This is a genomic window from Streptomyces sp. NPDC021749, assembly GCF_040640655.1.
Lineage (GTDB): Bacteria > Actinomycetota > Actinomycetes > Streptomycetales > Streptomycetaceae > Streptomyces.
Genome location: NZ_JBFACE010000004.1, coordinates 226,903 through 282,740 on the forward strand (window position 1 = coordinate 226,903; position 55,838 = coordinate 282,740).

53 protein-coding genes and 6 pseudogenes (1 of these 59 running past the window's edge) are annotated in these 55,838 nt (G+C 71.9%); 29 read left to right on the forward strand and 30 right to left on the reverse strand.

Annotated features, from left to right (window positions below; all coding sequences use genetic code 11):
• Positions 1-245, reverse strand: partial view of a SpoIIE family protein phosphatase gene (locus AB0G35_RS06065; protein ID WP_360944392.1) — the 5' portion only. The gene continues 2,110 nt to the left of window position 1, outside the view; the window shows 245 of its 2,355 coding nt (coding positions 1-245); the start codon lies at positions 243-245; its stop codon lies off the left edge, out of view.
• A 297-nt stretch (positions 246-542) separates the two neighbouring features.
• Here AB0G35_RS06065 and AB0G35_RS06070 point away from each other — a divergent pair, with 297 nt between their 5' ends.
• Positions 543-2,513 (forward strand): amino acid transporter, encoded by a 1,971-nt coding sequence (locus AB0G35_RS06070; RefSeq protein ID WP_360944395.1) that lies wholly within the window; start codon positions 543-545, stop codon positions 2,511-2,513.
• Between the two features lie 2 nt (positions 2,514-2,515).
• On the opposite strand, the gene AB0G35_RS06075 is transcribed toward AB0G35_RS06070, so the two are convergent.
• Positions 2,516-4,180, reverse strand: coding sequence for a BBE domain-containing protein (locus tag AB0G35_RS06075; protein WP_360944398.1), 1,665 nt, complete (start codon positions 4,178-4,180; stop codon positions 2,516-2,518).
• Between the two features lie 260 nt (positions 4,181-4,440).
• Between AB0G35_RS06075 and AB0G35_RS06080 the strand changes: the two genes are divergently transcribed.
• Positions 4,441-5,556 carry a CapA family protein gene (locus AB0G35_RS06080; protein WP_360944401.1) on the forward strand — a complete coding sequence of 372 codons (1,116 nt, stop codon included), beginning with the start codon at positions 4,441-4,443 and terminating at the stop codon, positions 5,554-5,556.
• A 29-nt stretch (positions 5,557-5,585) separates the two neighbouring features.
• Here AB0G35_RS06080 and AB0G35_RS06085 read toward each other — a convergent pair whose 3' ends face one another.
• The 8 genes from AB0G35_RS06085 to AB0G35_RS06120 all read right to left on the reverse strand — a co-directional run bounded on the left by AB0G35_RS06085 (position 5,586) and on the right by AB0G35_RS06120 (position 11,050).
• Positions 5,586-6,863: an acyl-CoA dehydrogenase family protein gene (locus tag AB0G35_RS06085; protein ID WP_360944404.1), complete on the reverse strand. Its 1,278-nt coding sequence runs from the start codon at positions 6,861-6,863 to the stop codon at positions 5,586-5,588.
• Between the two features lie 199 nt (positions 6,864-7,062).
• Entirely contained in the window at positions 7,063-7,521 is a 459-nt protein-coding gene (locus AB0G35_RS06090) for an Rrf2 family transcriptional regulator (protein WP_360944407.1), read from the reverse strand.
• A gap of 56 nt (positions 7,522-7,577) precedes the next feature.
• A complete protein-coding gene (locus AB0G35_RS06095; protein ID WP_360944410.1) occupies positions 7,578-7,925 on the reverse strand; it encodes an Ig domain-containing protein in 348 nt (115 codons plus the stop codon).
• Positions 7,926-8,178: 253 nt separating this feature from the next.
• Positions 8,179-8,505, reverse strand: a complete 327-nt coding sequence (locus AB0G35_RS06100) for a plasmid stabilization protein (RefSeq protein ID WP_360944413.1) — start codon at positions 8,503-8,505, stop codon at positions 8,179-8,181.
• Between the two features lie 332 nt (positions 8,506-8,837).
• Complete coding sequence (locus AB0G35_RS06105; RefSeq protein WP_360944416.1) at positions 8,838-9,254, reverse strand: CBS domain-containing protein; 417 nt, start codon at positions 9,252-9,254, stop codon at positions 8,838-8,840.
• Between the two features lie 78 nt (positions 9,255-9,332).
• A complete protein-coding gene (locus tag AB0G35_RS06110; RefSeq protein ID WP_360944419.1) occupies positions 9,333-9,890 on the reverse strand; it encodes a hemerythrin domain-containing protein in 558 nt (185 codons plus the stop codon).
• Positions 9,891-10,319: 429 nt separating this feature from the next.
• Positions 10,320-10,550: a DUF6480 family protein gene (locus tag AB0G35_RS06115; protein ID WP_360944422.1), complete on the reverse strand. Its 231-nt coding sequence runs from the start codon at positions 10,548-10,550 to the stop codon at positions 10,320-10,322.
• A gap of 344 nt (positions 10,551-10,894) precedes the next feature.
• Positions 10,895-11,050: a DUF6131 family protein gene (locus AB0G35_RS06120; protein WP_234442379.1), complete on the reverse strand. Its 156-nt coding sequence runs from the start codon at positions 11,048-11,050 to the stop codon at positions 10,895-10,897.
• Positions 11,051-11,495: 445 nt separating this feature from the next.
• Between AB0G35_RS06120 and AB0G35_RS06125 the strand changes: the two genes are divergently transcribed.
• Complete coding sequence (locus AB0G35_RS06125; protein WP_360944425.1) at positions 11,496-11,720, forward strand: hypothetical protein; 225 nt, start codon at positions 11,496-11,498, stop codon at positions 11,718-11,720.
• Between the two features lie 205 nt (positions 11,721-11,925).
• Here AB0G35_RS06125 and AB0G35_RS06130 read toward each other — a convergent pair whose 3' ends face one another.
• Positions 11,926-12,393, reverse strand: coding sequence for a hypothetical protein (locus tag AB0G35_RS06130; protein WP_360944428.1), 468 nt, complete (start codon positions 12,391-12,393; stop codon positions 11,926-11,928).
• A gap of 161 nt (positions 12,394-12,554) precedes the next feature.
• Here AB0G35_RS06130 and AB0G35_RS06135 point away from each other — a divergent pair, with 161 nt between their 5' ends.
• Together AB0G35_RS06135 and AB0G35_RS06140 are read left to right on the forward strand one after the other, a co-directional pair.
• Positions 12,555-13,448, forward strand: a complete 894-nt coding sequence (locus AB0G35_RS06135) for a SigB/SigF/SigG family RNA polymerase sigma factor (RefSeq protein ID WP_360944431.1) — start codon at positions 12,555-12,557, stop codon at positions 13,446-13,448.
• A gap of 855 nt (positions 13,449-14,303) precedes the next feature.
• The gene (locus AB0G35_RS06140) at positions 14,304-14,696 is read left to right on the forward strand and encodes a hypothetical protein (protein WP_360944434.1); all 393 of its coding nucleotides are present in this window, start codon (positions 14,304-14,306) and stop codon (positions 14,694-14,696) included.
• On the opposite strand, the gene AB0G35_RS06145 is transcribed toward AB0G35_RS06140, so the two are convergent.
• The 4 genes and pseudogenes from AB0G35_RS06145 to AB0G35_RS06160 all read right to left on the reverse strand — a co-directional run bounded on the left by AB0G35_RS06145 (position 14,629) and on the right by AB0G35_RS06160 (position 17,948).
• The gene (locus AB0G35_RS06145) at positions 14,629-15,414 is read right to left on the reverse strand and encodes a 2OG-Fe dioxygenase family protein (protein WP_360944437.1); all 786 of its coding nucleotides are present in this window, start codon (positions 15,412-15,414) and stop codon (positions 14,629-14,631) included. The genes AB0G35_RS06140 and AB0G35_RS06145 overlap by 68 nt on opposite strands.
• A 178-nt stretch (positions 15,415-15,592) precedes the next feature.
• Positions 15,593-16,747 carry an iron-containing redox enzyme family protein gene (locus AB0G35_RS06150; protein ID WP_360944625.1) on the reverse strand — a complete coding sequence of 385 codons (1,155 nt, stop codon included), beginning with the start codon at positions 16,745-16,747 and terminating at the stop codon, positions 15,593-15,595.
• 291 nt (positions 16,748-17,038) lie between these two features.
• Positions 17,039-17,155: pseudogene (locus tag AB0G35_RS06155) on the reverse strand (CDGSH iron-sulfur domain-containing protein); the annotation flags it as partial.
• Positions 17,156-17,201: 46 nt separating this feature from the next.
• On the reverse strand, positions 17,202-17,948 hold the full coding sequence (locus AB0G35_RS06160) for a HemK2/MTQ2 family protein methyltransferase (RefSeq protein WP_360944440.1): 747 nt from the start codon (positions 17,946-17,948) through the stop codon (positions 17,202-17,204).
• A 472-nt stretch (positions 17,949-18,420) separates the two neighbouring features.
• Here AB0G35_RS06160 and AB0G35_RS06165 point away from each other — a divergent pair, with 472 nt between their 5' ends.
• From AB0G35_RS06165 to AB0G35_RS06175, 3 genes and pseudogenes are all read left to right on the forward strand, one after another.
• The gene (locus tag AB0G35_RS06165; RefSeq protein ID WP_360944443.1) at positions 18,421-18,792 is read left to right on the forward strand and encodes a hypothetical protein; all 372 of its coding nucleotides are present in this window, start codon (positions 18,421-18,423) and stop codon (positions 18,790-18,792) included.
• A 533-nt stretch (positions 18,793-19,325) separates the two neighbouring features.
• Positions 19,326-20,116 (forward strand): annotated as a pseudogene (locus tag AB0G35_RS06170) (SDR family oxidoreductase).
• Positions 20,117-20,321: 205 nt separating this feature from the next.
• Positions 20,322-21,173, forward strand: a pseudogene (locus tag AB0G35_RS06175) (SDR family oxidoreductase); the annotation flags it as partial.
• A 27-nt stretch (positions 21,174-21,200) separates the two neighbouring features.
• Here the strand turns inward: AB0G35_RS06175 and AB0G35_RS06180 are convergent.
• The 11 genes and pseudogenes from AB0G35_RS06180 to AB0G35_RS06230 form a co-directional block, all read right to left on the reverse strand.
• On the reverse strand, positions 21,201-21,371 hold the full coding sequence (locus AB0G35_RS06180; RefSeq protein WP_360944446.1) for a hydrophobic protein: 171 nt from the start codon (positions 21,369-21,371) through the stop codon (positions 21,201-21,203).
• A 144-nt stretch (positions 21,372-21,515) separates the two neighbouring features.
• Positions 21,516-21,836, reverse strand: coding sequence for a gas vesicle protein K (locus tag AB0G35_RS06185; RefSeq protein WP_360944449.1), 321 nt, complete (start codon positions 21,834-21,836; stop codon positions 21,516-21,518).
• Positions 21,837-21,885: 49 nt separating this feature from the next.
• Positions 21,886-22,095: pseudogene (locus AB0G35_RS06190) on the reverse strand (gas vesicle protein); the annotation flags it as partial.
• Positions 22,092-22,880 (reverse strand): GvpL/GvpF family gas vesicle protein, encoded by a 789-nt coding sequence (locus AB0G35_RS06195; RefSeq protein WP_360944452.1) that lies wholly within the window; start codon positions 22,878-22,880, stop codon positions 22,092-22,094. The pseudogene AB0G35_RS06190 and the gene AB0G35_RS06195, both read right to left, overlap by 4 nt.
• Complete coding sequence (locus AB0G35_RS06200; protein ID WP_360944455.1) at positions 22,877-23,281, reverse strand: gas vesicle protein; 405 nt, start codon at positions 23,279-23,281, stop codon at positions 22,877-22,879. The genes AB0G35_RS06195 and AB0G35_RS06200 overlap by 4 nt, the downstream gene beginning before the upstream one ends.
• Positions 23,282-23,286: 5 nt before the next feature.
• Positions 23,287-23,541, reverse strand: a complete 255-nt coding sequence (locus AB0G35_RS06205) for a gas vesicle protein GvpG (protein WP_360944457.1) — start codon at positions 23,539-23,541, stop codon at positions 23,287-23,289.
• Positions 23,542-23,596: 55 nt separating this feature from the next.
• Positions 23,597-24,310: a GvpL/GvpF family gas vesicle protein gene (locus tag AB0G35_RS06210; protein WP_360944460.1), complete on the reverse strand. Its 714-nt coding sequence runs from the start codon at positions 24,308-24,310 to the stop codon at positions 23,597-23,599.
• A gap of 2 nt (positions 24,311-24,312) precedes the next feature.
• The gene (locus tag AB0G35_RS06215) at positions 24,313-24,795 is read right to left on the reverse strand and encodes a gas vesicle structural protein GvpA (RefSeq protein ID WP_360944463.1); all 483 of its coding nucleotides are present in this window, start codon (positions 24,793-24,795) and stop codon (positions 24,313-24,315) included.
• Between the two features lie 35 nt (positions 24,796-24,830).
• Positions 24,831-25,187 (reverse strand): gas vesicle protein, encoded by a 357-nt coding sequence (locus AB0G35_RS06220; protein ID WP_360944466.1) that lies wholly within the window; start codon positions 25,185-25,187, stop codon positions 24,831-24,833.
• Positions 25,188-25,326: 139 nt separating this feature from the next.
• On the reverse strand, positions 25,327-26,106 hold the full coding sequence (locus AB0G35_RS06225; protein ID WP_360944469.1) for a VOC family protein: 780 nt from the start codon (positions 26,104-26,106) through the stop codon (positions 25,327-25,329).
• A 135-nt stretch (positions 26,107-26,241) separates the two neighbouring features.
• Positions 26,242-27,426, reverse strand: coding sequence for a zinc-dependent alcohol dehydrogenase (locus tag AB0G35_RS06230; RefSeq protein WP_360944472.1), 1,185 nt, complete (start codon positions 27,424-27,426; stop codon positions 26,242-26,244).
• A 436-nt stretch (positions 27,427-27,862) separates the two neighbouring features.
• On the opposite strand from AB0G35_RS06230, the gene AB0G35_RS06235 reads away from it, so the two are divergent.
• The 15 genes and pseudogenes from AB0G35_RS06235 (at position 27,863) to AB0G35_RS06305 (ending at position 44,537) form a co-directional block, all read left to right on the forward strand.
• Positions 27,863-29,908: a SpoIIE family protein phosphatase gene (locus AB0G35_RS06235; protein WP_360944628.1), complete on the forward strand. Its 2,046-nt coding sequence runs from the start codon at positions 27,863-27,865 to the stop codon at positions 29,906-29,908.
• 160 nt (positions 29,909-30,068) lie between these two features.
• Entirely contained in the window at positions 30,069-30,635 is a 567-nt protein-coding gene (locus AB0G35_RS06240; RefSeq protein WP_360944475.1) for a hemerythrin domain-containing protein, read from the forward strand.
• An 83-nt stretch (positions 30,636-30,718) separates the two neighbouring features.
• On the forward strand, positions 30,719-33,850 hold the full coding sequence (locus AB0G35_RS06245) for an FAD-linked oxidase C-terminal domain-containing protein (RefSeq protein ID WP_360944478.1): 3,132 nt from the start codon (positions 30,719-30,721) through the stop codon (positions 33,848-33,850).
• On the forward strand, positions 33,831-35,648 hold the full coding sequence (locus tag AB0G35_RS06250; protein ID WP_360944481.1) for a thiamine pyrophosphate-requiring protein: 1,818 nt from the start codon (positions 33,831-33,833) through the stop codon (positions 35,646-35,648). The genes AB0G35_RS06245 and AB0G35_RS06250 overlap by 20 nt, the downstream gene beginning before the upstream one ends.
• A gap of 127 nt (positions 35,649-35,775) precedes the next feature.
• On the forward strand, positions 35,776-36,063 hold the full coding sequence (locus AB0G35_RS06255) for a hypothetical protein (protein ID WP_360944484.1): 288 nt from the start codon (positions 35,776-35,778) through the stop codon (positions 36,061-36,063).
• A 91-nt stretch (positions 36,064-36,154) separates the two neighbouring features.
• Positions 36,155-37,171, forward strand: a complete 1,017-nt coding sequence (locus tag AB0G35_RS06260) for an SDR family oxidoreductase (RefSeq protein WP_360944487.1) — start codon at positions 36,155-36,157, stop codon at positions 37,169-37,171.
• A gap of 167 nt (positions 37,172-37,338) precedes the next feature.
• On the forward strand, positions 37,339-38,301 hold the full coding sequence (locus tag AB0G35_RS06265) for an NAD-dependent epimerase/dehydratase family protein (RefSeq protein WP_360944490.1): 963 nt from the start codon (positions 37,339-37,341) through the stop codon (positions 38,299-38,301).
• A gap of 64 nt (positions 38,302-38,365) precedes the next feature.
• Positions 38,366-40,045, forward strand: a complete 1,680-nt coding sequence (locus AB0G35_RS06270) for a carbamoyltransferase C-terminal domain-containing protein (RefSeq protein WP_360944493.1) — start codon at positions 38,366-38,368, stop codon at positions 40,043-40,045.
• Positions 40,042-41,106: a glycosyltransferase gene (locus tag AB0G35_RS06275; protein WP_360944496.1), complete on the forward strand. Its 1,065-nt coding sequence runs from the start codon at positions 40,042-40,044 to the stop codon at positions 41,104-41,106. Before AB0G35_RS06270 ends, AB0G35_RS06275 begins: the two co-directional genes overlap by 4 nt.
• Positions 41,103-41,324: a hypothetical protein gene (locus AB0G35_RS06280; RefSeq protein WP_360944499.1), complete on the forward strand. Its 222-nt coding sequence runs from the start codon at positions 41,103-41,105 to the stop codon at positions 41,322-41,324. The genes AB0G35_RS06275 and AB0G35_RS06280 overlap by 4 nt, the downstream gene beginning before the upstream one ends.
• Before the next feature lie 65 nt (positions 41,325-41,389).
• Positions 41,390-41,899 (forward strand): annotated as a pseudogene (locus AB0G35_RS06285) (glycosyltransferase family 9 protein); the annotation flags it as partial.
• Positions 41,896-42,861 carry a glycosyltransferase gene (locus tag AB0G35_RS06290; RefSeq protein ID WP_360944502.1) on the forward strand — a complete coding sequence of 322 codons (966 nt, stop codon included), beginning with the start codon at positions 41,896-41,898 and terminating at the stop codon, positions 42,859-42,861. The pseudogene AB0G35_RS06285 and the gene AB0G35_RS06290, both read left to right, overlap by 4 nt.
• A complete protein-coding gene (locus AB0G35_RS06295) occupies positions 42,858-44,096 on the forward strand; it encodes a glycosyltransferase (protein WP_360944505.1) in 1,239 nt (412 codons plus the stop codon). The genes AB0G35_RS06290 and AB0G35_RS06295 overlap by 4 nt, the downstream gene beginning before the upstream one ends.
• Before the next feature lie 31 nt (positions 44,097-44,127).
• Positions 44,128-44,301, forward strand: a pseudogene (locus AB0G35_RS06300) (phosphoheptose isomerase); the annotation flags it as partial.
• 23 nt (positions 44,302-44,324) lie between these two features.
• Complete coding sequence (locus tag AB0G35_RS06305) at positions 44,325-44,537, forward strand: hypothetical protein (protein ID WP_360944634.1); 213 nt, start codon at positions 44,325-44,327, stop codon at positions 44,535-44,537.
• Here the strand turns inward: AB0G35_RS06305 and AB0G35_RS06310 are convergent.
• Positions 44,534-45,538 (reverse strand): winged helix-turn-helix domain-containing protein, encoded by a 1,005-nt coding sequence (locus AB0G35_RS06310; RefSeq protein WP_360944508.1) that lies wholly within the window; start codon positions 45,536-45,538, stop codon positions 44,534-44,536. The two genes, AB0G35_RS06305 and AB0G35_RS06310, sit on opposite strands and share 4 nt — an antisense overlap.
• 132 nt (positions 45,539-45,670) lie before the next feature.
• Here AB0G35_RS06310 and AB0G35_RS06315 point away from each other — a divergent pair, with 132 nt between their 5' ends.
• The 4 genes from AB0G35_RS06315 to AB0G35_RS06330 all read left to right on the forward strand — a co-directional run bounded on the left by AB0G35_RS06315 (position 45,671) and on the right by AB0G35_RS06330 (position 49,817).
• Positions 45,671-46,954 (forward strand): alpha/beta hydrolase, encoded by a 1,284-nt coding sequence (locus AB0G35_RS06315; RefSeq protein ID WP_360944512.1) that lies wholly within the window; start codon positions 45,671-45,673, stop codon positions 46,952-46,954.
• A gap of 87 nt (positions 46,955-47,041) precedes the next feature.
• Positions 47,042-48,256 carry an aromatic acid exporter family protein gene (locus AB0G35_RS06320; protein ID WP_360944515.1) on the forward strand — a complete coding sequence of 405 codons (1,215 nt, stop codon included), beginning with the start codon at positions 47,042-47,044 and terminating at the stop codon, positions 48,254-48,256.
• Positions 48,257-48,329: 73 nt separating this feature from the next.
• Entirely contained in the window at positions 48,330-48,551 is a 222-nt protein-coding gene (locus AB0G35_RS06325; protein WP_360944518.1) for a hypothetical protein, read from the forward strand.
• A gap of 376 nt (positions 48,552-48,927) precedes the next feature.
• A protein-coding gene (locus tag AB0G35_RS06330; protein WP_360944521.1) for an IS5 family transposase occupies positions 48,928-49,817 on the forward strand; the annotation gives its coding sequence in 2 pieces (ribosomal slippage) (positions 48,928-49,282 and positions 49,282-49,817; 891 coding nt in all).
• Positions 49,818-49,935: 118 nt separating this feature from the next.
• Here the strand turns inward: AB0G35_RS06330 and AB0G35_RS06335 are convergent.
• Positions 49,936-50,175, reverse strand: coding sequence for a DUF5133 domain-containing protein (locus AB0G35_RS06335; protein ID WP_360944524.1), 240 nt, complete (start codon positions 50,173-50,175; stop codon positions 49,936-49,938).
• 150 nt (positions 50,176-50,325) lie between these two features.
• A complete protein-coding gene (locus AB0G35_RS06340) occupies positions 50,326-51,297 on the reverse strand; it encodes an SDR family NAD(P)-dependent oxidoreductase (protein WP_360944527.1) in 972 nt (323 codons plus the stop codon).
• Between the two features lie 481 nt (positions 51,298-51,778).
• On the opposite strand from AB0G35_RS06340, the gene AB0G35_RS06345 reads away from it, so the two are divergent.
• The gene (locus tag AB0G35_RS06345; RefSeq protein ID WP_360944530.1) at positions 51,779-52,327 is read left to right on the forward strand and encodes a type 1 glutamine amidotransferase domain-containing protein; all 549 of its coding nucleotides are present in this window, start codon (positions 51,779-51,781) and stop codon (positions 52,325-52,327) included.
• On the forward strand, positions 52,327-54,408 hold the full coding sequence (locus AB0G35_RS06350) for a catalase (RefSeq protein ID WP_360944533.1): 2,082 nt from the start codon (positions 52,327-52,329) through the stop codon (positions 54,406-54,408). Before AB0G35_RS06345 ends, AB0G35_RS06350 begins: the two co-directional genes overlap by 1 nt.
• A 178-nt stretch (positions 54,409-54,586) precedes the next feature.
• On the opposite strand, the gene AB0G35_RS06355 is transcribed toward AB0G35_RS06350, so the two are convergent.
• Positions 54,587-55,663, reverse strand: coding sequence for a S1 family peptidase (locus AB0G35_RS06355; RefSeq protein WP_360944536.1), 1,077 nt, complete (start codon positions 55,661-55,663; stop codon positions 54,587-54,589).
• Positions 55,664-55,838: the final 175 nt, after the last annotated feature.

Below are 55,838 nucleotides of genomic sequence, written 5' to 3' on the forward strand. Positions count from 1 at the left end.
CCACCCCGGGCCCGGTAGGCGGTGCCGGTCCGGTACACCTCATCGAGCCGGTTCAGTACACCCTGCGGGCCCAGCTCGGGCAACAGCTCACCGATCGGGACGCCGATCTGTCCCCGGCCGCCGCCGACCGCCTCCAGGAACGCCGGATTCGCCGCCTCCAGCCGGTGCCGCGGACCGCTCAGCGCAGCGAAGATCACCGGAGCCTGGTCGAAGAGGTCCTCGTACTCCGTGCTCCGCCTGCGCATGGATCGGATACGTTCGGTGACCGATCCGAGGCGATCCGTGGACATGGCAGGGTGCCCTCTCATGCATTCTCCGATTGCGCCGTCGCGCCTTCCCTTAACTCTGACATATCGGGCATATACCCATCTGGTCCGGGCGGTGATCCGACTCCGCCACCCCGCGTCGCCCGGTGGACCCACCTGCCGGAATCCCGCCGCGGCACGCCGGGCGCCGCCACGCCGCCGGCCACCGGGTTCCGTACGCTGACCTGGCCGTCTCGCCGTTGGCTGGACGCTTTCGCGGCACGACAGGAGCGCACGATGCCCCCCTCCACCCCCGCGGGCTCTTTCCCCCCGTCCGGACCGCGGCAGCGCCTGCGGGCATGGTTGCTGGAGGGCCTGACCGATATGGCCAAGCGCCATCCCGGTCCGCACGCCGGCCCGCAGAGCGCCCACCATGGCCAGCGGTGGTGGCGGGTGATGTGCCTGACGGGTGTCGACTACTTCTCCACCCTCGGCTACCAGCCGGGAATCGCCGCCCTGGCGGCCGGGCTGCTCTCGCCCGTGGCCACGCTCGTCCTGGTCCTGGTGACGCTGGCCGGGGCCCTGCCGGTGTACCGCCGGGTGGCGAAGGAAAGCCCGCACGGCCAGGGGTCTATCGCGATGCTGGAGCGGCTGCTGTCCTTCTGGAAGGGGAAGCTGTTCGTCCTCACCCTGCTCGGCTTCGCGGCCACCGACTTCCTGATCACGATCACCCTCTCCGCGGCCGACGCCGCTACCCACCTGGTGGAGAACCCGCACCTCACCAGCGTCCTGCACGGCGAGGAAGTGCTCATCACGCTCCTCCTGGTCGCCCTGCTCGGTGCGGTCTTCCTCAAGGGCTTCCTGGAGGCGATCGGCGTGGCGATCGTCCTGGTCGGGATCTACCTCGGCCTCAATGCGGTGGTCGTGGTGGTAGGCCTGGGGCACGTCCTTTCCGCACCGCACGTCGTGACCGACTGGACCCAGGCCCTGACCACCGAGCACGGCAACGGCCTCGCGATGATCGGCGTGGCCCTCCTGGTCTTTCCGAAACTGGCCCTGGGTCTGTCCGGCTTCGAGACCGGCGTGGCGGTGATGCCCCACATCGAAGGCGAGACCGGCGACACGGAGGAGCGCCCCACCGGGCGGATCCGCGGCGCGAAGAAGCTGCTCACCACGGCCGCCGTGATCATGAGCGTCTTCCTGATCATCACCAGCTTCGTCACCACCCTGCTGATCCCCGAGGCTGCCTTCAAACCCGGCGGCCCGGCAAACGGGCGCGCGCTGGCGTACCTCGCCCACGAGTACCTGGGCTCCGCCTTCGGCTCCGTCTACGACATCTCCACCATCGCCATCCTCTGGTTCGCCGGCGCCTCGGCCATGGCCGGACTGCTGAACCTCATGCCCCAGTACCTGCCGCGCTACGGCATGGCGCCCCACTGGGCACGGGCCGTGCGCCCGATGGTGCTGGTCTTCACCGCGGTCGCGTTCCTGGTGACCTGGATCTTCGACGCTAACGTGGACGCCCAGGGCGGCGCCTACGCCACGGGTGTGCTGGTGCTCATCAGCTCCGCAGCGATCGCGGTGACCATTGCCGCCCGGCGGAGCGGGGAGCGCGGCTGGGCCATCGGCTTCGCCGTGATCGCGGCGGTGTTCCTCTACACGACCGTGGCGAACGTGATCGAGCGGCCCGACGGGGTGAAGATCGGTGCCTGTTTCATCGCCGGCATCATCCTGCTGTCGCTCCTCTCCCGGCTTGCCCGGGCCTTCGAGCTGCGCGTGACCAGCGTCGTGCTCGACGACATGTCCGAGCGGTTCATCCGCGACGTGGCCCACCGCGAGATCCGGTTCATCGCGAACGAACCCGACCAGCGTGACGTGGCCGAATACCGCGACAAGCTCCAGCAGATCCGCACCGACAACGACCTGCCGGCCGACGACGACTTCATCTTCGTCGAGGTCACCGTCAGCGACCCGTCCGAGTTCGAGAGCGAGCTGCGGGTCCACGGCGAGGTCCTCCACAACCGCTATCGCGTGCTCGCCCTCGAAAGCTCCACCATTTCCAACGCACTGGCCGCGCTGCTGCTGCACGTGCGCGACCAGACGGGCAAGCGCCCGCACATCTACTTCGAGTGGACCGAAGGCAATCCCTTCGCGCAGTTCCTCCGTTTCTTCCTCTTCGGCCAGGGTGAAGTCGCCCCCGTCACCCGCGAGGTCCTCCGCGAAGCCGAACCCGACCGTTCCCGTCGCCCCCGTGTCCATGTCGGCTGACCTCAGCGGGTGAACGGCTGGACGGACTGGGCATGGCGGAAGACGTTGCGCGGGTCCCAGTACTCCTTGACCTCCTGCAGACGTGTGTAGTTGGCGCCGTAGTACAGACGGTGTGAGGGCTCGCCGGAGGTGTTCCACTCGGGATCGTCGAGATCGGTGTCCGGGTAGTTGATGTAACACCCGTCGGTCACCGGTGCCGGCCGATCGTCCGCCGGGGGGCCGTGGGGCGCCAGCACCGGAACCCCGCCCGTGTCGGCATGGACATCGCGGTAGAACTCGCGGATCCAACGGAGATGCGGCGCCGCGATCGACGGGTCGGCGTCGGCATCGTGGTGGTTGGCGACACCGTCCTTGTTGACGTCCCGCTTCCAGCTCCAATACGTCTGGTACTGCAGCTTCAGCACCGAACTGCGCTGGTACACCGCCGTGTCGGCGCTGTCGGGGAGATTGATCGCGCCGCCGTAGGAGTCGACCTGAAGCAGCGCTTGCGGATTGTCGTAGTCCGCACGGGTCAGATGGCTGAAGATGGCGTCGAGCTGCCCCTCGGTGAATCCCCGCGTCATATATGCCGACTTGTATTTGCCGCACTGGTTGTCACCGGAGCCGTTGAGCGTCTGGGTCGCCGTCAGCCAGGGCAGCCGGGTCGGCACATGCAGTCCGCCCATGGGTGCGTGTTCGCCCATCCGCCGGTCCATGGGCGTCGGGTCGACGCCCAGGTCCTGGGTGATCCAGTCCAGGAAGGCGTTGAGCCGCTGCACGCTGTCCGGCCTGGTGGCGTCCAGCTGGGTGATCAACCCGACCTTGCCGTTGGCGCGGTGGTTCAGCTTCAGCAGGGTGAACATGTCGGTGAAGTCGCCGCGGAGCGATTTCGGGAGCCGCGGGGTGTTCTCGTACTCGAAGAACAGCCCGTAGTTGCGCACCAGGGACTTGAAGCGCTCCGGCTGGTCCTTGAGCTCCTCCCATGGCCAGGCGATGGCATGCAGCAGGACCTGCCCCGGGGGCTTGGGCAGCCCCTTGAACCAGTACCGCGTGACCACACCGAAGTTGCCGCCGCCCCCGCCGGTGTGCGCCCACCACAGATCCCGCAGTTCCGGCTCGGGGGAGTCGCGGCGCGCGACCACCACCTCGGCGTGCTGCCCGTCGCGGACGACGACGACCTCGACCGCGTAGAGATAGTCCACCGTCAGCCCGTGCTGCCGGGACAGCAGGCCGTACCCACCTCCCGAGACATGGCCGCCGGCGCCGACGGAGTAGCACGACCCGCCGGGCAGTGCCACGCCGAACGGTGCGTAGAGATGCGTGGCGACATGCCAGTTGGTGGCACCGGACTCGACGCAGTACGCGCCCATCTCCTGGTCCAGATAGGCCCGGTCCATCTGCCCGAGGTCGAGAATGACGCCCACGTCCGCACCGCAGACGAAGTTCTCGTAGCAATGGCCTCCCGAGCGGATCGTGAGGCGGCGACCGAGGCTCTCGTCGGAGCGGTGATCCGCCAGGTACTTGTTGAGCGCCGCGACGACCTCGCCGGTCGAGCCGATCACGGACACATAGTCAGGTGTCGCGATGAAGCGTTGGTTGAAGCCCCTTCTCAGCGCCTCGTAGCGCGCGTCCCCCGGCACTACTTCGGTACCGATCTCGGTGCCGGCACTGATCTGATACGCGGCCATGGTGGCCTCCCTACGACGATGGATCGATGGCGGGGTCTGACGGCTGCAGGCACCCACGCGCCACCGCGTAGGCAACTCTGCGTATCCGTCACCCCTCGTTTGATTACTATCCGTGATCGCCGTGTGGCTGTGAATGCCCGGAAGGTGTACGTCCGCTGGCGTCATGTTGACGCCCGGCCGCGGAGGTCCGGCCGGCCCGTGCCCGGCCTGGGGCGACCGGCGCTCCACCCCCGGTCCTGGGCTGGTCCTAGCCTGGAAGGGTGGACGGTGACCTGGTCACGGTGTTCCTGTGCGGGGATGTGATGCTCGGCCGCGGAGTCGACCAGATCCTCCCTTACCCGGGCGACCCCGCGCTGCGCGAGGGGTACCTCCACGACGCCCGTGCCTACGTCGAACTCGCCGAGGCGGCGAACGGGCCGATTCCCCGTCCGGTCGACTTCGCCTGGCCGTGGGGTGAGGCGCTACCCGTCCTCGACGAGGCCGCCCCCGCAGCTCGGGTGATCAATCTGGAAACCAGCGTCACGTGCAGCGGCACCTTCGCGCCCGGCAAGGAAGTCCACTACCGGATGAACCCCGCCAATCTCCCGTGCTTGGCCCTCGCACGTCCCGACGTCTGCGTGCTGGCCAACAACCACGTCCTGGACTTCGGCCGCGACGGACTGGTGGAGACGCTCGACGTCCTGGCCGGCGCGGGGCTGCGGACGGCGGGTGCCGGAGCGGACGCCGACGCGGCACGGCGTCCGGCGATCGTCCCCCTCGACGGCGACCAACGCCTCCTTGTCTTCTCGTTCGGCCTGCCGACCAGCGGTATCCCCTTCTCCTGGGCCGCGGCCGTGGACCGGAGTGGGGTGGCGTTCCTCTCCGAAGCGTCGGAAACCGCGGCCACGGGCCTGGCCGCACGCGTCCGGCAGATCAAGCGGCCGGGCGACATCGCCATCGCCTCGGTCCATTGGGGCCCCAACTGGGGCTACGGCGTCTCCCGCAGCGAGGCCGCCTTCGCACGACTGCTCCTCGACGGCGGCGTCGACGTCGTCCACGGACACTCCTCGCACCACCCGCGCAGCCTGGAGACCTACCACGGAAAGCTGGTGATCCACGGGTGCGGCGACTTCATCGACGACTACGAGGGGATCACCGGCTACGAGCAGTACCGGGACGACCTGCGCCTGCTCTTCCTGGTCTCGTTGGAGCAGCCGACCGGCAGGCTCCACGACGTACGCATCGTTCCCCTCCAGGCCCACAAGATGCGCCTGCGGCACCCGTCCGTCCGCGACTGCGGCTGGCTGCAACGGCTCCTCGACCACATCAGCACGGGCTTCCGTCCCTGCTCCACCGCAGAAGGGGACGGCCACACGCTCACCCTCCGACCGCTGTGAGGCCGACGGTGCGGGGGCGTGGGAGTGCCTCAGATGTGCAGCGTCAGTGGTGGATGGGTCCCGTTCAGGTAGTGGTCGCCGATATCGCGCAGCCTGTGGGTGGGTGAGCCCTGGGCGGTCAGTACACGGGCATTGCGCCAGAAGCGGTCGAACCCCGGGCCGTCCGCGGGGGCGTCGGCGCCGTCGGTGAGCTCCAGGATGCGGGTGGTGATCTCCAGTGTGGACTTGCTCGTGATCGCCTCGGCCGCGGCCACGAGCACCGCGATGTCCGCGCGCTGATCGACATCGAGCTCCTGCCCCATGAGGAGCCCCCTCGCCAGCGCTTCGGTGGCGGGCTCGACGACCGCCGCCGCGGTGTGCGCGGCGGCCACCAGCTCCCCGTAGGCGAGGAGGAGATAGGGATCGCTTCCGGGGCGCCGCTCGAAGACGCCGCCGTCCGGGTCGGCGGGCGGCCAGGTGCGCGGTGCGGTACGGCTGAAGTCCCGGGCCTCGGCCAGCGTTCCTTCGGCGATGCCCAGGCAGACGTGGACCAGGGCGAGCCGGAGCGCCAGCGGGGCGAGCGTGGAGAACGGGGAGACATCGTGTTCGTCGTGCGGCATGGTCCCGAGGACCTGGTCCACCTGCACCGGTACGCCGTCGAAATCGACGCTGCCGGCTCCGGTGAGCCGCTGGCCGAGGCGGTCGTGCGCCGGGACCGCCGTGACACGGGGCTCGGTTGGGTCCACCCGAACGATCAGTGCCTCCCCGGTCGCGGTGCAGGCCGCGCTCACTACCAGTTGGTCGGCCACCGTGACGCCCGCCGGGAAAGCTCGGCGACCGTGGAGGACATATCCGGTCTCGGTGGGTGTGAGGGTGAGGTCGGGCCCGGTCTCCGTCTCCTGTTCCGGGTCCGTGCCTGACAGATCGATGCTCCCTCCCCAGAGCCACTGCCCGGTTCCCGCTTGGCGCTCGATCCGGTCGGCCTGCTCGGGCGAACCGAAGAAGCGGGCGCTCCACGAGAGCGCGCAGTGCCTCCCCAGGAGCTCCCCGATGGAGCTGTCGGCCGCCGCGATCTCCCGGATGACCGCACACGCCGTACGCCAGTCGGTACCCCACTGGGACGGCCCCGGCGGCAGCAGCAGTGCCGGCAGGCCGGCTTCGCGCAGCCGGGAGAGCTCGTCGAACGGAGGCTTGCCGGCCCGGTCGCGGGCGATCGCGTCGACGGCGAGATCTTCCGCGACCTCACGGGTGACGCGTGGCCAGATGGCGTCGTCCGCCGTGCCGTTGACCTGTGGGGCGGCGGGGCATGCTGCGGACTTCTTCGGCATGGCGCCGGTCACCGTCCTGTCGGGTGGTCTGGCGGTCGGTTTCCCTAGTTTTCCCACTGAATTAGTAGGGAATGATGATGCGCCCGTACTCCCGTTGCGGCAAGGCGCGTTCAAGGCGTGGACAGCCGAATCTTGTCATCCGGACGTGAATTGCGGCTCCGCGGCCGGTTCCGGGTGTGCGGCGACGAGGGCTACCGCCTCAGGGGTTCGTCCAGGAGGCGGGGTCTTCGGCCAGTGCGGATACCCGGCTGGGTAGATCCGCCGAGGCGACATCGGCGAGGGAGACCCCGTCGAGGATCTGCCGGACGTTGGCGCGGAGGGCGACCCAGAGTGGCAGCAGGGACTCCGCAGGGCCGGTATAGGACAACTCCGGCGGGCGGACACCGCGTACGGATACCAAGGGCCCGTCGACGACGCGGATGACATCCGCGATGCTGATGGACTCAGGGGCCTTGGCCAGGCGGTAGCCGCCGTTACCACCGCGCTGGCTGAGGACGAGTCCGCCGCGGCGCATATCGTTCAGAATGCCTTCGAGGAACTTGTGCGGAATGGCCTGGGCATCCGCGATGGCCTCCGCCTTGAGCGGTCCTGCGTCCCGGGCGTGAGCGAGTTGCAGCGCGGCGCGCACCGCGTAGTCCGCTCTGGCTGAAATCCGCATGCTCGCATTATTCCGCAGTGCCTCCGAGGGTCGGGCCGGGTGGCCCGAGAGGCCGGTCAGCGGTCGACCGTCACTTCGAAGTGCTTGGGGGCGGCCCCCTCTGCGGTCACGGTGAAGGACGCGGTCCCCGCCGCATCGCCCGCCACCAACGGTGGGGTCTGTGCGTACCCCTGGGAGTCGGTGTCGAGCGTGACGGTGGTGTCTCCGCCCTCGAAGAGGACCTGCTGCGTCGTGGACAGCCAGGCGAACGTCACCGACGCATCGGTCACGGGGAGACCGCTCCTGCGGTCGACGAGTCGCGCCTTCAGTGGGTGGGCGAAGGTCTGGTGTGGGCCGGCGTGCTGCCCCGTGCCTCCGGCCGGCTCGATGGCCACCGTCAGGTCCGTGCCCGCTTCCCGATCCATTGCGCCTCCTCGTTTCCATGGCCCTGAACGGTCTGTTGGGGCAGAGGCCGCGGCCCCGCCGTCACTCGAACGGGTGTTTTCTACCCCGCCCACGGCGAATTGCTTGCGCACGCGGGTTTTTTCGGTGCAGGCTTTACAGCGGATGCAATGAATCGATCGAAGGGGACTTACATGTCCAACACCCTTGAAGGCAGCCAGAGTTACGGGATCGTGGGACCACAGGGACAGCGTCTGCGGGTGGTCGTGATGCTGGTCAGCGGCCGAGTGCCTTGCGGAGCTCGTCCTTGTTCATCGAGGAGCGGCCGTCGATGTTGCGCTTCTTGGCCTCCTCGTAGAGCTGGTCCTTGGTGGGGCCCTGGGTGCCGCGGTGGGAGCGCTCGCCACCCCGCTGCGGCGCGGACTTCTTGTCCCGCGTGGATACCTTGCTGGCGGTCTTGGACTCGCCGGACCGGGCGCGTTCCTTGTTCACGGTCCGGGCGGCGATCTCCTTGGCCCGCTTCGTCGACTCGCCTCGTTGCTCGGCGCCTTCCTTGATGTGCTCGTACTGGCGCTCACGCTTCTTGCTCGAACCTGCAGGCATGATGGCTCCTTGACCGGTTGGTGTGTCGTTCGTCGGCCGGCCGCTCTTAAGGGGTGGCCAACGGTGACCCCTTCAGTTCACCCCGTTCGGCGGCAGCGTGCGAGGCAGAGCGGCCGATCGGGCGGGTGCGTCTCCTGGGGCGGAGGCGGCAGGTTGGGGAGCCGGCGTGTTGCCCCGCCGGCCGCACCATCTTGCCCGCCAGAGCAGCCCGCCGTCGGCCCCCGGCGGGCGCACCGGCCGCCCGTCGGACGACGGCAGGTGCGGCGAAGAGGGAGGCGCAGAGGGAGGTGAAGAGGGAGGGGTCGAGGTGGGCGCGTCGAGGTGTGGTCGGGTCAGTCGGTGGAGAGCGCTTCGAGGAGTTCGCCGACCTGCGGGTCGGGGAGCGCGCGGGCGACATCCGCCAGAGCCGCCATGCCGACGAGGCGATGACCGTCGATGACCGGCAGGCGGCGGACCTTGTGACGGGCCATGGTTGCGAAGATCTCGTCGGCTCCGTCGTCGGCACCGATGGTGACCGCTTCGCCCTGGGCGAGTTCCCCGGCCCTGGTCTGCTGCGGGTCCAAGTTCTTGCCCAGCACCTTCACGACGACGTCGCGGTCGGTCAGGACGCCCTTGAGCTTGTCGTCCGTGCCGCAGATCGGCAGCGCTCCGACGCCGAGGGAGGTCAGCTTGCGAGCCGCTTCGAGGATGCTGTCGTTGGCGCCGATGCATTCCGCACCCGGCGACATGATGTCGCGTGCCACAGGCATGACTGTTCGTCCTTCCTTGAGGAGGGATCTGGGATATGAGGAGCGATCTGGGACAGGGGGAGGTGATTGCCGTGCGGGCTACCGGCCTCGGCCGGTGACGTAGTCGCGCACCCGGTCCACCAGGCCCAGGCCGGGAGCCAGCAGCTTGTTGGCCGGCGGTGTGCTCGGGGCCATGGGGTGGGCGCGGGTCGGGGCGGTCTTCTTCGCCTCGCGGACCTTCCGGCCGAGACTTTCCAGGACATAGGGGTGGACGCCGTCCCGCAGCTGGGGGAAGAGGTGGTTCTCCTCGTCCTCTACGTGCGCGGTGACCTCGGTGCGCAGCTCGCGTACGAGGCGGTCGAAGTCGGTGTCGTCGGCCTCGCGTCTTTCGATCTCCTTCAGGAGCTGCTCGACGCGGAGGTGATCGGCGATCTCCTTGTCCGCCAGCATCCCGCCGTTCTCCAGATGGTCGCGTACGGCCGGGTAGAGGTGTTCCTCTTCGGCAACGGAGTGGCGCACCAGCTCGATGGTCAGGGCGTCCAGGAGCCGTTTGCGGGCGCTGCTGCCGGGCGCCGCGTTGTCGAACTGCTCGAAGAGGTCATCGACCTCCCGATGGTCCGCGGTCAGCTCCGCGATGACGTCCTCGCCGTGCTCCATGATCTGTCCTGTCCCTCCGGGTGACCCGGGCGCAGCCGGCCCGTTGCCAGGCGCACCAGAGCAACGGATTCCCGAGTCGTCCGGCGGATAACGTCAAGTCCGGGGAATTGCGTCGGATGCCGGGGTGACGGCCGCGGTAGGGGAGGGCGGGTCGGCTGGGGCCTCTCCACTGGGTGCGTTGGCTGATGGCCTCCCACCGGATACGTGCCACCGGTGCGGTGGGCCGATGGGTTCCGCCGGGCGCGTGCCGTCGGGTGGGGCCGGCTGATGTCTGCCCATCGGGATCGGCTGATGTCTGCCCATCGGGTACCTGCCGCCGGGCGTGGTCGGCCGGCGCGTGGACCGGGTGCGGCTGGCTGGCGCCTGGTGGTCGGAGCGTGCGGCCAGAGGTGCCTGGGTGGGTGCGCGGCGGCTCTGGTTAGCGTCTGCTTAGCGAGCCATGATCACGGCGTAGGCGATGAAGAACCCCGCGCAGAGGACGACGACGATGCCGAGGATGATGGCCGGGCCCTTGGCCCATCCGCGGGTGGGGAGGTCGCGGGGGCCGGTCTCCGAGCCCGTGCTGTCCTCGCCCGGCGGGGTTTCGCCCGGCGGCACGCCGCCTCCGGGGCCAAGGCCCGGTGTTTCGCGAGGATCCGGATCAGGGTGGTGAGTGCTCATACCGGGAGTTTGCCCGAAAAAGACCGATTTCACCGAGTGGGGTGGGTGGGCGAAGAGGGGAGGGGGTGGTGTGGGCGGTCGGTGCGGTTGGTGTGGCGGGCGTGGTGGGGGTGGGCACGGTGGGGGTGGTCAGGGGCGGTGGGCACGGTCGGGGTGCGTGGGTGGGGGAGGGGGCGGGAGAAGGGGAGGTAAATGTCGCGTCTTCGGGTTTCGTCGTAGACGCTGGGGAAGGCCTGCAACCGCGATCTTTGCGTCCCGAAAGTCCTCCGCCATCGTGGGGGTGGCGGAGGACTTTCGGGTCCTTGGCCCGCAGGCGGTGTTCCATTCCGCTTGCGGGCGTGGCGCTACCAGTAGTGCCGTCGGCCGGCTACTGCGTGGCCCATCGCCCCGAGAACCCAGAGGATCGCCCCGATCACTGCCAGGATGATTCCGATGGTCCACAGGATGCCGATACCGGTCACGAACCCGATGACCAGCAAGATAATTCCGAGAACGATCACGATGTGCTCCGATCTCGCATATGTTTCCCCCTTAACTGTGGTCCTGGTGTGACGCAGGGGCAACTTATGTAGTCGGCGGGTGTGGAGCCACTGGGAGGGGTGCTGGCGTGATCGCGGTGGGTGAGCGGGCAGGGAATTCTGGGGATCGTTGACCTTTAGGGACTGGCCGACGGAAAGGGTGATGCCATCCAAGGGGTTATTGCGATCCAAGGGGCGATGCGATCCAGCGGGTGATGCGATCGGCTGCCGATCGCCCGCTTTAATTTCCGTACGTCGGCCGCGGGTCGGCGTATGTGCGCCGCATTCGGTCTTTAGTGTGCCGAGGTGGTGAAAAGAGCGGTGGTGTTCGTGGCCGCGGGCGGGGCTGGGGAGTGCGCCGGGGGAGGGGGCCGGGGGCGGGGTCGGGGTCTGGGTTGGGCCGGGGCGGGTCCGAGGTGACCGGTGTGTGCCGGTTCGCGCGCCGGTGGGCGGATGGCTGATGAAGAGGCCGCTGCTTTTCTTCATCGCTGGTGCCGTGTGGCGTCGTAGGCATGCCGTGGTGGTCGCGGTGGGCTATGCGGTTGCCGCTCTGGGCGTGGTGCACGGACTGGGGGTGTTCCTGGTCGGTCTGGGGATCGTGAGCGGCGGGGCCTTCGGCTTCACCTTTCAGTACCAGGAATGCGAGGACTGACGTGTGGGTGAGGCGAGGACTGTGGTGTTGGCAAATGCGGGGGGGTGTGGTCGTGAGGTGGGGAGTGGCGTGGAGGGCAGGGGTGTAGGGGCGGCAGGGCCGGCAGGGCCGTACGGCATTTGGGTCGCGGAGAGTGGACGGAGGGGGCGTCAAGTAGACGTGAAAGGGGAGAACTGCGCGGACGCTCGCCTGATTGCCTGCCGGGCTACGGGGTCTCGGGGGTGTCGAGGTGAGGTGACCGGCGGCGATGGTGGCGGGAGCGGTGGTTGGTCCAGTTCTCGGCGGCTTCGATTTGCAGCAGGTTGAGCCCTGTTTCCGCCACCAGACGCTGTTGGGAAAGGCCCTCTGGATGCCGGCGCAGCGCGCGGGCGATTTTTCCGGCCCACAGCTCGGCATTCACGAAAGGACGTGCGTGGTACTTCTGCTGCAGTTCGCCGAGGTGCGCCGTGGAGCAGGCCGTCAGTGACCGATTGCCGTCCAATGCCGGATCGTGGACATGGATCGCCGAGGAATCCGGTACGAGGGCGTGGACCCCGGTCCCGTCCACCACGCTCGCGCCGCACAGTCCGCACCGCCGAGGAAGCGGTTCCGCTTCCTCGGGCTCAATTGCCTCACCCACAGCGTTGTTGTACCTCGCGGTCACCGCGGATGCCGGTTCGGCGCGCCGCACCATCCGTACCTTTCGTTTCGCCCGCAACGTTCCGTCGGGGCGTCAACAGTCCGACGACACAGAGGCTATGGCGGCTTTCGGGACATGCCTCGGGAGTCGTCGGGTAGAGGCGGGTCGAGGGGGGACTGCAGAGGGGGACCGAGTCAACAGCTAGGAGCCTGAGCATGACCAGCACCGGCACCATGACAGCAGGGACTGCGGTAGCGAACCCGGTCAGCACGTCCAAGGGGAGTGCCGCCCCGGCTCCGGCGGTTTCCCTGCCGCCGATCGATGAGCCGCAGCGCCTTGCCCCGAGTGAAGCCAGGGAATTGTCGAGGGTTTTCTTCGAGCGACTCGCCGTCCTTGAGGAGGGCACCCCCGAGTACCAGTACGTGCGCAATACGCTCATCGAGATGAATCTGTCCCTCGTGCGCTACGTCGCCCGGCGCTTCCGCAGTCGGGGGGAGAGCACTGAGGACGTTCTGCAGGTGGGCACCATAGGCCTGATCAAGGCCATAGACCGCTATGACGTCTACCGTGACGTGGAGTTCACCACGCTGGCGGTGCCGTACATCCGTGGGGAGATCAGGCGCTTCTTCCGTGACGCCACCTGGTCCGTCCATGTGCCGCGCCGGCTGCAGGAGCTCCGCATCGACCTCGCGAGGGCCTTCGAAGAGCTGGAGGCCACCAACAATCACGACCCTTCGACGGCAGAGCTTGCCGCACATCTGAAGCTGCCGGAGGACGAGGTGAGGGAGGGGCTCATCGCCTGTAACGGCTATGACACCGACTCCATCGACCGGCCGATCCAGGCCGCGGGAAAGCAACAGACCGGGCTCGTTGCGGACCTCATGGGCAGCAACGACCCCGCGCTCGACCTCGCGGAGAACATCCAGGCCCTCAAGCCGCACCTCGCGCAGCTCGACGATCGTGAACGCACACTGCTGCAGCTCCGGTTCGGTGCGGAGATGACGCAGGCCGAGATCGGCAAGGAGCTCAACCTCTCCCAGATGCACATTTCCCGGCTGTTGAATCGTGCCTGCACCAAGTTGCGGAAGGGGCTGCTGGCCGAGGTGTGAGTGAGCACGGCCGTGGCGTGCCGACAACTGAGCCGACAGCAGAGCCGACAGCAGAGTCGGCAACAGAGCTGGCGACGGAGGCGACAACGGAGGCGTGGCGACGCAAGAGCAAGAGTGCGCCGGTGCAAGTGCAAGAGGACAGACAACGCGAGGACAGGCAAGGCGACGGAAGGGAGCGGCCGGGCAGGAGTAGGGGGGAGTGAGGGAAGTGAGGGGTCGGGGCGTCAACGCGCCCCGGCCCCTTCGCAGTTGCTCGCTTTTGCTCGCGTCTTTTGCGGCGGGCGTCGTTTGTGTCGGTCTCAGGCGTGCGACGACGTGCGACGACGTGCGACGACGTGCGACGACGTGTGGCGTGTATGGCGTTACGGGTGGTCAGGGTGCTGCTCGTTGGGCACGCCGCCGCGGCCGCCGCCCGTTCTTCGACTTGGCGTCCCTCTTTGCTCCAGGTCGGTTCGGCTCGGGTCAGTCGTTCCGCTGGTGTCGCTCCCCTTTGGGGCTGTGACTTCGCTTGGTCCGCGGTCCCTGGCTGTGCCACTTCGTGTCGCTCTCCAGGGTTTCCTTCGCTTCCTCTGTGGCGCGCTTGTCGGGCGTTGGTGAAGGCTCTCCCTCGCCCGTTCCCGATGCCATCGGGGTAAAACTCTACAAAACAGGTAATTGGGGGCCTTTGGGGCGGATGTCGCGTGGTGATCTCGGCCAGGTTGGTCTGGCCTTTTTGGTGAGGCCGTTTCGTTTTGGTCCGGTGCCGTTGAGCTGGGATCGCTCGTACGGCCGGGGGGAGCTGGGGAGGGGCGGGCAGCGGAGCTCCGGTCCGGCGCCGGTGAGGGGGAGAGCGAGAGGGAGAGCGAGGACGTATCCATGACGGTGAAGGTCATTGAGGGGGCCGGGACAACGGTTTGCCCGCCGCACTGCTATGCCCTCTACGAGGGCGGGCACTTCAACGAGGTGGAGGACGATGCCCGGCGGGTGCTGGTCGCCGACGAGCCGGTGCCGGACCTCGCGGAGCACGGCTTCGACGGCGTGGTCCAGTCGCTGGTGAACTTCAGCCGGTTCGCCGTGGAGCTGTACGAGGGGCCCGGCCACCGGGGCGAGCATCTGACCTTCGGCCCGACGCTCTCGCCGAAGGATCTCGGCGGATTCCGTACCGAGGCTGGGAAGAGCTGGGGCCGGCGGGCCCGCTCCGTCAACACCTCTCCCGTCCGCCCGGAGGGCCGGCAGCCCGGGACCGTGCCGAGCGGATCTGCGGAATGAGCGTGGTCACCAGCACGTCGCGGTGAGCGGCGCGCACCGGGTTCAGCGGGTGGATCGGGGACACGCCGTGCAGGGTGCTGCGGTCGTCCGACACCAGGAGCGCGGCGGGCTCGTCGAGGGTGACGGACAGCAGCTCGCGGCCGTCAAGGGCGTACAGGGTGCTCCGGCCTCCGGTGGCGTTGTGGCGGTTGACCAGCAGGGAAGACACCAGCGTGACGCCGTCCTGATGCCTGCCCTCCGGTGTGGGGTCCCCTGCGCCGTCCGCCGCGGCGACGACCCGGAACGGATGGACCTTGGCGTTCCAGGTGGTGACCGTGGCGTCCAGGGCACCCGCGAGGCGGCCCAGGAGTCCCAGGACGGCGCGCAGGACGGGATCGGTGGTGAAGGCCTCGGTGAGCGGCTCGAAGTGCCGGTCTACGCCGTCGTAGAGCGGGTTGGTGCGGTCGGGCTGGACGAAGGGGAGGTGCGGGAGGTGGGACAGTTCGCCGGTGGTGGGGGTGAGGGAGAACTGGCCGTACCGGCGTAGGCGACAGGTGCCCAGTTCGGCGGCGTAATGGTCCGGGGAGAGTTCCTCCCAGTGGGCGGCGAAGCGCGCCCAGGCCTCCGCGTCGGCGGCCAGCAGGGATCTGGTGACGGTCGCGGGGAGGAGATGGACCCCGGCGGTTGCCAGGGAGGCGCGGGCAGTGGCCACCGGGGTGGCGACGGCGGTCTCGTTCATGTGCGACACCTCCTGATGGCTGATGGCTGATGGCTGATGGTTGGCGATTGGCGATTGGCGATTGGCGATGGGCGGGTGCCGGCCGGGTGGCGGGTGGTGGGTGCTGTTTTACGGTTCCGGCTGCTGCTGACGGCTGGGCCGCTTCTCGCGGCCCAGGGGAACGACTTCTCGCGGCTGGCTAGGGGGAGGTCCCCTGACTTGCTGCGGCTGCGGGGAGGGAAGTGCGCAGGGCGGTGCGGCCGTGGCGCCAGGCGTCGAGGAGGTGGGCGGCGAGCCGGTCCTCCAGGTGGACGGTGGCGCCGATGCCGAAGGCCACATCGGGTTCAAGGTCGGGTTCATCGGTCAGCAGGCCCTCGATGACCTCGCGGCGCACCACCTGCTCGTGTACCGCGTCGGCCTCGACGTGTTCGTCGTAGAACCGCTCCGCCGCCGGGCCGGCACCGGTGTGGCGCATGGCGTCCGCGAGGCGCCGCGCGGCGGGGGAGGAGGTCACCTCCACGGTGGCGAAGTGACCGACCAGCGCCCCGCGCAGCGACCGGTGCAGACCGAACAGGGACATCAGGTTGACCGTGGCCAGTGCTTCGGCGGGCGCCAGGTCGAGGTAATGCCCGTAGGAGGTCTCCAGACCGAGGTCCGCCATGAGGTCGGCGAACAGCTGGGCGTGGATGTCCTCGGCACGTCCGGCACCGAACTCGTCGAATTCGACGGCGACCATTCCGGCCTTCGCCCGGCCACGCAACCGGGGGATGACCCAGGCGTGCGGGTCGGCCTCCTTGAGGTGGTACAGCGAGCGCAGTGCGGCGTACTCCCGTAGTTGCCAGAGCCGGCCCTCGCGCCGCAGGTAGTGACTCACGCTGGTGCCGTCGTCAACGACCGGTTCGACCAGTAGGCCGTCCAGCGCTTCCGCCGTGCCGACGGACGGGACGTCCGCCCGCAGCGTGCGGAGGAACGCCTCCTCCAGCGTGCGCCGCACCGCCAGCAGCACGGGGTCCCACTCGCGGTCGTCGGGCACGCCGTCGAAGCCCTGGTAGTGGAGCTCGTAGAGCACATAGAGGGCGAGCTGGAGATCGGCTCCGTAGGGGTCGGCGTGCTGGATCTCCGCCTCCGTGGTGGTGCGCAGGGGGGCCAGGGAGACGGTTCCGGTTCCGGGGGGCTGGAGGGCGGAGAGGGGTGAGTGGGGTGAGTGGGGTGAGTGGGGGGTGGGGGCGGAAAGCGGGGAGAGGGCGGTGAGGACTGCGGTTGAGAGGTTGCCCTGGGGGTGGGGCTGGGGTGGCCGGCCGTGCCGGCGGGGCGGCGGGGCGGATGACGTGGTGAGGGATGCTGCTGGCTTCATGGCGCGGTCCCCTTCCGGCGTCACGGGGCGATTTCCTTCCCGTTCGTTCCCGCTTCCTGGCTCGTCGCCCTCCGGTTCGGATGTGGGGCCGCGTCCGGGTGAGGGGGCCGGCTCGGATGTGGGGCTGCGTCCGGGTGGCGGGACCGGCTCGGATGTGGCGCCCGGCTCGGGGGTGGGTGCCGATGTGGATGTGGCGCCCGGCTCGGATGTGGGGCCGAGTCCGGGTGAGGTGCCAGGCTCGGGGGTGGGGACCGGTTCGGGGGCGGGGCGGGCGCGGCGGCGGTGGCTGGTGTCGCACCAGGGGTAGGAGTGGCTGCGCCGGCAGGTGCAGAGTGCGACGACGAAACGGTCGGAGACGGCAACGGAACCGTCGTCGCAGACCACCTCCACGGGGCCTTCCACCAGCATCGGACCGTCCCGGTCGACGGTGATACGGCGACGTGGGCGCGGGCGCTCAGGGACGTTCGGCACGGATGATCACCAGTTCCTCTGTGAAATGCGAGCTGTCCCCGGTGAAACGCGCGCTGTCCCCTGTGTCCTGCGCGTTGTCCCCGGTACCGGCGAGCAGGCCGTTGTGGCGCAACCACGGAAGACGGGAGCGCAGGACCGGTCCGAACGGGATGTGCGCACGGTCGCTGACCTCGGCCCGTAGTCCGGACCGGGACAGTCGCGACAGGGTGTCCCCGGTGCCGCACAGCCCGGAATGGACCATCAGCAGCACTCCGCCGGGGCGCAGGGCCGCCGGTGCCAGGTCGCAGATCCGGTCGATGAGCAGCCGCCCGTCGGGTCCCGCGTCCCAGGCTCGCGCCGCTCCCCGGGGCGGACGGAGGCCGGGTGCGGGTACGTACGGCGGATTGCTCACGAGCAGGTCGAAGGTGCGGCCGCGGGCGGCGGTGGCCAGATCGCCCCGGCGGACCGTGAGGGGCAGTCCGGCGACCCGGGCGTTGAGCCAGGTGGTCAGCACCGCCCGCCAGGCGATGTCCACGGCCGTGACGCGGGCCCCGCGGCGGGCGGCACCCAGCGCGAGGGCGCCGCTGCCCGTTCCGAGGTCCAGCAGGTCGGTACCCGGGCCGATGCCCTCCCGGTACAGGGCGCGCAGGAGGAGCCGGGTGTCGTCCTGGGGCGTATAGACGCCGGGGAGGGTCATCAGGGGACGCGGTCGGGCGGGCGCGGCGGTATCGATCTCGGTATCGGGGGTCATCCTCCGCACCTCCCTTCCCGGCCGGTGTGGGCTGGTACCGCTGTCCACGGCTCCGGGGTCTCTCCTGGGTCCGTGCACGGCCCTACGGCTCCTGCAACTTCCTCAGCACCTGCGGCCGGCTCCCTCGGCACCTGCGGCATCTGCGGCCCCCTCGGACCTGCGGCATCTGCGGCACCCTCGGCATCTACGGCTCCCGTGCCGGCCCCAGATTCCGCGGATCTCGCGGATCTCGCGGATCTCGCGGGTCCCGTGGGCCCCGTGAATCCCGTGAATGCTGTGACTCCCACGGCCGTCCCGAATCCGCGACTTCCGTGGCTTCGGTTCCAGCGTTGCGGCAATCCGGTGAGGCGACCACTGGGGGAGCGGGCCGGCCGGGGTGTGGGCTGAGGTGCGGAGGCTCCGGATGGCCCTCAGCCTGGAGAGAGGGGCGGGCGAGCGCCGCTCACGGAGACGCCTGAGACGAGGAGTGGACGTGGCCAAGCACCGGAAGTCCTCGCACCCGAAGATGGGCGAGGGCCACAGCATGCACAAAGGCACCGAGCAGCACGGCTGGTCACCGGACATCGACCAGTCCGAGCAACACGCCGACGAGAGTGCGCATCGCTCGTTCCACCCTGAGCGATATGCGCCGAAGCGGGACCGCAGCAAGGAGACCAAGGACACCGGGCAGGAGAAGGTGCCCCCGGCGAGCGAGGTCAAGAGTGAGTCCGAGCCGGGCGAGCGCCGGGCCGCCCGGACGAGCGAGAAGGGCATGCACCGCAAGGAGCGCAAGGGGCCCGCGGGGCGGCCCAGCGGCGGCCGGGACGCCGACGCCCACACCGGCGTCGATCCACAGAATCCCTGAAGGCCGGGAGGCCGGGAGGCCGGGAGGCCGGGAGGCCGGGAGGCCGGGAAGTCGGGAAGCCGGGAAGTCGGTGCACCTGGGAAAGCCGTAATGCCGCAATGCCCGTGATGCCGCAATGCCCGTGATGCCGTAATGCCCGTGATGGGTGATGCCTGTGATGGGGGCACCTTGATGCACCTTAAGCCCGTGAGCCCGTGAGCCCGTGAGCGCCTGCACCGTAAGCACTGGCTCTCGCACGGTGGAAATCGGGCCTGTCGGGCACCCGGCTCCTGTGCTTCTGTACGCGGCTGCGGCTTCTGTGCGCGGCCGAGTCGTCCGTGTGCGCACCAGGAGGTCTCGTCATGGCAGAGGGAAAGGCAGCTTCGGAGAAACCCGGGAGCCACGGGAACACCGAGAACCTCGGGAGCCACGGGAACACCGAGAACCGGGAGGAGCTTCCCGAGGGTCCCGCGAACGCCGAGAACCCGGTCACCAAATACCCGCAGCCGGAATTTCCGGAGCAGGATCAGGAGCATCCCGGGTGGACCGGGCCGATGGACCCGCCCCCCGATCACGGCGAGGAATCGTATCGGGGGAGCGGACTTCTGGAGGGGCGCAAAGCGCTGCTGACGGGCGGTGATTCCGGGATCGGGCGCGCCGTCGCGCTGGCCTTCGCCCGGGAGGGCGCGGACGTGCTGTTCACCTTCCTCCCCGAGGAGGAAAGGAGGCCGAGGAGACCGCCCGGCTCGTGACGGACGCGGGCCGTACGGCCGTGCCGCTGTCCTGCGACGTTCGTGAGGAGGAACAGTGCCGGCTGCTCGTCGCGCGGGCGGTGAAGGAGTTCGGCCGGATCGACGTCCTGGTGAACAACGCGGCCTACCAGATGTCGCAGCCGGATGGAATCCAGGCCATCACCACGGAGCAGTTCGACCGGGTGATGCGGACCAACCTGTATGGCATGTTCTGGCTGTGCAAGATGGCGCTACCGCACATTCCCAAGGGCGGGGTCATCATCAATTCCACGTCGGTTCAGGCCTACAAGCCCAGTCCGCATCTGCTCGACTACGCGACGACGAAGGGGGCCATCGTCACGTTCACCCAGGGGCTGGCGCAGATGCTCGCGTCCGAGGGAATCCGGGTCAATGCGGTCGCCCCCGGGCCGGTCTGGACCCCGCTGATTCCGGCGACGCTTCCGGACACCACCACATTCGGTAAACAGGCCCCGCTGGGGCGCCCGGCACAGCCGGCGGAAATGGCGCCCGCTTATGTCTTCCTCGCCTCCCCGCAGGCGAGTTACATCACCGTCGAGATCGTCAATGCCACCGGCGGGACACCTCTGCCATGACGCACCTCTGCCATGACGCACCTCTGCCTTGACGCATCTCTGCCATGCCGCACCTCTGCCCTGACGTGCGTGGCGGGTGATGGAGGAGCGTGACGAACGAGCGGGCTGAACGAGCGTGACGAACGAGCTTGACGAAGGAGCGGGATGAAGGGCGTGACGAAGGAGTGGGATGAAGGAGTGCGAGGAGAGAGTGGGGTGACGTGAGATGACCGGTCGGCGGCAGTCGCTCGCGGGGCGCATCGTTGTCGTGACGGGGGCCGCCCGCGGGCTGGGGGAGTGCATGACCCGGACGCTCGTCCGCCGCGGAGCGACGGTGGCGCTGGTCGGGCTGGAGGAGGACGGACTGGCGCGGCTCGCCGAGGCGTTCCCGGGGCGGGCCCGTTACTGGTTCGCGGATGTCACCGATGAGGCCGCTCTGGCCGCCGTCGCCGACGGGGTGCAGCGCAGCCTCGGGCCGCCCTCCGTAGTGGTCGCCAATGCCGGGGTGGCGGCCTGCGGCCCCTTCCTGGAGTCCGACCCCGCCGTCTGGCGCCGGGTCATCGAGGTCAATCTCATCGGCAGCTCCCTCACCCTGCGGGCCTTCCTGCCCGGACTGCTCGTCACCCGCGGCTACTTCCTCCAGATGGGCTCCCTGGCGAGCCTCACCGCGGCGCCCATGATGTCGGCGTACTGCGCCTCCAAGGCGGGCGTCGAGGCGTTCGCCCACGCCGTCCGGACAGAACTGGCGCACCGCGGCGTCGACGTCGGCATCACCTATCTGAGCTGGGCGGAGACCGACATGATCGACGCCGCGGTGCTACGGGAGCTGCGGCTGCGGTTGCCGTGGCCGGCCGGACGGATCTATGCGCCCCAAGCGGTCGCCGACCGGATCGTCCGCGGCATGGAGCGGCGGTCTCCGGCCGTCTACGCCCAGCCCTGGCTGCGCACCGCACAGCTCGCCCAGGCCGGGCTCCCGGCCGCCGTCACCCGCCTGTTCCGCGGCCAGGTGCCGGAGATGGCGGCCCGCGGCGACGTCACGGCCACCGGTCTCATCGGGGCCGGAGGGCGGGCGGACGACCTGGCGCGGACGGCCGCGGCCCGACGGCTACCAGCGGTACCAGCGGGCGCGGCCGCCGCCGGCCCCGGTCGACCGCATCAGGAAGCCGAGCAGCCAGAAGACCAGCACGACGACGGCGGCGATCCACAGCGCCTTGAGCGCGAAACCGGCGCCGAACAGCAGCAGCGCGAGCAGCAGGACGAGTAGCAGGGGTGCCATGGGATTCCTCCTGTCATGGATGGGACGAATGTCTGTCGCTGAAGGTGGGGTGAGATATCTCCGCCGAGCAGCGAAATGTTGTGTTGGTGAGGGTGAGAGTGCGGGGGAGTTGAGAGAGCGGTAGAGAGTCGTTGAAGCCCCGGCTCAGGGCGGGTTCTGCGGAAGCAGGGAACCGAGGGGCCCGAGGTCGAGGTTGAGGTCGTCCATCGTGAAGCCGTAGCGCTCACACAGTTCCGACATCCGGTCGTGGAGGATCATCAGCGTCATACCGACCCGTTCCTCCTGGTCCTCCGTCAGGTCGCCCTGGTCCGCCCGGTGGAGTGCGGTGCGTTCCATGAGTTGCCGCAGCAGCTCGACGATCGTCAGCACGAGTTTGATCAGATCGCGTTCGACCGTCTCCGGGTCGCTCTCCAGCCGTTGGGCGAGGGTCGCGGGCGCCGTCGGCCCGGTGGGGTCCTGCCTCATAAGGGGGTGCCTCCTGAAGGGATGCCGCCTGCCAAGGGAATGCCTCCTGTTGCGTGATCGAGTGGATGACGGCACGGAGGCTGATCCGGACGAGGTCCACGTCGGCGATGGACAGCACCAGGTCTCCGGTGAGGACCGCGCCGCCGTTGAGGAGCCGGTCGAGGAGATCGATCAGGGCGATCTGCGGGCCGGCGACTCCGGCGGGCCCGTGCGGTCCGCACGGGCCTCCGGCGGGCGCGGCGACCTCACCGGCCGTCATGCCGCCCCGCTTTCCGCCGGCCCGCTCGCGAAGGAGTACGGCGCCCACGGACCGGTGATCTCGACCCGTACGCCGGCGTCGCTCCCGGTCAGGCCGGCCAGCGCCTGGTGGAACTCCCGCACGCGGGTGCGGGGTACGAGATACGCCTCGTTGGCGATGTTCTCGCCCGGGCCGGAGGCCAGTTCACCCTGCTGGGGGCGGTGGGCGACCACGCCCCGCGTCAGCGGGGCCACCGTGTCCCGGACCGCGCCGGCCACGGCGCCCGCCGCGCGGTACGCGTCGTCCCGCCGTTGCCGTTGGTCCCGGCGCTGGCGCAGGTAGGCGCGGCCCGAGACGGCCGACGGCGCGGCGGGGGCGGCTGCTCCCCGCGCGCGCACCGGGTCCGCGTACACCTTCACCCCGAGCTCGGCATGGCCGTCGAGCCAGGACAGCAACTCATCGAATTCCGGGGTTCGTTCGGACAACATCGCATGTACCCGGGCGTCGTCGAGGTACACCGTGGCCAGCCGCATCGGCAACACCGTCGTCCGGGCGTGGGCCGCCTCGACGACCTCGTGGTGGGTGCGGGCCAGCGCCTCCAGCTCCGTCAGGTCCGCCATCCGCTCGGTGAGCCCGTCCGTATCGAACTCGTCGGCGGGGACGGAGGAGACCAGAGCCGTCAGCCCGGACCCCGAGACGGTCCGCAGGGGCGAGCCGCGCAGCCCGGTCAGCGCGGCGGCCACCGCGTCGAGGTCGTCGCCGTCCCGTCCGACCGCGTAGACATAGCTGTGCTGCGGCCCGTTCACCGGTTCTCCTCCCCTCGCGGTTGCTGCTGCCACCCGGCTTCCCGGCCTGCTTCCCCTCCGGCCGCCGGCTGCTCCTCCCCGGCGGAGAGGGGGCGGGCTGCGGGCCCACGGGCCCCGGAGGAGAGCGAGGGATCGTGCTCCCACCAGTCGATGCCCATCTCCTTCGCCTTGTCGACGGAGGCGACCAGCAGCCGGAGCTTGATGGTCAGCAGCTCGATGTCGAGCAGATTGATCTGGATGTCGCCGGCGATGACCACGCCCTTGTCGAGGACGCGTTCCAGGATGTCGGCGAGATTGGCGGACGAGCCGCCCCCGGCCCCCGGCCGGCCGTACGGGGACGGCGCGGGGGAGGACCTCATGGGCGCGGCGGGTCCCCCCGGCCCGGTCAGCGGGTCGGACATGCGGTTCAGCCTCCTCGTGATTGCCGCCGGCGGGCCTGGAGCCACTCCAGCCGGTCCAGCAGTTCGTCCTCGCGGGCGTCGAACTCCTCGGGCCCGATCCGGCCGTCCACCAACTGCCGCTCCAGCTCGGCAAGTTGCTCCCGTACCGGCTCCGGGTCGTAGAACTCGTCCTCCGCCGCGAGCAGTACCTGGTCGAGGACCCAGACGGTGCCCCTGAGCGGGGCGACCGGCAGGGTCAGCAGGTGGGTGAGCAGCCCCATGAAGACCTCCCGCCCGGTCGGTCTCCCGGTGCCGAGGGCGCGGCCCGGGGTGCGGTCAGACGAAGCTGTACGGCGGCAGCGGGCCGTAGAGCCGGAAGGTGTACCGGTCGCCGCGCCGTTGCGTCTCGGTGTGGACCGCCTGGGAGAAGACCGGGGCCTGCTCCCGCGCCACGAGGAACGAGGTGGTGAGGAAGTGCTGCTTGGTGGGTTCCCCGTCCTCGATGCGTTCCGCGGCCGGTGCGAGCCGGGCCAGGATGTCCGCGCGGTCCCGGTCCTGGCGGGCCCTGACCTCCTGCGAGATCAGCTCGCCGAGCGCCAGTTTGTCGTCGTACGCCCCGGAGTGGTGCCGGGTGCGGTCGTTGAGCCGGCGCACCTCGGGGGAGTCCCGCACGATCTCCCGCAGCAGGTCCTCCTCGTCGCGGGTCACCTTGAGGTGGTACTCCCGGCACCCGGCGAGCTCCCAGAGCCGCTGGGTGTAGGTGTCGTGCTGCTCCTCCAGTACGGCGGCGACCTGCTCGTCGTCCGGACCGACCAGCCCGAAGCGCATCGGCAGACAGCTGCCGTCGGCCAGCAGGCGTTCCTGGACGTCCTGGTGGGCCGCCACGTCCCGGCGCTTGGCGCGCAGTTCCGCCGGGGCGTCGCTGACCACCGCGCACAGGTCCTTGGTCCGCACGGTACGCAGCGGTGCCGCGGGGTTGCCGACCCCGGAGACGCCGGACAGCCGCAGTGGATGGCCGGCGCCGGTGATGGCGTAGACGTACGTCGTCATGCTCACTCCTCCCGGCGTGCGGTGCGGCGGCCGGCGGTCGACGACGTCTTGCGCGCCGGGCGCTTTTCGGTTTCCTCGGATTCGTCGTGGCCCTTGCGGAGGGATTCACCGACCGCCTCGACGGCGCCCGCCAGCGCGCCCTTCGACTTTCCCTTGGCGCCGCTCTCGGTCGCCTCGCCGACGAGATCGGTGAGCTGTTCCGGTGCCTTGCGGCCGGATTCGAGATCCAGCCGGTTGCACGCCTCCGCGAAACGCAGATACGTGTCCACGCTCGCGACCACGACGCGTACGTCGATCTTGAGTATTTCGATGCCGACGAGGGAGACCCGCACGAAGGCATCGATGACCAGCCCGCGGTCGAGAATGAGCTCCAGGACGTCGTAGAGAGTGCCCGAGCCGCTGCCGCCGGCCGGTGTTGCCTGGGTCTGTTGCTGAATGGCAGTCACGGTCTTGTGTGTCCCTTCCAGTTGACTGGAGCGGGCCATGGCCGTGGGTGAAATCGCGGGTGCGGGGCTGCGGCCTAACGGTCGATCTGGCCCCGCCCGTAGCGGCGCATGCGCGCGTATTCCATGAGATGGCCCTGCTCGTCGAGGCGGACGCGGTAGGACGCCATCACGCTCGCGGTGTCCGGCACCCTTTCCAGTTCCACCACTTCCACGTCCGCCAGCCAGCCGTCACCGTCGGCCTTCAGTGCGGACACCGAGCCGGGTGCGCAGTTGAGCATCTCGGCCAGTTGCCCGGCGGCGAGGCGCATTGCCGCGGGGGCGGCGATCCGGTCCGGTCCGCCGCTCGCCGTTTCCGTTTCGGTCGGCGCGAGGCTTTCCTCACCCGCCGCGCCCGCTTCCACCTTTTCCACGGTGCTTTCCTCGGTCGCCATGATCCCGCCCGTCGTGCGTCGTAGAGGTCGTCTGCCGAAGGTGATTCCGTCGAAAGACGGTTGGCCGTTGTAGTGGCGATGAAAAGGCGGTTGCCCGGGAACGTCGGTCGTATGCGTGAGCGGGAAATCTCAGGGGGAGTCAGCCCGTGGTGACGGTGAAAAGACCGCCGTCGGGGTCGCGGATCAGGGCCTGGCCGACCGCGGGGCCGGCCGGCGGGGTCAGATGGGTGGCCTGGCCGCCCGCGGCGACGGCGGCCGCGGCGACCTTGTCCACGTCCTGGACGGGGAACTGGACGTGCCAGCGGGGCCGGATGTGCGGGTCGGGGGCGGCCTCCATGACGCCGCCGCGGACCGTGGCGACCACCTGGCTGCCGTCCCGCACCAGCACCTCGCCGTGCTCGTAGGCGACCTCGACCCCACCGGGCTCTTCCGAGGCCCAGTCGAGCACCTCGGCGTAGAAGATCGTGGCGTCGAAGGCGTCGCGGGTGCGCAGGTCCAGGTAGACCGGGGCGCTGCCGCGGCCGATGGCCCAGGCGGGGGTGTGGCCCTCCCACACGCCGAAGACCGCGCCGTCCCGGTCCGCGGCGAGCGCCACCCGGCCGGCGCCGAGCCGCAGCGGGCCCACCGCGATGGTGGCGCCCCGCTCGCGGATCCGTCCCGCGGCGTCGTTCGCACTCGCGACCGCGAAGTACGGGGTCCAGGCCACCGACACCTGCCAGTCGGAGGCCAGCGCGCCGACGCCCGCGATCGGCCGCCCGTCGGTCAGCGCCACGGTGAACTCCTCGCCCAGCCCACCCGGCCGGAAGGTCCAGCCCAGGACCTGGGAGTAGAAGTCCTGGGCACGCCGGAGGTCGTGGGTGGTCAGGCTCACCCAGCACGGGGTGCCGCGTACGGCGACGGCGGACGGTGTGACCGGCATGGCGATGCGCCTCCTGGAACGGGTGCCACCGTCCACTCTGCCAGGACTTCGCGTCCGCATCCTTCTACGGCTCGGCTGACTGCGGCGCTCGGGGGGTGACGGTCCGCTGGGCGGCGCCGGCTGAGGGCCGGCCGGTCACGGCTGCAGCAGCGTCTTGATCATGCCGTCTTCCTTGGCCTGGAAGGTCTTGTAGGCCTGCGGCCCGTCCTCCAGCGGCAGCTTGTGGGTGGCAAAGCCCTCGACGCCGAGCGGGTCCTCGTCGTTGAGCAGCGGCAGGATGTCGTCCACCCAGTTCCGGACGTTGGCCTGGCCCATCCGCAGCTGCACCTGCTTGTCGAACATGGTGAGCAGCGGCAGCGGGTCCAGCGCACCGCCGTAGACCCCGACCACGGAGATCGTGCCGCCCCGGCGGACGACGTCCACGGCGGCGTTGAAGGCCGCCATCCGGTCCACCCCGGCCCGTGTCATCAGCTTCTCCGCGAGCCGGTCCGGCAGCAGCCCGACGAACTGCTGTGCGGCCTTCACCACGGGTGCCCCGTGAGCCTCCATGCCGACGGCCTCGATGACGACGTCCGCGCCGCGGCCGTCGGTGAGCCGGCGGACCTCGTCACCCAGGTCCCCGCCGAGCTCGTCGACGTCGAGGGTGTGCACGCCGCGGGCCCGGGCGCGGGCCAGCCGCTCGGGCACCAGGTCCACGCCGATCACCTGCCGGGCCCCGCGGTGCAGGGCGATCCGTGCGGCCATGTCGCCGATCGGGCCCAGCCCGAGGACCACGACGCTGGCGTCCGGCGGCGGGTCCGCGTAGGCGACCGCCTGCCAGGCGGTGGGCAGGACGTCGGAGAGGTAGACGAACCGTTCGTCCGGGGGGCCGTGCGGGACCTTCACGGGCAGGGTGTTGCCGAAGGGCACCCGCAGGTACTCCGCCTGGCCGCCCGGCACTTGGCCGTAGAGCTTGGTGTAGCCGAACAGCGCACCGCCCATGCCGTGTTCCCTGACCTGGGTGGTCTCGCACTGCGAGTGCAGGCCCCGGTCGCACATCCAGCACGCGCCGCAGGAGACGTTGAAGGGCACCACCACCCGGTCGCCGGGGGCGAGCGCGGTCACCTCGGGCCCCACCTCCTCGACGAGGCCCATCGGCTCGTGGCCGAGGATGTCGCCGGGCTCCAGATAGGGCCCCAGGACCTCGTAGAGGTGGAGGTCGGAACCGCAGATGCCGGTGGATGTGATCTTGACCAGGACGTCCGTCGGACCGGTGATCTTCGGATCGGGGACCGTGTCGATGCGTACGTCCCGCTTGCCGTGCCACGTCAGTGCCCGCACCCTGTCCTCCTTCGCCGTAACCGGTCGGCAGGAACTGGTTCGCTTCGGACGACCGGTTCTTCTGACGGGTCATCACGCCGGGTTCCCGGGCGCTCCGGGACGACGCCGGCTCCCGCGCGCCGCGGGCGGATCCTCCTGCGCAGCCGGCAGGCGCGCGCCGCTCGGCGGAGCCGGCCGCTCAGCCCAGTCTCAGCCCGGCCTCCCGATCGTGCAAACGCCCGAACGGACCACTCCGGGCGGCGCCCACCGGGCGGCGGCCGGGACCGGGTGCGCCCGGTGACCGCGGTCCGCCGCCCGCCGGCGCCCGCGGTCGCGGCTGCGCGTCCGCGCGCGGTCCGGGGGACCATGGGAAGGGCGGCGATCGGCAGGCGGAGGGAGGGCCGGGATGTCCACAGCCGACCCCGTCGGCGCGGCGGGCGACTGGCCCGTCGGCGGAATGCCGCAACGCAGCGGACTGCTGGACCTGCTCGGCGTCGCCGCGGTGGTCCTGGACGCCGACGGCCGGATCGTGCTGTGGAGCCCGCAGGCCGAAACGCTCTTCGGCTACTCCGCGCAGGAAGCGCTGGGCCGGTACGCCGGCCGGCTGCTGGTCCACGAGCGCCATCTGGACCTGGTGATGAGGCTCTTCACCGAGGTCATGGCGACCGGCCAGAGCTGGGCCGGGGCCTTCCCCGTCCGGCTCAAGGACGGCAGCACCCGGCTGGTGGAGTTCCGCAACGTGCGGCTGCTGGACGACCGGGGGGACACGTACGCCCTGGGCATCGCCACCGACGAGGCCACTCTGAGCAAGGTCGAACGCGATGTGGCGCTGTCCACCCGGCTGGTCTCGCAGTCCCCGATCGGGCTGGGCGTCCTGGACACCGAGCTGCGCTACCTGGCGGTCAATCCGGCGCTGGAGCGGATCGACGGGGTCTCCGCCCGGGACCACCTCGGCCGGTCGGTCCAGGAGGTGCTGCCCTTCATCCGGACCGAGGCCCTGGAGTCCGCCCTGCGGCGGGTGCTGGAGACCGGGCAGCCGCTGGTCGACCAGTACGTCGTGGGGCGCACCCTCGCCGACCCCGAGAACGAGCACGCCTGGTCGGTCTCGTTCTACCGGCTGGAGGACCCCGGCGGGCGGGTGCTGGGGGTGGCCGGGGTGATCGTGGACGTCACCGACCGGCACCGCGCGGCCGGGGAGGCGGCCCGCGCCCGGCGCCGGCTCGCCATGATCGCGGACGGTTCGGCGCGGATCGGCACCACGCTGGAGGTGGAACGGACCGCCCATGAGCTGGCCGAGGTGACCGTGCCCGAGCTCGCCGACGTGGCCACCGTGGACATCCTCGACGCGTTCCTGGACGACCGCCGCCCCACCAGCACCGCCAGCCACCCGGCGGTCTTCCGGGCGCTCGCGGTGCACACCGCTTACCCCACCGAGGTGACCCGCGCCGCCGACCCGCCCGGCCACATCGCCAGCTACGGCGCCGACCGGGTGGTCACCCAGTGCGTACGGACCCGCCGGCCCATCCTCGTGCGCCACGTCGACGAGCAGTCCCTGGCCCGGATCGCCCGTGACCCGGAGGCCGCCGCGATCCTGGCCCGGGCCGGCATCCACAGCTACCTCGCGACCCCGCTGATCGCCCGCGGCGAAGTGCTCGGCGCGCTGGGCCTCACCCGCGCCCGCAACCCCGTCCCGTTCGACGAGGACGACCAGACCCTGGCCGCCGAACTGGCCGACCGGGCCGCCGTGAGCATGGACAACGCCCGGCTCTACCAGAGCCTGCGGGACACCGCCGTCACGCTCCAGCGCAGCCTGCTCCCGGACCGCCCGCCGCAGCGGGCCGGGCTGGAGATCGCCACCCGCTACCGGCCGGCCGGCACCACGAACGAGGTCGGCGGCGACTGGTTCGACGTCATCCCCCTCGCCGGCGACCAGACGGCGCTCGTGGTCGGTGACGTGATGGGCAGCGGCACCAAGGCCGCCACCACGATGGGACGGCTGCGGACCGCCACCGGCACCCTGGCCGACCTGGACATGCCGCCGGCCGAGGTGCTGCGGCACGTCGACCGGATCACGGCCGGCCTGGAGCAGTACGCCACCTGCGTCTACGCCGTCCACGATCCGCACCAGGCGGTCTGCCGGATCGCCGCCGCCGGCCACCTGCCGCCGGTGCTGATCCACTCCGGCCGGCCGCCCGAACTGCTCGACCTGCCCACCGGCGTTCCGCTCGGCGTCGGCGACGTCCCCTTCGAGGAGACCACCTTCGACCTGCACCCCGGGGACCGCCTGGTGCTGTACACCGACGGGCTGGTCGAGACCCGCCGGGACATGATCGACGAGCGCCTGGACCGCCTGCTGAGTCTCCTGGACCGCCCGGACCCGTCCCTGGAGGACACCTGCGACCGGCTGCTGGAGGCGCTGCGGGACCCGGACGACGCGGACGACGTCGCCCTGCTCATCGCCCGGGCCCGGCCCTGGCCGTCCGGCTCCGGGCGGGACGGCTGAGGAATTCCTCCGCCGCATGTGACGCGGGTGCCGTCGGCCGGGAACCGGATGCGGCATCCGGCGCAATTCCCGCCGGTCGAGGCGTTAGCCGGGACGGTGCGGGGGAACCCGTTCTGGTGGCCGAAGGGCGGACGCGCGCACATGGGCGAGAGGCACGACCATGGGACACGGCGGAGATGTCATCACGGAGCTGGCCGCGGACCATCGGGAGATGGCCGCGCTGTTCGAGCAGATCGAGGCGGCGGTCCCCGCGGCCGCGACGCGCAAAAGGCTGCTCGACCGGCTGACGATCGAACTCGTCCGGCATTCCGTCGCCGAGGAGCAGTATCTCTATCCCGCGGTGCGCGAGAAGCTGCCGAACGGCGCCGCACTGGCCGACAAGGAAATCGCCGACCACCGACGGGTGGAAGCGCTGCTGAAAGACCTGGAACGGCTCGATGCGGAAGACCGTGCGTTCAACGAGCTGTTCGTGAAACTCCGGACGGAGGTCCGGGCGCACATCCGGGACGAGGAGAGCGAACTGTTCGCCCGGTTGCGTGAGGTGTGCCTTCCCGGGGAACTCGAAGCGCTCGGGGAGAAGGTCCGGACGGCCAAGAAGCTCGCGCCCGCCCGCCCGCACCCCGGCGTCCCCGACGCCCCGCCGGCGAACAAGTTGCTGGCCCCGGGCCTCGGGCTGGTGGACCGCGCCCGGGACCTGCTCACCGGCCGCGGCGGCGGACCGGACTGAGCCGCCGGATCAACCCCGGGTCCGGCCCGGCCGTCCGCGGGGCGTCCGGGCCTTTCGTAGGGCGGAAACGGCAGAAGGTGGCTATGGACCAGCGACAGGAAACGACGCCGGACGAGCGGGAGAACGGCTCACCGGAGACCTTTCCCGCCGCGCGGACCGGCGCGCTGGAAAAGGCGCTGCGCGAGCGGGTCGACGGTGAGGTGCGTTTCGACGCGGGCAGCCGCGGCGCCTATGCCACGGACGGTTCCAACTACCGGCAGGTGCCGATCGGCGTGGTCGTTCCGCGGAACGTCGATGCCGGGGCGGCCGCGGTCGGGGTGTGCGCCGCATTCGGTGCACCGGTGCTTTCCCGGGGCGGCGGCACCAGCCTCGGCGGACAGTGCACCAATACCGCCGTGGTCATCGACTGGACGAAATACTGCAACCGCCTGGTATCGGTGGACGCGGAACGCCGCCGGTGCGTGGTCGAACCGGGCATCGTGCTGGACGAACTCAACCGTCAACTCGCCGGAGAAAAACTGCAGTTCGGCCCCAAACCCGCCACCCACAGCCACTGTTCGCTGGGCGGAATGATCGGCAACAATTCCTGCGGTGCCTCCGCCCAGGCGTACGGAAAGACCGTCGACAATGTGCGGCGGCTGGAGATCCTCACCTACGACGGCGTCCGCATGTGGGTGGGGCCCACCTCGCCGCAGGAATACGCGGAGATCGAGGCGGAAGGCGGCCGGCGGGCGGACCTCTACCGGGGGCTGCGGCAGCTCGCCGCCCGGTATCTCGGCGACATCCGGCGGGGATTCCCCGACATCCCGCGGCGGGTGTCCGGCTACAACCTGGACGCCCTGCTGCCCGAGAACGGCTTCGACCTCGCCCGGGCGCTGGTGGGCAGCGAGGGCACCCTGGTCACCGTCCTGCACGCCGAACTGGACCTGGTGCCGGTGCCGCCCTGCGAGGCCATGGTGGTGCTCGGCTACCCCGACATCTGCGCGGCCGCCGACGACGTACCGCGACTGCTGGCGCACTCCGCCCCCGCCCAACTGGAGGCCCTGGACGGGCGGATGGCGCAGCTGATGCGCGAGGAGCAGGCCTACCTCGACTCCCTGAAGATCTTCCCGGAGGGCGACAGCTGGCTGTTGGTCCAGTTCACCGGCGACCCCCGCGAGGACGTCGACGCCCGGTGCCACGACCTGCTCCGGGCGCTGGGCCGCAAGGAGAGCGATCCGACCGTGGCGTTCTCCGACGACCCCGCGCGCGAGGAGCGGATGCTCAAGGCGCGCGAGGCCGGGCTCGGGGTGACCGCGCGGCCGCCGGACGACCGGGAGACCTGGGAGGGCTGGGAGGACTCCGCGGTCCCGCCGGAGAAGCTCGGGGACTACCTGCGCGACCTGAAGGCGCTGTTCGCCGAGTTCGACTACGACCATCCGTCGCTGTACGGCCACTTCGGCCACGGCTGTGTGCACACCCGCATCCCGTTCGACCTCAAGAGCGCCCGGGGAGTGGCGGACTTCCGGGCCTTCCTGCACCGCGCGGCCGACCTCGTCGTCTCGTACGGCGGGTCGCTGTCCGGCGAGCACGGTGACGGGCAGGCGCGCGGCGAACTGCTGCCGAAGATGTTCGGGGCACGGCTCACCGGCGCCTTCGGGGAGATGAAGGCGCTCTTCGACCCGGACGACCGGATGAACCCCGGCAAGGTCGTGCGCCCGCACCGGACCGACGACGACCTCCGGCTCGGCCCGGCCTGGCGGCCCGAGACCCACCGCACCCACTTCGGCTACCCCGACGACGCGCACTCCTTCACCCGCGCGGTGATGCGCTGCGTCGGCATCGGCAACTGCCGTGCCCACACCGGCGGGGTGATGTGCCCCTCCTACCGGGCCACCGGCGAGGAGGAGCACTCCACCCGCGGGCGGGCCCGGCTGCTGTTCGAGATGCTGAACGGGCACGCCGACTCGGCGATCACCGACGGCTGGCGGTCCACCGAGGTCCGCGACGCCCTCGATCTGTGCCTGGCCTGCAAGGGCTGCAAGTCCGACTGTCCCACCGGCGTCGACATGGCCACCTACAAGGCGGAGTTCCTCGCCCACCACTACGCCGGCCGGCTGCGCCCGGCCGCCCACTACGCGCTGGGCTGGCTGCCGCTGTGGGCCAAGCTGGCGCGCGGCGCGCCACGCCTGGTCAACGCGGTACTGCGGGCACCCGTACTGGCCCGGCTGGGCAAGCGCGCCGCAGGAGTGGCCGCCGAACGCACCGCGCCGGCCTTCGCCGAGGAGTCGTTCACCGAATGGTGGACCGCGCGGGGCCGCCCGCAGCCGGACCCCGCCGACGCCCGGACGGTGCTGCTGTGGCCGGACACCTTCAGCAACCACCTCCACCCGAACGTCGCCAAGGCGGCGGTGCGGGTCCTGGAGGACGCCGGTTTCCGGGTCGCGGTACCGCCGGGGACCGTGTGCTGCGGACTGACGTGGATCTCGACCGGGCAGCTGACGACCGCGAAGCGGGTGCTGCGCCGCACCGTCGACGCGCTCCGGCCGTGGATCGAGGCCGGCACGCCGGTCATCGGGCTGGAACCGTCGTGCACCGCGGTGTTCCGCGCCGACGCCCCCGAGCTGTTCCCCGCGGACCAGGACGTGGCGCGGCTGGCCCGGCAGTTCCGGACGTTCGCCGAACAGCTCGTCCACCACGCACCGAAGGACTGGCGGCCGCCCCGGCTCGACCGGCCGGCGACCGTGCAGACCCACTGCCACCAGCACGCGGTCCTGGGGGACGACGCCGACCGGGAGCTGATGCGCCGGGCCGGGCTGGACGCGGACGTCCTGGACGTCGGCTGCTGCGGACTGGCCGGCAACTTCGGCTTCGAACGCGGCCACCACCAGGTCTCCATGACCGTCGCCGAACAGGGGCTGCTGCCCGCCGTCCGCGCCGCCGACCCCGCCGCACCGGTGCTCGCCGACGGCTTCAGCTGCCGTACCCAGATCGCCGACGGCGGCACCGGCCGGGGCGCGCTCCACCTGGCCGAGGCGCTGGCACTCGGCCTCGACGGACCGCTGCCCGCCGGCCGCCCCGAACAGGCCGCCGACCGGCCGCGGGTGCCCGCCCGGGACGCCCGGCTGGTCACCGCCGGTGCCGCCCTGACCGGCCTCGGGGCGCTCGCCGCCGGGGTGGCCGCCGCACTCAACCGACGAGAAGAGAGGAACGTCCGTGTCGACCAAGGTCTCTGACCACATCCTTGCCCGGCTGCGCGACTGGGACGTCGAGCACGTCTTCGCCTACGCCGGCGACGGCATCAACGGCCTGCTCGCCGCCTGGGAACGCGCCGACAACAAGCCGCAGTTCATCCAGGCGCGGCACGAGGAGATGGCCGCCTTCCAGGCCGTCGGCTACGCCAAGTTCTCCGGCCGGGTCGGCGTCTGCGCGGCGACCTCCGGGCCCGGCGCCATCCACCTGCTCAACGGCCTCTACGACGCCAAGCTCGACCACGTCCCCGTGGTGGCGATCGTCGGGCAGACCAACCGCAGCGCCATGGGCGGTTCCTACCAGCAGGAGGTCGACCTCCAAAGCCTCTACAAGGACGTCGCCTCCGATTTCTGCGAGATGGTGACCGTCCCCGAGCAGCTGCCCAACGCCCTCGACCGGGCCATCCGCACCGCCTACGGGCGGCGGACCGTGACCGCGGTGATCGTCCCTGCCGACGTGCAGGAACTGGACTACGCGCCGCCCACCCACGCCTTCAAGATGGTCCCCTCCAGCCTCGGCCTCGCCTCCTACGCGCCGGTGCCGACCGAGGACGACCTCGCCCGCGCCGCGGAGGTCCTCAACGCGGGCGAGAAGGTCGCCGTCCTGATCGGGCAGGGCGCCCGCGGAGCCCGCGCCGAGGTGGAGCAGCTCGCCGACGTGCTCGGCGCCGGGGTGGCCAAGGCGCTGCTCGGCAAGGACGCGCTGCCCGACGACCTGCCGTACGTCACCGGCGCCATCGGGCTGCTGGGGACCCGCCCGTCGTACGAGATGATGCGGGACTGCGACACCCTGCTCGTGGTGGGGTCCAGCTTCCCCTACACCCAGTTCATGCCGGAGCTGGACCAGGCCCGGGCGGTACAGATCGACATCGACCCGCACATGGTCGGGATGCGCTACCCCTTCGAGGTCAACCTCGTCGGGGACGCCAAGGCGACCCTGCAGCGGCTGCTGCCGCAGCTGAAGACCAAGAAGCACGGCAACTGGCGGAAGAAGATCGAGAAGGACACCGCCCGCTGGTGGGAGGTGATGGAGCGGCGGGCCGCCGTCGAGGCCGACCCGATCAACCCCGAGTACGTCGTCCACGCCCTCGACGCGCTGCTGCCCGACGACGTCATCCTCGCCGCGGACTCCGGCTCCTCCGCCAACTGGTACGCCCGCCATCTGCGGATCCGCGGCACGATGCGGGGCTCGCTCTCCGGGACGCTGGCGACCATGGGCCCCGGCGTGCCGTACGTCATCGGTGCGAAGTTCGCCCACCCCGACCGGCCGGCGATCGCCCTCGTCGGGGACGGCGCGATGCAGATGAACGGGATGGCCGAACTGATCACCGCCGCCAAGTACCGGTCCGAGTGGCAGGACCCGCGGCTGATCGTCGCCGTGCTCAACAACCAGGACCTCAACCAGGTGACCTGGGAGATGCGCGCCATGTCCGGCGCCCCGCAGTTCCTGCCCTCGCAGGCGATCCCGGACGTGCCCTACGCCGACTTCGCCCGCTCCATCGGCCTGGACGGCGTCCGGGTGGAGAAGCCCGGCGAGGTGGAGGACGCCTGGCGCAAGGCGCTCGCGGCCGACCGGCCGTTCGTCATCGACTTCCGCACCGACCCCGCCGTCCCGCCGATCCCGCCGCACGCCAGCCTCGACCAGATCGAGGCCGCGGCCACCGCCATCCTCAAGGGCGACAGCGACCGTGTCGCGGTGGTCAAACAGGGCCTCAAGGCGAAGGTCCAGGAGATGCTCCCGGGCGGCAAGCACCGGCACGGCCGGTCCGACACCAAGGACTGACGGTGCGTCAGCAGGCGGGGGCGGTGACCCGGTCGTCGACGCGGTCGAGGCGGCCGCCTACACCGTCCCCACCGACGCACCCGAAGCCGACGGCACCCTGGAGTGGCACGAGACCACCCTGGTCGTGGTGCAGCTCCGCTCCGGCGGCACCACCGGCCTCGGCTACACCTACGGCGCGCCCCGGACCGCCGCCGTCGTCCGCGACGTACTGGCCGGGACGGTGCGCGGGGCGGCCGTCTGGGACGTGCCCGCGGCCAACGAGGCGATGTCCCGGGCGGTGCGCAACGCCGGCCGGCCCGGACTCATCGCCGGCGCGATCTCCGCCGTCGACATCGCGCTGTGGGACCTCAAGACCACGTCCGCATCGAGAACCTGCTGTTCGACGGCGCCCTGGACCCCTCGGCCGGCAGCGTGACACCGGGCGCCGACGGAGCCCTGGGCCACGGGCTGACCCTGCGCACAGCGGACGCCGAACCGTACCGGGCCGGCTGAGGAGGACCACGGACATGCCACAGACCGTCGTCATCACGGGCGCGAGCGCCGGCATCGGGCGGGCCACCGCCCGGCTGTTCGGCGACCGGGGCGCCAACGTGGCGCTGGTGGCCCGCGGCCGGGCCGGCCTCGAAGCGGCCGCCGCGGAGGTCGAACGGGCCGGCGGCCGGGCCCTGGTGCTGCCCACCGACGTCGCCGACCACGCACAGGTCGAAGCCGCGGCCCAGGCTGCCGAGGACACCTTCGGCCCGCTCGACGTCTGGATCAACGACGCCTTCACCTCGGTCTTCGCGCCGTTCACCGAGATCGAACCGGACGAATACCGCCGGGTCACCGAGGTCACCTACCTCGGCTTCGTGCACGGCACCCGGGCCGCCCTGCGCCGGATGCTCCCCCGGGACGCCGGCACGGTCGTCCAGGTCGGCTCGGCGCTCGGCTACCGGTCCGTGCCGCTGCAGTCCGCGTACTGCGGCGCCAAGCACGCCGTCAACGGATTCACCTCCGCCGTGCGCACCGAACTGCTGCACCGCAACAGCAGCGTCCGGATCACCGTGGTCCAGATGCCCGCGGTCAACACCCCGCAGTTCTCCTGGGTGCTCTCCCGGCTGCCCCACCACCCCTCCCCGGTGCCGCCCATCTACCAGCCCGAGGTCGCCGCCCGCGCCGTCGTGCACGCCGCGGACCATCCACGCCGCAAGCAGTACTACGTCGGCGCGTCCACCGCGGCGACGATCTGGGCCGAGAAGATCGCCCCCGGACTGCTCGACCGCTACCTCGCCCGCACCGGCTACGACTCCCAGCAGACCGACCGGGCCCCGTCCACCGCCCGGGACGTGAACCTGTGGCAGCCGGCGGACGACACCACGGGCCACGACTACGGCGCCCACGGCATCTTCGACCCGCAGGCCAAGGCGCACTCCGCCCAGGCGGCCCTCGCCCGGCACCCCGCCCTGACCGCGGGCGCGGTCACCGCCGCGGCGCTCGGCGCCCTGTCCCTGCTGCGGTCACGGGGGCGCCGCGCCGGGCGCTAGGACGCCACGCCTTTCCCGGCTGCCGGGGCCACCGGGCGACCGGCTCAGGGCCCCGGCGGCACCGGCCGGAGGTCACCCGACCGGCGGACGCCCACTCGCCCTCGCGGACCGTGCCCAGGACGCTGATCGAGGAGTCCCACCACGTCGGAACCCACGCTAGGAGTCCCATGGGCATGGCACTTTCGCGGAATTGGCAGTGCGCGGTGGTGACCGGTGGCGCGGGTTTCGTCGGCTCCCACCTCTGCACCGAACTGCTGGCGCGGGGCACCACCGTCATCTGCGTCGACGATTTCAGCACCGGACGGCCGGAGAACATCTCCGCGCTGCGTGACCATCCCGCGTTCACGGTCGTGGAGGCGAACGTCACCGAGCCGGTACACCTCGACGCGGAGCCCGACCTGGTGCTGCACTTCGCGTCCCCGGCCTCGCCCGCCGACTACCTCAAACTCCCCCTGCACACCCTGGAGACCGGCAGCCTGGGCACCCGCAACATGCTCGCCCTGGCCCGGTCGAGCGGCGCCCGCTTCCTGCTGGCGTCCACCTCCAAGGTGTACGGCGATCCGCAGCAGCACCCGCAGAGCGAGGACTACTGGGGGAACGTCAACCCCGTCGGACCGCGCAGCGTCTACGACGAGGCCAAGCGCTTCGGCGAGGCCCTCACCACCGCCGAGGCCGGGGCACACGGCACCGACGCCGGCATCGTCCGGCTCTTCACCACCTACGGCCCCCGGATGCGCGGCCACGACGGGCGCGCGGTGCCCACCTTCATCCGCCAGGCACTGGCCGGCGATCCGCTCACCGTCACCGGCGACGGCTGCCAGACCCGCTCGCTGTGCTACGTCGACGACACCGTGCGCGGCATCCTCGCGGCCGCCGCCTCCGACCTGCGCGGCCCGGTGAACCTGGGCAGCCCGGCCGAGCTCAGCATGCTCGAACTCGCCCGGCTCATCGTCGAGTTGAGCCGATCCCGCTCCTCCGTCCGGTTCATCGACCGGCCGGCCGACGACCCGGCGGTGCGCTGCCCGGACATCACCTTGGCCCGCGGCAAGCTCCAGTGGGAGCCACGGGTGCCACCGCGGGAGGGCCTGGCCCGCACCATCGCGTGGTTCCGGGAGCGGCAGGGCACCTGACCCCGCCCAAGCACCAAAGACCGAACCGCCGCCCCCCGGACTGAGGAAAGGCCAGCGAATCGTGATGCGCATCCTTGGAATCAACGCACTCTTCCACGACCCCGCCGCCGCACTCGTCATCGACGGCATCACGGTGGCCGCCGCGGAAGAGGAGAGGTTCTCCCGGCGCAAGCACGGCAAACGGCCGGTGCCCTTCTCCGCCTGGGAACTGCCCGAGCAGGCCGCCCGCTGGTGCCTGGACTACGCCGGCCTGCGCCCCCAGGACATCGACGCGGTCGCGTACTCCTTCGACCCCCGACTGGCCCGGCCCGCCGCACAGATGGGCCTGCACGACCCCTGGGACCACCTGCGCCTGACCTACGCCCGCGAGGCACCCGGCTTCCTCGCCCAGGCGCTGCCCGGCCTCGACCCGGACGCGGTGCGGTTCGTCCCACACCACATGGCGCACGCCGCCTCCGGCGCCTTCGCCGCACCGGACGCCGACACCTCCTCCGTCCTCGTCCTCGACGGCCGCGGCGAGGCCACCTCCCACCTGGCCGCCCACCGCGTCCAGGGAAAACTGGAGCCGCTGTACGGCCAGGAACTGCCGCATTCGCTGGGCCTGGTCTACGAGGAACTGACCGAGCACCTCGGCTTCCTGCGCTCCTGTGACGAGCACCAGGTCATGGCCCTCGCCTCCTACGGCAGGCCGCGGATGCTGGCCGAACTCCGCCGCCACATCCATCCGACCGGCGACGGCGGCTTCCACGCCACCGGCGTCCCCTGGCACGAACTGTGCGCCCCGCGCCGACCGGACGAGCCCTGGAACCAGGACCACGCCGACCTCGCCGCCAGCGCCCAGGCCTGCCTGGAGGAGACCCTCCTGGACCTGGTCCGCTGGCTGCACGGCCGCACCCACGACGATGTGCTGACCCTCGCCGGCGGCGTCGCCCTCAACTGCGTCGCCAATGCGCGGATCGCCCGGGAGGGCCCGTTCGGCCGGGTCTGGGTCCAGCCGGCGGCCGGTGACGCCGGCACCGCGCTCGGCTCCGCCCTGCTGATCGGTGCCGACGCGGGCGAGGAGCCGCTGCCCATGCCCGGCGCCGCCCTCGGCCGCGACTGGACCGACGCCGAACTCGAAACCTGGCTCCGGACCGCCGCCGTCCCCTACGAGCGCCCCGCCGACATCGCCCGCACCGTCGCCGAGGCCCTCGCCGACAACGCCGTCGTCGCGTGGTTCCAGGGCCGCGCCGAATACGGACCGCGGGCCCTGGGACACCGCTCCCTGCTGGCCCACCCCGGCCACTTCGCCAACCGGGAGCGGCTCAACGACGTCAAGGGACGCGAGCAGTTCCGGCCGGTCGCCCCCATGGTGCTCGCCGACCGCGCGGCGGACCTCTTCGACGGCCAACTCCCCAGCCCCTACATGCTGTTCGTCCACGAGGTGGCCCCCGAGTGGCGGGCACGCATCCCCGCCGTGGTCCACGTGGACGGCACCGCCCGGATCCAGACCGTCGACCCGGCCGCCGAGCCGCGCCTCGCCCGGCTGCTGACCGAGTTCGAGCGGCTCACCGGTCTGCCCGTCGTGGCCAACACCAGCCTCAACACGGCCGGACGGCCCATGGCCGACGACCCCCGCGACGCCCTGGAGTGCCTCGGGTCCACCCCCGTCGACCTGCTGGCCATCGGCCCGTTCGCGGTCCGCCGCCGGGACCTCTTCGCCGCCGGGCAGGACGCACGGCACGCGGCGGAGGGGGCCCGATGACCGCCCCGGCCGACCGGTCCACCGACTACACCGTCGTGATCCCCACGCTCGGCCGGCCCGGCCTGACCGCCTGCCTGGCCGCGCTCGCCGCCGCCGACGGCCCCCCGCCGCGCCGCGTGATCCTCGTCGACGACCGCCCCCTCGACGACTGCACACCGCTGCCCGCCGACATCCCCCGGGAACTGCGCGACCGCACCGTGACCGTGCCCGGCTGCGCCCGCGGCCCGGCCGCCGCCCGCAACACCGGCTGGCGGGCGGCCGGCGGCACCCCCTGGGTCGTCTTCCTCGACGACGACGTGCTCCCCGGCCCCGCCTGGTCGGCGGAACTGGCCGCCGACCTCGCCGCCGCCACCCCGCGCACCGCCGGCGTCTCGGGCCGGATCGACGTGCCGCTGCCGTCCGGACGCGAACCCACCGACTGGGAACGCAACACCGCTTCCCTGGCCACCTCCCGCTGGATCACCGCCGACATGGCCTACCGCCGGGCCGCCCTGGAATGTGTCGGCGGCTTCGACGAACGCTTCCGGCGCGCCTTCCGCGAGGACGCGGACCTGGCGCTGCGGGTACTGGCGACCGGCTGGACGCTGGCCGAGGGCCGCCGCCGCACCACCCACCCGGTCCGCCCCGCCGACCGCTGGGTCTCGGTACGGCTCCAGGCCGGCAACGCCGACGACGTCCTGATGACCCGCCGGCACGGCCGGGGCTGGTGGCGCCGCGCCCGGGCCCCGCGCGGCCGGCTCCCCGGACACCTCGCGGTGACCGCGGCGGCCGCCGGCGCGGTGCTCTGCGGCGCGGCCGGCAGACGGCGCGCCGCCTCGGCCCTGGCCGCCCTGTGGCTCGCCGGCACCGCCGAGTTCGCCTGGGCCAGGATCGCGCCCGGGCCGCGCACCCGGGAGGAGACCCGGACGATGGCGCTGACCAGCGTCCTGATCCCGCCCGCCGCCACCGCGCACTGGCTGCGCGGCCTGCTCCGCCACCGCCGCATCGCTCCGGTGGACCCCTGGGGCGGCGCCCACCCCACGCCCGAGCCCCCGGCCCGGCCCGCCCCGGAACGGGTGTGACCGTGGACGCCCCGGAGCGGCCCGGCGGTCCCCGGCTCCACGCCGGCGGACCGTACCCCGCCGCATCCGCACCGGCGCGGACGGCCGCGGTCCTCTTCGTGCCGACCCCCGTCACCCGCCCCGAAGAGATCGCCGGCGCACCCTGCCGCGCGGCCGATCTCCCGGACGCCGTACGGCAGTTGCCGGGCCGCCCGCTCAGCGCGGAGGCGGCCCGATGAACGCCGCACCGCGCACCCTCGTCGTCCGGCCGGACAGCGTCGGCGACGTGCTGCTCGCCGGCCCCGCCGTACGGGCCGCGGCGGCCGGCCACCGCGTCGACGTCACCGGCGGGCCCGACGCACGCCGGCTGACCGCCGCGGTGGCCCGCGACCGCGCACGGGACCTCGGCGGCCGCACCGGTCTGCACCAGCTCGCCGGCGTCCTCGCCGGAGCCCGGGCCGCGGTCGTCGGCAACACCGGCCCGGCACCCCTGGCCGCCGCGGCGGGCACCCCCGTCGTCTCCCTCTTCGCCCCGGTGGTCCCCGCCGAACGGCGGCCCCCCTACGGCGTCCCGCACGTCCTGCGCGGCGACCAGCAGGCGCCCTGCGCGGACAGCCGCGCCCGGAGCTGCCCGGTGCCCGGGCACCCCTGCCTCGACGGGGTCTCGGACGCCGAACTGCTGGGCGCGCTGGCCGGGGTGACGACCGGCCGGGACGCGGCGGTGCCGGCCGCAACGGGCCGCGCGGACGGCCGGGCGCCGGGGGCCGGCGCGCCCCGCACACCGACCGACGACGAGCGAGGGGCGACCGTATGAACATCCTGCTGTGGCACGTGCACGGCTCCTGGACCACGGCGTTCGTCCAGGGCCCGCACACCTACCTGGTGCCGGTCACCCCCGACCGCGGACCCGACGGGCGGGGCCGGTCCCGTACCTTCCCCTGGCCCGGCTCGGTGCAGGAGAAGACGCCCGCCCAGCTCCGGGAGACCCCCGTCGACCTGGTCGTCCTGCAGCGGCCGCACGAGGCGGAACTGGCCGAGTCCTGGCTCGGCGGCCGCCGCCCCGGCCGCGACCTGCCCGCCGTCTACCTGGAGCACAACGCCCCGCACGGCGACGTACCGCACACCCGGCACCCGTACGCCGACCGCGACGACCTGGTGCTGGTGCACGTCACCCACTTCAACCGGCTGTTCTGGGACAACGGCCGGACCCGAACCGCCGTGATCGAGCACGGCCTCGTCGACCCCGGCCACCGCTACACCGGCCGGCTCCCGCGGGCCGCCGTCGTCGTCAACGAGCCGGTCCGCCGCGGCCGGACCGTCGGCACCGACCTGCTGCCCGCACTGGCGGCGGCCGCCCCGCTCGACGTCTTCGGCATGCGCACCCAGGGACTCGCCGGCCACCTCGGCCTCCTCCCGGACGCCTGCCGCACGGTCGAACTCCCGCAGGCGGACCTGCACACCGCGATGGCCGAGCGGCGGGTGTACCTCCACCCCGTGCGCTGGACCTCGCTCGGCCTGTCCCTGCTGGAGGCCATGCACCTGGGAATGCCGGTGGTGGCGCTGGCGACGACGGCGGCCGTGGAGGCGGTGCCCCCCGGCGCCGGCACGCTCTCCAACCGGCCCGAGGTCCTGGCCCGCGCCGTCCGCACCTACCTGGCCGAACCCGAAGCCGCCGCCGAGGACGGCGCCCGGGCCCGGCAGGCCGCACTCGGCCGGTACGGGCTCAAGCGCTTTCTGCACGACTGGGAAAGCCTGATCACGGAGGTACTCGCATGACCGCCCGCGGCACCGCCCCCCGGCTGTCCATCGCGCTGGTCTCCGAGCACGCCAGCCCGCTCGCGGTCCTCGGCGGGGTCGACGCCGGAGGCCAGAACGTCCACGTGACGCGGCTGGCCGGTGCGCTCGCCGACCGCGGTCACCGGGTCACCGTGTACACCCGCAGGGACGCACCCGACCCACCCGACCACGTCGTGCTGAGACCGGGGGTGACCGTCCGGCACATCGCCGCCGGCCCGCCCTGCCACGTGCCCAAGGACGAACTCCTGCCGTACCTACCGGAGTTCGGCCGCCTGCTGGCCGAGGACTGGGCACTCCGGACGCCGGACGTCGTGCACTCGCACTACTGGATGTCCGGGCTCGCCGCCGTGCAGGCCACCCGGAAACTGGACCTGCCGCTGGCCCACACCTACCACGCGCTCGGCACCGTCAAGCGGCGCCACCAGAAGGACGGCGACACCAGCCCGGCCAGCCGCATCACCTCCGAGGCCGAGGTCGGCGACGGCTGCGACCAGGTGATCGCCACCTCCCGCGACGAGGTCACCGAACTGACCCGGATGGGCATCCCGTCCCGCAAGGTCAGCGTGGTGCCGTGCGGTGTGGACGCCACCGCGTTCAGCCCGCACGGGCCGGTCGCCGACCGCGGCCCGGCACGCCACCTGCTGCTGCAACTCGGCCGGCTGGTGCCCCGCAAGGGGATCGCGCTGTCGGTCTCCGCGCTGTCCCGGCTGCCCGGCGCCCACCTCGTCATCGTCGGCGGGCCGCCCGCCGCGGAACTCGACCGGGACCCCGAGGTCCGGCGGCTGCGCGCACTCGCCCGGGCCGCCGGGGTCGCCGACCGGGTCCGCTTCACCGGCGGGGTGCCGTGCGAGGACGTCCCGCCGCTGCTGCGCGCCGCCGACGTGGTGCTGTGCCCGGCGGACTACGAACCGTTCGGGATCGTGCCGCTGGAGGCCATGGCCTGCGGCACCCCGGTGGTCGCCACCGCGGTCGGCGGCCAGATGGACACCGTCGTCGACACCGTCTCGGGGCGGCTGGTCCCGCCCGGCGACCCCGGCGCACTGGCCCGGGCCGTCGGTGAACTCCTCGCCGACCCCGAACACCGGGCCGCCTGCGGCGCCGCGGGCCGCCGCCGGGTCCTGGCCCGCTACGGATGGGACACCGTCGCGGCGGCCACCGAAACCGTTTACCGCGGGCTGCTCGCGCACCGGTCCAGCGTGACGGAGGCCGTCTGACACACCGTCAACCACCTTGGGGAGAGGCCGCGCGGCCCAGGCCCAGCACCTGACGGCCGAACTGGTCGGCCGCTACCAGCACCAACGCCCCGCCTCCTCCGCCGTCGCCCCGCACGCGGAGACCTCCAGCGTCACCGCGACCGGCAACGACCACGGTTTCGACCAGGTCTTCGCCCGGCAGGTCGCGGCCCACGGCCGGCCCGGCCGCCGGCCCACCTGCCCGGCCGGGTGCTGGGCGCCTGGCGCAGCGCCAGCACGGGCTGGGGCCTGGTCGGTCCGCCGCTGCTCGGCTTCCTGATGGAGCCGGCCGGCGCCCGCGGCGCCCTGGTGGCCGGCGGCCTGATCATCGCCGGCGCGGTCGGCGCCGGCGCCCTGCAGTCACGTCGGCGCGCCACGTCCGGGCCCGTCCCGGCCGCCACCGTCTGCCCCTCGGCCGCCTAGGGACCGTCCGAGCCGGAGACACTCCCGCGGGGCGGCTGCTCCTGCCGCCGCACCAGCAGGCTGCCCAGCGCGGTGCGCCGGTGCAGCACCGTCCGCCCCGCCCGCACCGTGGTGATCAGCCCGGCCCCGCGCAGCGCGGCGGTGTGGGCCGAGGCGGTGGCGTTGCTGATGCCCAGCCGACGGGCGAGGTCACCGGTGGTGTGCTCACGGGCGAGCACCCGCAGGATCGCCGCGCGGGTCCGGCCCAGCACCCCGGCCAGCGCCTCCGCCCCGTCGTACCCGCCGGGTGGCACCAGCGGCACCCCCGGGCCCGCCGGATAGGTCACGTACAGCGGGCGCCCGGGCAGATCGGCCAGCAGGGGCGGGCCGGTCCAGTGGAAGGTGGGCAGCAGCACCACCCCGCGCCCGTCCAGGACGACGTCCCGGGCGAACGGCGCCGGACACTCCCAGACGTCCCCCGACAGCCGGGCCCCGGGGACGAGCCCGTCGAGCGCCGCACCCACCCCGTGCTCGGCGACGGTCAGCGCGTGCCGGGTGAACTCCGCCTGGTGCAGGTCCTGCACCAGGGACCACACGGGACGCAGCAGTGTCTCGAAGGCCGCGTGCTGGGCCCGGCCGAGCACCCGCCAGGCCTCCGCGTCCCCCTGGTGCAGCCCGCGGACCCACGGCGGGGGCGGCCCGGGCACCCCGGCGTACACCCGCTCCATCTCGGCGCGGACCAGCTCGGGCCGGGCCGACCGGACGGTCTCCAGGCCCTCCCGGAGGGAGTCGGCGAAAACGTCGAGGAAGACCGGCGCCCGGCCCGCCGGGACCACGTCCGCCAGGGGCTCCACGGCGGCCGGCAGCGCCCGCAGCACCCGGCGCCGCCACCGGCCGAACAGCACCCCGTCGTCGCGGCGGCACATCATCATCAGCGCCGTGTTCAGCTCCAGCAGCGGAGCCGCCCGGGAGGCGAAGCGGACCCGGGCGACATCGGCGGCCGTGAAGTGCATCCGGATCACATATTCCCCCTGGTGACGCCATCCTTTCGGCCAGGCCCTCAACCATGGCCGGCACCCCCCGCCGGACGCCAGCATGCGACGGCACGCCACGGCACGGGCCGCGGCGGAAGTGCCCGGGAAGGGGAGTGCATCGTGAGCGTACGCAACGGGGCAGGGGGCGGGGACGGCCGGCGGGCCGGGCCGGGCCGGCGGGCGGTCGCCGGGGCGGCCGCGCTGGGCGCCGCCCTGCTGCTCACCGGCGGCTGCGGTACCGCCCGGGCCCACCCCGGGGGACGGCGTCCGCACCACGGGCCGGCCGTCGTACCGCGGTTGCCGGCGCCGACCGGTCCGCATCCGCTCGGCGTCACCACCCTGTATCTCGTCGATCCGGCCCGGCACGACCCGTGGGACCGCCGTCTCACCCGCAGGGAACTCATGATCACCGTCCGCTACCCGGCCCGGACCGTGCACGGCCACCCCGTCGCGCCGCAGATGACCCCGGCCGCCGCGGAGGTCTTCGCCGGCCTCGATCCGCGCTTCCACCCCGGTCTGCCCGGGTCCGGGGTCGACTGGGCGGCCACCCGCACTCATGCGCACACCGGCGCGCCCGCACAGCCCGTACGGCGCCCCGTACTGCTCCACACCCCCGGTGGCGGCGACCCGCGCACGCTGGGCACCGGGCTCGCCGAAGAACTGGCGAGCCACGGCTGGGTGGTGGTGAGCATCGACCACCCCGGCGACGCCGGCGAGGTCGAGTTCCCGGCCACCACGCCCGAGCGCCCGAGCCCGGTCCGCACCACCGTCCTGCGGGGCGATCCCCGCACGGACCCGGACCTCTTCCGCACCATGATCGACACCAGGCTGGCCGACACCCGGTTCGTCCTCACGCAGCTGGCGGAACTGGCCGCCGGCCGGAACCCCGATGCCGCCGGCCGCCCGCTGCCCGAGGACCTCGGCCGCGCGCTGGACCTCCGGCGGGCGGGCATCTACGGCCACTCGGCCGGCGGCACCACCGCCGCCCAGGCCCTCCACGACGACCGCTGCCTGCGCGCCGCGGTCAACCTGGAGGGCCATCTGGACCACCCCTCCCGGCGGCCCGGCCGGCCCGGACCGCTGTTCCCGGTGGCCCGGGACGGCATGGACCGGCCGCTGCTCCTCGTCGGCACCGACGGGTTCCCCGGCCGGAAGGAGCTGGACCGGTCCTGGTCGGCGCTGCTCGCCCACCCGCACGGCCGCACCCGCCGGCGGCAGATCCGGCACACCGCGCACGCCGTCTTCACCGACTACGCCGCCTTCGCCCCGCAGTTGCAGACCGCCGGCCTGATGACCGCCCGGGACCGGAACGCGCTGGTCGGCCCGCTGGACCCGGCCCGGTCGGTGCCCGCCGTGCGCAACCTGGTCCGCACGTTCTTCGCCCGGCACCTGCCGCCGCACTGACCGGCAGGCCGGACGGCTGTCCCGGCCCGGGCCGGGTACAGGCTTTCGGGAGAGGCTCGGGACGGACGGCGGAGAGGAGCTGCAGGCATGGCCGGTGGTCCGGGGGAGCGGAGGACGGGACGCGGCCGGCTCGCCCGCACGGGGGCGTGGTGGCAGCGGGCCCGGTCCTACGACGGTCACGAGCGGCACACGGTGTTCCTCATCGGGAAGAGCACCGTGGCCGCCACCGTCGCCTGGCTGATCTCCTACCAGCTCCTGCAGGCCCGGTCACCGGCCTTCGCCCCGTTCTCGGCGGTACTGATCATGCAGGTGACGGTGTATCAGTCCCTGCGCCAGTCGCTGCGCTACATCGGCGCGGTGGTCAGCGGAGTGGCGGTGCAGGCGGCGCTGGGGTTCGCCGGCGGGCCCCAGCTCGCCACGTTCGCCCTGGTCGCGCTGATCGCCCTCAGCCTCGGCCGGTGGCCGGCCCTGGGCAGCCAGGGCAACCAGGTCGCCACCGCGGCCTTCTTCGCGTTCGCGACCTACACCTCCGCCACCACGGACCTCGACCGGGCCGCCCAGCTCGGACAGATCGTCCTGCTCGTCCTCATCGGCTGCGCCGTGGGCCTCGCGGTGAACGTCACACTCGTCCCGCCGATGCGCTACCGCAGCGCCGAATACGCGCTGCGCGCCCTGGCCCGCACGCTCGACGACCTGTTCGCCGACATGTACCCGGTCCTGCGGCGGGGCGAGTTGGACGAGGAAGCCACCCGGCGGTGGCGCACCCGGGCGGAACGGACCGGAGAGCTGATCGACCAGGCCAGGGCCGGACTGCGCACCGCGCGCGAGAGCCTCTACTACAACCCGCGCCGGCTGCTGGGCCGGCACCGCGGCCGGACCGGCTTCGAGGGCTACCGCTCGGTGCTGGCGGCGCTGGAGCGCGCACTGCAGCACGTCGCCTCGCTCACGCGCAGCCTGGACCGGTGGCGGGACGCCGAGGACCGCTACCACCACCGCGACTTCCTGCGCGCCTACGCGGAGTTCCTGGCCGCCCTCTCGACACTCACCCAGCTCCTGAGCGGGCTGGACGAGGACCTGGTGGCCGTCCAGGCCCGCGCACTCGACGAAGCGGTGGAGCGGGCCCGGGAGTGCCGCGGTGCGCTCACCGAGCAGGCCGCGCGGGACGGACTGCCGCTGGCCGACCCGAGCCGCCCCTACGGCGTGCTCGTCATCGAGGCGACCCGTCTGCAGCAGGAGTTCTCCTACCTCACCGACGTCCTCCGCACCCTGCCCCGGGTCGCGGACGAGGGCCCTTCGCGGTGAAGTAGGAGGAGGGGCGCGGCCTGCTCGGGGGCACCCCTGCGGCCGCGGGGAGCAGAGGAAAGAGGGAGCCCAGATGGACCACGCCGGAACCCCTGAGGAACCCCGGGACAAGCCGAGCAACCCGCCACCGGCGGCCGGCCCCCTCACGCCGCCTCCCGAGCCCGGCGCGACCCGGCCGGCGACCGGCCGCGGCAGGCCCATGAAGCTCACCGAAATGGCCCGCCGCAAGGCAAGGCAGGCCATGGAGAAGCTGAAGCCGCACGAGAGCAGGGGCCACGAGGACCCGCACGCCTAGGGGCTGTCTGACAAATGATCACTGAGCAGTAATGTGCATGCTCGGTCCAATTGCCTTGCGGTCCTGACGTCGGCCAGTGACTCTGGGCTGGTGCCAGGACAGGGGAAGAGAAGGCGGCGACAAGAGGCCGAGAGGCAGCGGCAGGCTGCTCGCACCGCGCCGGACGTGGGACGGTGGGAAGTGCTCTTTGAGACTCGGGACAGGGCAGAGCTGGGTACGCAGTTGCGTCGTCTTCGAGAGGCAGGAGTCGACGGGCCGATGATCTGGATCGACACGCTGTGCGGGCGCCTGGCGCTGCCGACCACCTACCGGCTGAGCCGGTTCGTGACGGACCCCGCGCGGGAGTCCGAGCACGAGCACTCTGATCATTGATCTTGTGGCAGGTCGAGGTGAGTTGACGGACGCGGCGTGGGAGCGAATAGAGCCCCTGTTGCCGCAGGTGGACGGGCGTGGTCGTCCGTGGCGTGATCACCAGCAGGTGGTCAACGGGGTGCTGTGGCGGCTGCGGACCGGGGCCCCGTGGCGCGATCTGCCCGAGCGGTACGGACCGTGGCAGACCGTCTACGAGCGATTCGCCCGCTGGGAAGCGGATGGGACCTGGGCGGAGCTGCTGGAACACGTTCAGGTCCGCGACGACTCGGTGGGCCGGGTGGAGTGGACTGTTGCCGTCGATTCCACGGTCAACCGGGCCCACCAGCATGCGGCCGGCGCCCGCAAAAAGGGGCAGGCGACGGGGACGAACTGGAAGATCCGGACACCTCGCAGGCGCGCCAGGCCCTCGGCCGGTCCCGAGGCGGGCTGACCACCAAGGTCCACCTCGCCGTCGATGGTCGGGGCCTGCCGCTGTCCATCGTGCTCACGCCCGGCAACACCAACGACGCCTCCGCGTTCGGCCAGGTACTCGACGGGATTCGCGTCCCGCGTGCCACCACCGGCCGGCCCCGCACGACACCGGTGCGAGTGCTGGGCGATAAGGCGTATTCCAGCAGGGCGATCCGCCACTTGCTGCGGAGCCGGGGCATCGCTGCCACGATCCCCGAGCGCCGGGACCAGGTGGCCAACCGCCGGCGACGTGGCATTCACGGCGGCCGCCCACCCGTCTTCGACAAGGACATCTACCGCGACCGCAACGTGGTCGAGCGATGCTTCGCCCGCCTCAAGCAGTTCCGTGCGATCGCCACCAGGTTCGACAAGCTCGCCGACCGCTACAAGGCTGGAATCGTCCTGGCAGCCCTAATCCTGTGGCTTCGCGAACCCGTCAGATGATCATTTGTCAGACAGGCCCTAGGGGACACCAAGCGATCGCGTCACCCCGGGCGGCGGCCCGGCGGGTCCGGCCTGCCCGGCTCCCCGACAGCGGGTGAACAGGTGACAGCGGGCCGGCTCAGGCGCCGGCGAGCAGTGAATCGTCCGTGACGCGGGCGCCCGGAAGGCGGTGGGTGGCGGCGATCAGGGCCGCGTCCACGTCGCGGGTACCGGTGGAGGTGCACAGCGTGTACGCCGTGTACGCGAGGTCGTCCATCCGCTGCCGCATCTCCTCGCTGCCGCGGTCCGCGTGCAGCAGCTCCAGCGTCCGGTACTCGTCGGTGAGGCCCTGCAGCGCCGCGGGGTGGGCCAACAGCACGGTGGTCTCCTTCCGTCGCGCGTCCGGCTTCACGGCCGCTCGTGCCCGGCCGCCGACGGTCTACACCCGGCCCGCCGTGGTCCGCACGGCCCGCCGCGGTCGGGACCGGGTGCCTGGCCCGCCGCGGTCGGTACCTGGCCCGCCGACGCGTCAGCCCCGCTGGTTGAAGCGGCCGGCCGCCCGTTCGTTGAGCACGCCCAGCGCCTTGCGCAGCCGACGGGCCGGCGGCTGCTCCTCCGCCTCGATCCGGTAGCCCTCGGCCGTACCGGGACCGCCGTCGCGGGGCAGCACCCGGCTCACCGCCGACACCAGCCGGGTGGTGAGCACCGGCGCCACGCCGTGCGCCGCGGCGCCCAGTTTGGCCGCCGGGGTGAGCACGACCCGCGGCCGCCGCCGCTGCACCGCGGACACGATGCGCTCCGCCGCCCGCTCGGCGCTCATCGACAGCAGGGGTGCGCCGGCCAGCGCCTGGAACCAGGCGTACTCCCGGCGCCGGTCGCCGCCGAACCGCGCGTGCAGATGCGATCCGGTCCGCATCAGGCCGGGATGCACCCCGGTCACGGTGACCCCGTACGCGGCCTCCTCCGCGTGCAGGCCCTCGGCCAGCGAGGCCACCGCCGCCTTGGCGCACGAGTACGGCAGCAGGTGCGGCACCGCCAGCAGCCCGCCGACCGACCCGACGAGCGCCAGCCGGCCGCCCGCCGGACTGCGCCTGAGGTACGGCAGGGCGGCGAACGCGGTGTTCAGGGCCCCGTGGAAGATGGAGTCCATGGCGTCCCGGAACCCTTCCACGCCGAGGGCTTCGGCCGGGCCGACCTGGATGATGCCGGCGTTGGCGATGACGATGTCCAGCCGGCCGTTGGCCCGCGCGATCTCGGTGAACCGTTCCTCGACCGCACCGCCGTCGCGCACGTCGCACACCACACCGCGCACCGCACCGCCGCCCGGCCGGCCGAGTTTGCCGACCGCCCGGTCCAGTTCGGCCCGGTCCCGTGCCAGCAGCACCACGTCGCAGTCACGGCGCAGCAGCTGACGGGCCATGAGCAGACCCAGTCCGCGCGAGCCGCCGGTGACCACGGCGGTGAGACCTTCGATGGAGGGAGCGGCCGGCAACACTCGCATGCGGAGCCCTTTCGTCGAGCCCGTTGCCGGTGACGACGAGGGCTCCTGGCGCCGGCTCCCGGCGCCGTGTGCGGCGGCGTCGAAGAGCCCTTCCTGTGGCGTCGGACGCGGCGGGACCTGGCGCATCGCGGGGCGGCCCGTACGGCGTCGCCCCTCCGACGCTACCCGGAGGAGTTCCGGTGCGCATGTGCGCCGGGCGGTGGCCGCGGCGGCCACGCCACCCCGTTTCACCGGCCGCACCCAGGGCACCCGGATCAGGGGCCGGGCGGGCCGGCCGGTCGGCGGCCGCGAGCCGTTCGGTTACCGCGGGACGCATCCGGCGTAATCGCGGCGGAACCGGCATGAGCGGCCGGGCGCACCGGGAATCCGTCATGGCGCGCGACCCCGGCTCCCGCCGCACCGCGCCTTTCGCCGACGAGCCAGCTCGACCGGCACGCAGGGCAGCGGCCTTACGCACCGCAGCAGAAAGGAACCACGGATCATGCAGATTGCTTTTCTGGTAGCGCCCGAGGGTGTGGAGCAGGCCGAACTGACCGAACCCTGGCAGGCGGTTCTTGATTCGGGGGACGTTCCGCATCTGGTGTCCACCAAGCCCGGCCGCATCCAGGCGTACCACCACCTGGACATGGCCGACACCTTTCCGGTGGACCGGACGGTGGACGCGGCCGACGTGTCGGATTACGGCGGGCTGGTCCTGCCGGGCGGCGTCGCCAATCCGGATGCGCTGCGGATGGACAAGAAGGCGGTCGCCTTCGTGAAGAGCTTCTTCGACCGGGGCAGGCCGGTGGCGGCCATCTGCCACGCACCGTGGACACTGGTCGAGGCCGATGTGGTACGGGGACGCACCCTGACGTCCTGGCCCAGTCTGCAGACCGATATCCGCAATGCCGGCGGCACCTGGGTGGACGAACAGGTCAAGGTCTGCACGGCGGGCAACAACACCCTGATCACCAGCCGGAAGCCGGGCGACCTGAAGGCCTTCTGCGCCACCTTCGTCACCGAATTCGCCCAGGCCGGAAGGGCGGCCTGATGGCGGACGAGAAACAGGAGCAGCGCCGCGCGCATTTCGCGGACGATCCGGCCGCCGGTCCGCTGACCACCGACCAGGGCGTGACCGTCGACCACACCGACGATTCGCTCCAGGCCGGTGAACGCGGCCCGACGCTGATGGAGGACTTCCACTTCCGGGAGAAGCTCACCCGCTTCGACCACGAGCGGATCCCGGAGCGGGTGGTGCACGCCCGGGGCGCCGGCGCCTACGGCTACTTCCAGCCGTACGAGTCCTGCGCGGAGTTCACCCGGGCCGCGTTCCTGCAGGACCCGGGCGTGCGGACCCCGGTGTTCGTCCGCTTCTCCACGGTCCAGGGCCCGCGCGGCTCGGCGGACACCGTGCGGGACGTCCGTGGATTCGCCACGAAGTTCTACACCTCGGAAGGCAATTACGACCTGGTCGGCAACAACATGCCGGTCTTCTTCATCCAGGACGGCATCAAGTTCCCGGACTTCGTGCACGCGGTGAAAATGGAGCCGCACAACGAGATTCCCACCGGGGCCTCCGCGCACGACACTCTCTGGGACTTCGTCTCGCTCCAGCCCGAGACCCTCCACATGATGATGTGGCTGATGTCGGACCGGGCCATTCCGCGCAGTTACCGGATGATGCAGGGCTTCGGCGTGCACACCTTCCGCTTCGTGAACGCGGAGGGCAAGGGCACGTTCGTGAAATTCCACTGGAAGCCCAAGCTCGGGGTGCACTCGCTGGTATGGGACGAGGCCCAGGAAACGATGGGCCGCGACCCGGACTACAACCGCCGCGACCTCTGGGACATGATCGAGGCCGGTGAATACCCGGAATACGAACTCGGCGTCCAGCTCGTTCCGGAGGAGGACGAGCACTCCTTCGACTTCGACCTCCTCGACGCCACCAAAATCATCCCCGAAGAGCTGGTGCCGGTGCGGCCCATCGGCCGGATGGTGCTCAACCGCAATCCCGACAACTTCTTCGCGGAGACCGAGCAGGTCGCCTTCCACACCGCGAACGTCGTGCCGGGCATCGACTTCACCAACGACCCGCTCCTGCAGGCCCGTAACTTCTCGTACCTCGACACCCAGCTCATCCGGCTGGGCGGGCCCAACTTCCCGCAGCTGCCGGTCAACCGGCCCCTCGCCCCGGTCCGCAACAACCAGCGCGACGGCTACCACCAGAGCCGGATCCACCAGGGCACCAGCTACTCGCCGAACTCCCTCGGCGGCGGCTGCCCGGTCGTGGCCGGAGCCGACGAAACCGCCTTCCGGCATCTGACGGAGCGGGTCGACGGGCAGAAGATCCGCAGGCGGAGCCCCAGCTTCACCGACCACTACACCCAGGCGGCGCTGTTCTGGCACAGCATGGCCGACTGGGAACAGCAGCACATCATCGAGGCGTTCCGCTTCGAACTGGGCAAGGTCAACGCCAAGGAAGTCCGCGAACGCACGGTCGGCGAGCTCGCGCACATCGACCACACCCTGGCCACCAAGGTCGCCGAGGGCATCGGCGTCCCCGCACCGGAGGCCACCGAGGCCCCGCGGCCCACCCCGTCCCCCGCGCTGAGCTTGGAGAACCTCAAGGGCGACGGCTCCGTCCGCACCCGGCAGATCGCGGTCCTGGTCCAGGACGGCGTGGACGCACGGCAAGTCAGTGGCCTGAAGCAGACGTTGGGGGAGCAGGGCGCCTTCGTCGAGGCCCTGGCACCCCAGGACGGGGAGGTCTCCGGCGCCGCCGGCAGCCTCTCGGCGGACCGGGCGCTGCCGACCGTGGCCTCCGTCCTCTACGACGCGGTGGTGCTGCCCGACGGCGGCCTCGGGGCCGGCGACACCGCGGCCGACGGCGCCGCCCGGCGCTTCGTGCTCGACGCCTACCGGCACGGCAAGGCCATCGGCGCCCTGGGCTCCGGGATCGAGGTGCTGAAGAAACTGCTGCCCGACCAGGTGCGCACCGCCTCCGGTGGTGCGGAACCGGTGAGCGATCAAGGTGTGGTGACCGCCGCCGTGAACGGTGAGGCCTTCGCCCGGGCGTTCGCGGAGGCCACCGCCGCCCACCGGCACTGGCACCGCCCGCCGGCGAAGATCTGACCCGCCGGCGAGAATCTGAGCCGGCAGCGGAAGTCCTGAGCCGGCAGCGGGAGTTCCGAGCCGGCAGGGGGCCTTCCGAGCCGGCACGGGAGATCCGACCCCGCACGGGAGATCCGACCCGGCACCCCGTCCCGCCACCTCGTCCCGGCGGCCGCCCGGCCGCCGGGACGACGCCGTGTCAGCCGACCCGCGATCCCGTCTTCGCCAGCGCCTCGGTCACCGGCTGGTAGAGGCTCACCCCGCCCGCGGCGCAGGTGCCGCGGCCGCCCGAGGTCAGCCCGAGCGCGGTGTCCCCCTCGAAGAGCGGACCGCCGCTGTCACCGGCCTCCGCGCAGAGCGAGGTCTGGATCAGTCCCTCGACGGTCCCCTCCTGGTAGTTGGCCGTCACGTTCAGCGCGGTGACCTCCCCGTCGTGCACATGGGTGGTACTGCCGCTGCGCCGCACCTTCTGGCCCACGATCGGGTCGGCGGCCCTGCCGATGTGCTGCGCCCCGCCGCTGAAGAGGTCCACCTCGCTCGGGTGCGCCACGGCCGCGGTGTACCGCGCGAGCCCGAAGTCGTCACCGGGGAAGTTCCCCGCCTCCGACACCGCGATCGGGGGACCTCCCAGGGCGGCGGACCAGCTCGGCACCGCGTGCGTGCAGTGGCCGGCCGTCAGGAAGTACGGCTGCCCGCCCTTGGTGACGTTGAAGCCGATCGAACAGCGCGCCGCGCTGTCCCAGATGGCGTCCCCGCCGGCGATCAGCGGCTCGATCGTGTCCGGCGACAGCTGGACGACCACCCGGTCACCGAGCGGGCCGGCGACCGACTTCAGCTGCTCCAGGTCCTCCCCCCGGACGGTGCGGTCGGCGGTGACGACCACCTTGTTGATCTTCGGGTCCATGGCCCAGGACGTCCCGGGGATCGAGGCGTGCTCCTTGAGGGCCGCCCGGGCCGCGTCCAGCGACGCGAGGGAGTGCTGGACGATCCTCGGCTCGGCGCCGGCCGCCCGGACCTTGCCGGCCGCCTCCTCGGTCGTCACGTTCACCACCAGCTTGCGGCGGTCGGGGTCGTAGTAGGAACCCGCCCCGGCCGGACCGAGCGAGGAGCTGATGGCCACCGCACGCTCGGCGGCGGCGACGGCCGCCGGGGGGCCGGGGGCCCGGGCGGTGCGGGCCCGGGCGCTCGGCAGGGCGAGCAGCGGGGTGAGGGCCAGGGTCACCACAGCGGCACCGGCGAGGAGGGAACGAGGCGTGGGTACGCGCGGATGCTTCAACACAAAACCTCTCGCTGGGGAGCGGGCCAGCAGCGGGGCTCCGTCGTGGTCGTGCGCACGCCTCAAGGGCTACTGGCGCCACGGGCGGGGCCGAAGGGCCGGGCGAGGCGGCGCGGGGATGTCTACTCTCCCTGCCCGTGCACCGCCTCCGGCCGCCCGCACTTCTCCAGGAATC

Coding starts and splice junctions, on each gene's coding strand:
- AB0G35_RS06290 (WP_360944502.1), top strand. CDS start 41,896: ATGAACATCCTGCTGTGGCACGTGCACGGCTCCTGGACCACGGCGTTC.
- AB0G35_RS06160 (WP_360944440.1), bottom strand. CDS start 17,948: ATGACCCCCGATACCGAGATCGATACCGCCGCGCCCGCCCGACCGCGT.
- AB0G35_RS06185 (WP_360944449.1), bottom strand. CDS start 21,836: ATGAGGCAGGACCCCACCGGGCCGACGGCGCCCGCGACCCTCGCCCAA.
- AB0G35_RS06350 (WP_360944533.1), top strand. CDS start 52,327: ATGGCGGACGAGAAACAGGAGCAGCGCCGCGCGCATTTCGCGGACGAT.
- AB0G35_RS06275 (WP_360944496.1), top strand. CDS start 40,042: ATGACCGCCCCGGCCGACCGGTCCACCGACTACACCGTCGTGATCCCC.
- AB0G35_RS06320 (WP_360944515.1), top strand. CDS start 47,042: ATGGCCGGTGGTCCGGGGGAGCGGAGGACGGGACGCGGCCGGCTCGCC.
- AB0G35_RS06345 (WP_360944530.1), top strand. CDS start 51,779: ATGCAGATTGCTTTTCTGGTAGCGCCCGAGGGTGTGGAGCAGGCCGAA.
- AB0G35_RS06110 (WP_360944419.1), bottom strand. CDS start 9,890: ATGGAGCACGGCGAGGACGTCATCGCGGAGCTGACCGCGGACCATCGG.
- AB0G35_RS06090 (WP_360944407.1), bottom strand. CDS start 7,521: ATGCGGATTTCAGCCAGAGCGGACTACGCGGTGCGCGCCGCGCTGCAA.
- AB0G35_RS06210 (WP_360944460.1), bottom strand. CDS start 24,310: ATGACGACGTACGTCTACGCCATCACCGGCGCCGGCCATCCACTGCGG.
- AB0G35_RS06325 (WP_360944518.1), top strand. CDS start 48,330: ATGGACCACGCCGGAACCCCTGAGGAACCCCGGGACAAGCCGAGCAAC.
- AB0G35_RS06135 (WP_360944431.1), top strand. CDS start 12,555: ATGACCAGCACCGGCACCATGACAGCAGGGACTGCGGTAGCGAACCCG.
- AB0G35_RS06140 (WP_360944434.1), top strand. CDS start 14,304: ATGACGGTGAAGGTCATTGAGGGGGCCGGGACAACGGTTTGCCCGCCG.
- AB0G35_RS06215 (WP_360944463.1), bottom strand. CDS start 24,795: ATGGCCCGCTCCAGTCAACTGGAAGGGACACACAAGACCGTGACTGCC.
- AB0G35_RS06205 (WP_360944457.1), bottom strand. CDS start 23,541: ATGGGGCTGCTCACCCACCTGCTGACCCTGCCGGTCGCCCCGCTCAGG.
- AB0G35_RS06100 (WP_360944413.1), bottom strand. CDS start 8,505: ATGCCTGCAGGTTCGAGCAAGAAGCGTGAGCGCCAGTACGAGCACATC.
- AB0G35_RS06270 (WP_360944493.1), top strand. CDS start 38,366: ATGCGCATCCTTGGAATCAACGCACTCTTCCACGACCCCGCCGCCGCA.
- AB0G35_RS06180 (WP_360944446.1), bottom strand. CDS start 21,371: ATGGCACCCCTGCTACTCGTCCTGCTGCTCGCGCTGCTGCTGTTCGGC.
- AB0G35_RS06130 (WP_360944428.1), bottom strand. CDS start 12,393: ATGGTGCGGCGCGCCGAACCGGCATCCGCGGTGACCGCGAGGTACAAC.
- AB0G35_RS06245 (WP_360944478.1), top strand. CDS start 30,719: ATGGACCAGCGACAGGAAACGACGCCGGACGAGCGGGAGAACGGCTCA.
- AB0G35_RS06200 (WP_360944455.1), bottom strand. CDS start 23,281: ATGTCCGACCCGCTGACCGGGCCGGGGGGACCCGCCGCGCCCATGAGG.
- AB0G35_RS06115 (WP_360944422.1), bottom strand. CDS start 10,550: ATGAGCACTCACCACCCTGATCCGGATCCTCGCGAAACACCGGGCCTT.
- AB0G35_RS06145 (WP_360944437.1), bottom strand. CDS start 15,414: ATGAACGAGACCGCCGTCGCCACCCCGGTGGCCACTGCCCGCGCCTCC.
- AB0G35_RS06235 (WP_360944628.1), top strand. CDS start 27,863: ATGCCGCAACGCAGCGGACTGCTGGACCTGCTCGGCGTCGCCGCGGTG.
- AB0G35_RS06265 (WP_360944490.1), top strand. CDS start 37,339: ATGGGCATGGCACTTTCGCGGAATTGGCAGTGCGCGGTGGTGACCGGT.
- AB0G35_RS06240 (WP_360944475.1), top strand. CDS start 30,069: ATGGGACACGGCGGAGATGTCATCACGGAGCTGGCCGCGGACCATCGG.
- AB0G35_RS06085 (WP_360944404.1), bottom strand. CDS start 6,863: ATGCCGAAGAAGTCCGCAGCATGCCCCGCCGCCCCACAGGTCAACGGC.
- AB0G35_RS06095 (WP_360944410.1), bottom strand. CDS start 7,925: ATGGATCGGGAAGCGGGCACGGACCTGACGGTGGCCATCGAGCCGGCC.
- AB0G35_RS06260 (WP_360944487.1), top strand. CDS start 36,155: ATGCCACAGACCGTCGTCATCACGGGCGCGAGCGCCGGCATCGGGCGG.
- AB0G35_RS06225 (WP_360944469.1), bottom strand. CDS start 26,106: ATGCCGGTCACACCGTCCGCCGTCGCCGTACGCGGCACCCCGTGCTGG.
- AB0G35_RS06070 (WP_360944395.1), top strand. CDS start 543: ATGCCCCCCTCCACCCCCGCGGGCTCTTTCCCCCCGTCCGGACCGCGG.
- AB0G35_RS06295 (WP_360944505.1), top strand. CDS start 42,858: ATGACCGCCCGCGGCACCGCCCCCCGGCTGTCCATCGCGCTGGTCTCC.
- AB0G35_RS06220 (WP_360944466.1), bottom strand. CDS start 25,187: ATGGCGACCGAGGAAAGCACCGTGGAAAAGGTGGAAGCGGGCGCGGCG.
- AB0G35_RS06150 (WP_360944625.1), bottom strand. CDS start 16,747: ATGAAGCCAGCAGCATCCCTCACCACGTCATCCGCCCCGCCGCCCCGC.
- AB0G35_RS06105 (WP_360944416.1), bottom strand. CDS start 9,254: ATGCCTGTGGCACGCGACATCATGTCGCCGGGTGCGGAATGCATCGGC.
- AB0G35_RS06075 (WP_360944398.1), bottom strand. CDS start 4,180: ATGGCCGCGTATCAGATCAGTGCCGGCACCGAGATCGGTACCGAAGTA.
- AB0G35_RS06340 (WP_360944527.1), bottom strand. CDS start 51,297: ATGCGAGTGTTGCCGGCCGCTCCCTCCATCGAAGGTCTCACCGCCGTG.